Source organism: Shimia haliotis (genome assembly GCF_900114415.1).
Classification (GTDB): Bacteria; Pseudomonadota; Alphaproteobacteria; order Rhodobacterales; family Rhodobacteraceae; genus Shimia; species Shimia haliotis.
In genome coordinates, this window is record NZ_FOSZ01000008.1 from 112,366 (window position 1) to 156,274 (window position 43,909).

General features: G+C 56.4%; 38 protein-coding genes (1 of these 38 cut by a window edge). 24 read left to right on the forward strand and 14 right to left on the reverse strand.

Annotated elements, in window-relative coordinates:
- The 5 genes from BM069_RS16715 to BM069_RS16735 form a co-directional block, all read left to right on the forward strand.
- A protein-coding gene (locus BM069_RS16715) for a MupA/Atu3671 family FMN-dependent luciferase-like monooxygenase (protein WP_093325384.1) crosses the window boundary here: on the forward strand, positions 1 to 1,930 show its 3' end. It extends 2,732 nt beyond the left edge of the window; 1,930 of the gene's 4,662 nt are visible here — the last part of the coding sequence; its start codon lies off the left edge, out of view; the stop codon is at positions 1,928 to 1,930.
- Positions 1,927 to 2,658: a 4'-phosphopantetheinyl transferase family protein gene (locus tag BM069_RS16720; RefSeq protein WP_093325386.1), complete on the forward strand. Its 732-nt coding sequence runs from the start codon at positions 1,927 to 1,929 to the stop codon at positions 2,656 to 2,658. Before BM069_RS16715 ends, BM069_RS16720 begins: the two co-directional genes overlap by 4 nt.
- A gap of 73 nt (positions 2,659 to 2,731) precedes the next feature.
- Positions 2,732 to 4,006 carry a GumC family protein gene (locus tag BM069_RS16725; RefSeq protein ID WP_093325387.1) on the forward strand — a complete coding sequence of 425 codons (1,275 nt, stop codon included), beginning with the start codon at positions 2,732 to 2,734 and terminating at the stop codon, positions 4,004 to 4,006.
- A gap of 475 nt (positions 4,007 to 4,481) precedes the next feature.
- On the forward strand, positions 4,482 to 5,147 hold the full coding sequence (locus BM069_RS16730) for a sugar transferase (RefSeq protein ID WP_093325441.1): 666 nt from the start codon (positions 4,482 to 4,484) through the stop codon (positions 5,145 to 5,147).
- An 84-nt stretch (positions 5,148 to 5,231) separates the two neighbouring features.
- Positions 5,232 to 6,734 (forward strand): hypothetical protein, encoded by a 1,503-nt coding sequence (locus tag BM069_RS16735; protein WP_212611554.1) that lies wholly within the window; start codon positions 5,232 to 5,234, stop codon positions 6,732 to 6,734.
- Positions 6,735 to 6,762: 28 nt separating this feature from the next.
- On the opposite strand, the gene BM069_RS16740 is transcribed toward BM069_RS16735, so the two are convergent.
- Positions 6,763 to 7,266 carry a serine O-acetyltransferase gene (locus BM069_RS16740; RefSeq protein WP_244503649.1) on the reverse strand — a complete coding sequence of 168 codons (504 nt, stop codon included), beginning with the start codon at positions 7,264 to 7,266 and terminating at the stop codon, positions 6,763 to 6,765.
- A gap of 248 nt (positions 7,267 to 7,514) precedes the next feature.
- On the opposite strand from BM069_RS16740, the gene BM069_RS16745 reads away from it, so the two are divergent.
- Positions 7,515 to 9,068: a GMC oxidoreductase gene (locus BM069_RS16745; RefSeq protein ID WP_093325389.1), complete on the forward strand. Its 1,554-nt coding sequence runs from the start codon at positions 7,515 to 7,517 to the stop codon at positions 9,066 to 9,068.
- Positions 9,061 to 9,810, forward strand: a complete 750-nt coding sequence (locus BM069_RS16750; RefSeq protein ID WP_093325390.1) for an SDR family oxidoreductase — start codon at positions 9,061 to 9,063, stop codon at positions 9,808 to 9,810. Before BM069_RS16745 ends, BM069_RS16750 begins: the two co-directional genes overlap by 8 nt.
- A gap of 12 nt (positions 9,811 to 9,822) precedes the next feature.
- Here the strand turns inward: BM069_RS16750 and BM069_RS16755 are convergent, their stop codons facing one another.
- Positions 9,823 to 10,584, reverse strand: coding sequence for a WecB/TagA/CpsF family glycosyltransferase (locus tag BM069_RS16755; protein WP_093325392.1), 762 nt, complete (start codon positions 10,582 to 10,584; stop codon positions 9,823 to 9,825).
- Positions 10,585 to 10,768: 184 nt separating this feature from the next.
- On the opposite strand from BM069_RS16755, the gene BM069_RS16760 reads away from it, so the two are divergent.
- The 13 genes from BM069_RS16760 to BM069_RS16820 all read left to right on the forward strand — a co-directional run bounded on the left by BM069_RS16760 (position 10,769) and on the right by BM069_RS16820 (position 26,397).
- Positions 10,769 to 11,902, forward strand: coding sequence for a Gfo/Idh/MocA family protein (locus tag BM069_RS16760; RefSeq protein WP_093325393.1), 1,134 nt, complete (start codon positions 10,769 to 10,771; stop codon positions 11,900 to 11,902).
- Positions 11,899 to 12,858 carry an NAD-dependent epimerase/dehydratase family protein gene (locus BM069_RS16765; protein ID WP_170846772.1) on the forward strand — a complete coding sequence of 320 codons (960 nt, stop codon included), beginning with the start codon at positions 11,899 to 11,901 and terminating at the stop codon, positions 12,856 to 12,858. The genes BM069_RS16760 and BM069_RS16765 overlap by 4 nt, the downstream gene beginning before the upstream one ends.
- Positions 12,855 to 14,075: a glycosyltransferase family 4 protein gene (locus tag BM069_RS16770; RefSeq protein ID WP_093325396.1), complete on the forward strand. Its 1,221-nt coding sequence runs from the start codon at positions 12,855 to 12,857 to the stop codon at positions 14,073 to 14,075. The genes BM069_RS16765 and BM069_RS16770 overlap by 4 nt, the downstream gene beginning before the upstream one ends.
- Entirely contained in the window at positions 14,072 to 15,037 is a 966-nt protein-coding gene (locus BM069_RS16775; RefSeq protein WP_093325397.1) for a glycosyltransferase family 2 protein, read from the forward strand. Before BM069_RS16770 ends, BM069_RS16775 begins: the two co-directional genes overlap by 4 nt.
- On the forward strand, positions 15,034 to 17,151 hold the full coding sequence (locus BM069_RS16780; protein ID WP_342028866.1) for an NAD-dependent epimerase/dehydratase family protein: 2,118 nt from the start codon (positions 15,034 to 15,036) through the stop codon (positions 17,149 to 17,151). Before BM069_RS16775 ends, BM069_RS16780 begins: the two co-directional genes overlap by 4 nt.
- A complete protein-coding gene (locus BM069_RS16785; RefSeq protein WP_093325399.1) occupies positions 17,141 to 17,677 on the forward strand; it encodes a dienelactone hydrolase family protein in 537 nt (178 codons plus the stop codon). Before BM069_RS16780 ends, BM069_RS16785 begins: the two co-directional genes overlap by 11 nt.
- 109 nt (positions 17,678 to 17,786) lie before the next feature.
- Entirely contained in the window at positions 17,787 to 18,557 is a 771-nt protein-coding gene (locus BM069_RS16790) for a CpsD/CapB family tyrosine-protein kinase (RefSeq protein WP_093325400.1), read from the forward strand.
- Positions 18,558 to 19,015: 458 nt separating this feature from the next.
- Complete coding sequence (gene argF / locus BM069_RS16795; RefSeq protein ID WP_093325402.1) at positions 19,016 to 20,062, forward strand: ornithine carbamoyltransferase; 1,047 nt, start codon at positions 19,016 to 19,018, stop codon at positions 20,060 to 20,062.
- Between the two features lie 99 nt (positions 20,063 to 20,161).
- Complete coding sequence (gene arcC / locus BM069_RS16800; RefSeq protein ID WP_093325403.1) at positions 20,162 to 21,091, forward strand: carbamate kinase; 930 nt, start codon at positions 20,162 to 20,164, stop codon at positions 21,089 to 21,091.
- Positions 21,092 to 21,220: 129 nt separating this feature from the next.
- Positions 21,221 to 22,624, forward strand: coding sequence for an APC family permease (locus tag BM069_RS16805; RefSeq protein WP_170846773.1), 1,404 nt, complete (start codon positions 21,221 to 21,223; stop codon positions 22,622 to 22,624).
- Between the two features lie 78 nt (positions 22,625 to 22,702).
- On the forward strand, positions 22,703 to 23,794 hold the full coding sequence (aguA, locus tag BM069_RS16810) for an agmatine deiminase (RefSeq protein ID WP_093325406.1): 1,092 nt from the start codon (positions 22,703 to 22,705) through the stop codon (positions 23,792 to 23,794).
- Between the two features lie 138 nt (positions 23,795 to 23,932).
- Positions 23,933 to 25,333: an APC family permease gene (locus tag BM069_RS16815; RefSeq protein WP_170846774.1), complete on the forward strand. Its 1,401-nt coding sequence runs from the start codon at positions 23,933 to 23,935 to the stop codon at positions 25,331 to 25,333.
- A 92-nt stretch (positions 25,334 to 25,425) separates the two neighbouring features.
- Positions 25,426 to 26,397, forward strand: a complete 972-nt coding sequence (locus BM069_RS16820) for a LysR family transcriptional regulator (protein WP_093325409.1) — start codon at positions 25,426 to 25,428, stop codon at positions 26,395 to 26,397.
- 40 nt (positions 26,398 to 26,437) lie between these two features.
- On the opposite strand, the gene BM069_RS16825 is transcribed toward BM069_RS16820, so the two are convergent.
- The 10 genes from BM069_RS16825 to BM069_RS16870 all read right to left on the reverse strand — a co-directional run bounded on the left by BM069_RS16825 (position 26,438) and on the right by BM069_RS16870 (position 38,422).
- The gene (locus BM069_RS16825) at positions 26,438 to 28,054 is read right to left on the reverse strand and encodes a GMC family oxidoreductase (RefSeq protein ID WP_093325445.1); all 1,617 of its coding nucleotides are present in this window, start codon (positions 28,052 to 28,054) and stop codon (positions 26,438 to 26,440) included.
- A gap of 173 nt (positions 28,055 to 28,227) precedes the next feature.
- Positions 28,228 to 29,880: a glutamate--tRNA ligase gene (gene gltX / locus BM069_RS16830; protein WP_212611555.1), complete on the reverse strand. Its 1,653-nt coding sequence runs from the start codon at positions 29,878 to 29,880 to the stop codon at positions 28,228 to 28,230.
- 165 nt (positions 29,881 to 30,045) lie between these two features.
- Positions 30,046 to 31,800, reverse strand: a complete 1,755-nt coding sequence (locus tag BM069_RS16835; protein ID WP_170846775.1) for a methyl-accepting chemotaxis protein — start codon at positions 31,798 to 31,800, stop codon at positions 30,046 to 30,048.
- A gap of 172 nt (positions 31,801 to 31,972) precedes the next feature.
- Positions 31,973 to 32,680, reverse strand: a complete 708-nt coding sequence (locus BM069_RS16840; RefSeq protein ID WP_093325414.1) for a substrate-binding periplasmic protein — start codon at positions 32,678 to 32,680, stop codon at positions 31,973 to 31,975.
- A gap of 736 nt (positions 32,681 to 33,416) precedes the next feature.
- Positions 33,417 to 34,283 (reverse strand): dioxygenase family protein, encoded by an 867-nt coding sequence (locus BM069_RS16845; RefSeq protein ID WP_093325415.1) that lies wholly within the window; start codon positions 34,281 to 34,283, stop codon positions 33,417 to 33,419.
- A gap of 9 nt (positions 34,284 to 34,292) precedes the next feature.
- Positions 34,293 to 35,600 (reverse strand): TRAP transporter large permease, encoded by a 1,308-nt coding sequence (locus BM069_RS16850; protein WP_093325417.1) that lies wholly within the window; start codon positions 35,598 to 35,600, stop codon positions 34,293 to 34,295.
- Complete coding sequence (locus tag BM069_RS16855; RefSeq protein WP_093325419.1) at positions 35,597 to 36,154, reverse strand: TRAP transporter small permease subunit; 558 nt, start codon at positions 36,152 to 36,154, stop codon at positions 35,597 to 35,599. The genes BM069_RS16850 and BM069_RS16855 overlap by 4 nt, the downstream gene beginning before the upstream one ends.
- Before the next feature lie 30 nt (positions 36,155 to 36,184).
- Positions 36,185 to 37,255 (reverse strand): C4-dicarboxylate TRAP transporter substrate-binding protein, encoded by a 1,071-nt coding sequence (locus BM069_RS16860; protein WP_170846776.1) that lies wholly within the window; start codon positions 37,253 to 37,255, stop codon positions 36,185 to 36,187.
- 33 nt (positions 37,256 to 37,288) lie between these two features.
- A complete protein-coding gene (locus BM069_RS16865) occupies positions 37,289 to 37,744 on the reverse strand; it encodes an OsmC family protein (protein WP_093325420.1) in 456 nt (151 codons plus the stop codon).
- A 12-nt stretch (positions 37,745 to 37,756) separates the two neighbouring features.
- Entirely contained in the window at positions 37,757 to 38,422 is a 666-nt protein-coding gene (locus BM069_RS16870; protein WP_093325422.1) for a malonic semialdehyde reductase, read from the reverse strand.
- Positions 38,423 to 38,618: 196 nt separating this feature from the next.
- Between BM069_RS16870 and BM069_RS16875 the strand changes: the two genes are divergently transcribed.
- Both BM069_RS16875 and BM069_RS16880 read left to right on the forward strand, forming a co-directional pair.
- Complete coding sequence (locus tag BM069_RS16875) at positions 38,619 to 38,978, forward strand: YciI family protein (protein WP_244503650.1); 360 nt, start codon at positions 38,619 to 38,621, stop codon at positions 38,976 to 38,978.
- Between the two features lie 121 nt (positions 38,979 to 39,099).
- Positions 39,100 to 40,254, forward strand: a complete 1,155-nt coding sequence (locus BM069_RS16880; protein ID WP_244503651.1) for a malonyl-CoA decarboxylase — start codon at positions 39,100 to 39,102, stop codon at positions 40,252 to 40,254.
- A 190-nt stretch (positions 40,255 to 40,444) separates the two neighbouring features.
- On the opposite strand, the gene BM069_RS16885 is transcribed toward BM069_RS16880, so the two are convergent.
- Together BM069_RS16885 and BM069_RS16890 are read right to left on the reverse strand one after the other, a co-directional pair.
- Positions 40,445 to 41,242, reverse strand: a complete 798-nt coding sequence (locus BM069_RS16885; RefSeq protein ID WP_170846777.1) for a glutathione S-transferase family protein — start codon at positions 41,240 to 41,242, stop codon at positions 40,445 to 40,447.
- Positions 41,243 to 41,269: 27 nt separating this feature from the next.
- On the reverse strand, positions 41,270 to 42,109 hold the full coding sequence (locus BM069_RS16890) for a GntR family transcriptional regulator (protein ID WP_244503652.1): 840 nt from the start codon (positions 42,107 to 42,109) through the stop codon (positions 41,270 to 41,272).
- Between the two features lie 170 nt (positions 42,110 to 42,279).
- Between BM069_RS16890 and BM069_RS16895 the strand changes: the two genes are divergently transcribed.
- Positions 42,280 to 43,488 carry a 2-isopropylmalate synthase gene (locus BM069_RS16895; RefSeq protein ID WP_093325428.1) on the forward strand — a complete coding sequence of 403 codons (1,209 nt, stop codon included), beginning with the start codon at positions 42,280 to 42,282 and terminating at the stop codon, positions 43,486 to 43,488.
- Between the two features lie 165 nt (positions 43,489 to 43,653).
- On the forward strand, positions 43,654 to 43,909 hold a 256-nt coding region (locus tag BM069_RS16900; RefSeq protein WP_139216232.1), incomplete at its 3' end, for a transposase.

The window sequence follows — 43,909 nt, forward strand, 5'->3', positions numbered from 1 at the left end:
CCTGCGCAAACTCTGGCGGGGCGAAGAGGTGTCTTTCCAGAAGAAAGACGGCACGATGCACCCCGTTGTCACGCAACCGCGCCCCGTATCCAAAGAGCTTCCGCTTTGGGTCACAACGGCAGGCAATCCGGAAACATGGAAAGAAGCCGGGCGATACGGATGTAACGTGCTGACTCATCTTTTGGGACAGAGCGTCGAAGAGGTCGGCCAGAAAATTGCGCTTTATCACGATGCGCTGCGGGAGGCAGGGCACAATCCGGATGACTTCTCGGTCACGCTGATGTTGCACAGCTTTCTGGCAGAGGACCGTGACACCGCCCGCGAAATCGCGCGGGAACCGATGAAAGATTATCTTCGGTCGGCGGCAGGGCTTATCAAACAATACGCTTGGGCTTTTCCTGCATTCAAGAAACCCGAGGGTGTGGACAACGCCTTCCAGCTTGATCTGGGCAGCCTGACAGAAGAAGAACTTGAAGGCATTCTGGACTTCGCCTTTCTGCGGTATTTCGAGGACAGCGGGCTGTTTGGCACCATCGAGGACGCGTTGGATCGCGTGGAGCAGGTCAAACGCATTGGTGTGACGGAAATTGCCTGTCTGATCGACTATGGCATCGACAGCACGACGGTTCTGGAAGGTTTGAAACCGCTGGCCGAGGTATTGCGACGTGCCAACGAGGGCGGGGAACTGGATCCGTCTGATGTGTCCATCGCGGCGCAAATGATCCGACATGACGTCAGCCACCTGCAATGCACACCATCCATGGCGCGGATGATTGCAATGAACGACGAGGCGCGGTTTGCCTTGCGCGGTGTCGACCATCTGATGATCGGCGGCGAGGCGCTTTCTGGCGCTTTGGTGGCCGAATTGAATGCGGCGACAGAGGCCCCTGTGCAAAACATGTACGGTCCCACAGAAACCACGATTTGGTCCACCACCGGCATGGCCGAGACCTCTGAGGGGATCGCCAGCATCGGCACGCCAATTGCAAACACACAGGTGTATGTTCTGGATGAAACTGGCGCCCCCGCACCTGTGGGCGTTGCCGGAGAATTGTTGATTGGCGGAGCTGGCGTGACCCGAGGCTATTGGCGGCGCGAGGCACTGACGGCAGAACGGTTTGTCGAAAATCCGTTCGGTGAGGGCCGGCTTTATAAAACCGGCGATCTTGTGCGTTGGCGTGACGACGGACAGCTCGATTTCCTTGGTCGCGCCGACCATCAAGTGAAATTGCGCGGCTATCGCATCGAATTGGGTGAAATCGAAACTCGCCTAGAAGAGATCGCCGGAGTTGCACAAGCCGTGGTGATCCCGCGCGAGGACACACCAGGTGACGTGCGGCTGGTGGCATATCTGCGCGGAGAGGCCATTCCGGTGGAGGGAGATCTGCGGCGTGCGATGCGCGACAGCCTGCCGTCTTTCATGAGGCCGCAACACTTTGTGTCGCTTGCCGATTTTCCGCTGACACCCAACAAAAAGGTCGACCGCATCGCGCTTCCTGCGCCGGAGGCAACCCGCACCATCGAAATCAAGGCCCCACCTGTGGCTGCTGCCCCCGAGCCTTTGCCAACTGGCGCGGGCGCGGATGCTGCGGCCACTGTGGCGGCGATTTGGGCCCGCGTGCTTGGCGTTGCAGACGTCAATGCAACCGACAACTTCTTTGACATAGGCGGGCATAGCCTTTTGGCAGTGCAAGCCCATCGTGACATTCGTGCAGAGACCGGCGCGGCGAAGCTTTCGATCACCGATATTTTCCGGTTCCCAACCATGGGCGGGCTTGTGTCCAGAATCGAGGAATTGACAGGCGGCGCCCGTCCGGCTGACGCACCGCAACCTACCACGGCAGACGACATCGCAGAGCGATCAGACGCGCGCTCGGAGATGATGAGCAAACGCAGGGCAATGCGGGCACGCCGGAGGGCGCGAACATGACCGGTCCGGACTCAGATCTGCCGGCATTGCGTGATCTGGCGCGTCGCTTTGCGCCGCGTGACGTGGGCGTCGGCGTGGCCGATCCCACAGTCAGCCCCGCCACAGTGTTGCCGGCAGAAGCCCCAGCCATCGCCAACGCAATTCCGAAGCGAAAACGCGAGTTCGCAGCCGGCCGTCGCGCCGCGCGCGAAGCTCTAAGAGCGATCAACCATGCAGGTGTGGCGATTCCGAAAGGGGCTGATCGCACGCCGGTCTTTCCCGAAGGCATTGCGGGGTCAATCACGCACAACCGTCTGGCTGCGTTGGCCATTGTCGCGCCAAAATCACTGTTTCGCACTCTGGGTGTCGACATCGAACCCGCACAAGCTCTTAAGCCGCAGCTGTTGAAGGCGATCTGCACTGAACAGGACCGCGATATGCTGTCGGCGCTGCCGGAAACGGACCGCCTACTGCTGGCGCGATGCCTGTTTTCCGCCAAAGAAGCGGTGTTTAAGGCCCAGTATCCGATTACGCGACAGGTGTTCGGCTTTGACGCGGCTTCTATTACGTTCAACGCTGTGCGCAGCGGCTTCACCGCAACCTTTCACCGTGAAATCGGCACGATCCGGATGGGGAGCACAGTTTCAGGCCAATGCGGCATGGCAGGTGGGCACATTCTATCGATGGTCACGCTGGGCGCTGTGCAAGGATCGGAAAACGCCAATTTCCCCTTTTGCGCCACGGGATAACCATATTCATTCACCATAGTTTCTGGCAACAGAGCGCGAAAAAGGGCGCCGGAACGACTCTTGAGGATCAGGCATGGACAGGTTTCAGTCTCTTGGCGAAGTGCGAAGCATGCTCCGCAGAAGGGCTCTTCTGTGGGTGTCCGTGATTGCGCTCGGCCTTGTGATGTCCCTGTTCTATACATTGTCGCTTCCTCGGGAATACGAAACATTCGCTACCATCCAGATCGAACAGCCGTCCATCCAGACCAGAGAAGGCACACGCGGCTCTCTGAACGCGGACATGCTGCAAAAACTTCAGATCGTAGAGCAGCGCGTCATGGCGCGCGACAACCTGCTGGCGATCATCGACAAGTTTGGTCTCTATCGAAACACCGATCTTTCTGACCTGCAAAAGGTTGATTTGCTGCGTCGCGCGGCGCGGGTGCAGCACATCACTGACCCGCAGTTGCGTTGGCGTCAGGACATCAGCCCCTCGGCGCTGCTCGTGTCCGTTCGGATGACCGACCCCGTTCTTGCGGCCAACGTTGCCAATGAGTTGGTGAACAACGTGCTGGCCGCAGAGGCTGAAAGCCGTGCCGCCCGCGTGCGCGAAACCTTGGATTTCTTTGACGGCGAAGAACGCCGGATCGGCGCCGCAATCACTGCGCTAGAGGCAGAAATCGCAGAATTCAAACGTCAGAACGCCGTTATCTTGCCAGGCGGTGTAGAGAGTTTGCGGTTGCGATTGGCCGACCTTCAGGAAATCGAGCTCGAAGTGCAACGCCAAATCCTGTCGCTTCAAGATGGAGGTCAGACTGGCGCAGGCACGGTCCGAGCTCAGCGCGTGGCACGACTTCAGGAAGAAGCGTCCCTGTATCAGGTGCAAATCGCGCAGATCGAAGCTGAGATCGCCGAAACGCCGGGATTGGAGCAAGAATTCAGCAAGCTGCAACGCGAACTGGGCAAGCTTGAGGATCAATACGAGGCTGTGACTGTCGGCAAAGCGCAGGCGGAGATGAACCAGATGCTGGAAGCCTCCAGCCAATCCGACAGCTTTGCCGTGCTTGAGGAGGCCTTGCCTCCGGATTGGCCAATCGCGCCGTCGCGCAAGAAAAGCCTCGCCATGGGTGGTATGTTGAGCGCCGCTGTGGCGCTGACTTTGGTGTTCCTTACCGAGATGCGCAGCCCAGTGATCTGGACACGAGGCCAGTTGGAACGGCAACTGGGCCTACGTGCGGTTGCGGTTATTCCTGTGATCGAAACGCCGGGCCAACGACGCGCACGGCGTTGGTTGAGTTTCGCAAAGATCGGAATTGTGTTGGCGGCTGCAACTGCTTTGGCGGGATTCGCCCTGAGATTCGGGCGATAAGCCGCCACAATTTGACCACATTCTCCGAATCAATCCTTATTCCCGCATTTTCCGGCCAAATTTGACGGGTATGGAAAACCTGAATTTCGAAACAATCACACAAGTCGAGATAGAACCGTTTCCAATCCTATATCAGCAGGGGCGAAAATTAACCATTTTCACCACGACTTCCATTTTTAGAATATTAAATTTGTGAATTAAATCAATAATTTACCCAAAAGTGACGCAAAGTCTCAGTGGATTTCTATTAAATTGTGACTAATATATGTCCTTGGGTGGGCGCTTCTTTGACGGGAGCACCTTGGGAATACGAAAGACTGATGAGCGATAAGCCCCGCTGCCGGGCGCTTTATACGACAGTCATAGCATTTGTGACGCGCCTATAGTTTGGCGCGACAGGAAAGCTTTGACACCTGCTCACCGGAAAACACTCTCCCAAAGTGCCTCAAACGATGTGTTAGTGGGGATGACGCCGATGGCGATCTATTCGCGAAAAGACTTTGCGCAGAGCTTTGAAGTTGCGCCCGAAGGGCGTGGGTTTTACCGACACCTTGCCAAGCGGGTGTTGGACATCCTGTTTGTAGCGATCATCGCTTTGCCTGTCGGTTTTGTCACTTGCGTGCTTGCGCTTTTGATCATGCGTGACGGCGGATCCCCGTTCTATCGTCAAGAGCGTGTCGGCAAGGACGGCAAGATCTTCTATATGCTCAAGCTTCGCTCGATGGTGCCGGATGCACATTCCAAGCTCGAGGCTTATTTGCGGACCAATGCAGCCGCACGCATGGAATGGGATGAAAAGCAAAAGCTGACTGATGACCCGCGCATCACGCCAATCGGACGCATCATCCGCAAGACCTCACTGGATGAACTGCCCCAGTTTCTGAACGTTCTGCGCGGCGATATGTCTGTCGTCGGTCCGCGCCCGATGATGCCGGAACAGTTGGAACTTTACCCAGGAACGGCCTATTTCACGATGCGCCCCGGCATCACCGGATTCTGGCAGATCTCGGAGCGCAACGAGAGCAGCTTTGCCGAACGGGCCATCCACGACAGCAACTATGACCGCGCCCTTTCGCTTCGTACCGATGCGGCAGTGATCTGGCGCACAGTGTTTGTTGTTGCATTGGCGACTGGGGTCTGAAGTCCCGCCGCTGACAATTTGAAGGTGCGCGCTATAGTGGCTGCGCGCCTTTTTGGTTCCTAGCCCGAGGATTTTGACCGCCCCATGCCAAACACACTCGCTACAGTGATGCTTGTGATCTGGCCGGTTGTGATCTGGCGGCTTTATCTTGCTTTGCCTCCCGGGCGGGCGCTGATCTGGTCGCTGCTGGGGGCCTATCTGTTGTTGCCGCCCCCGCCAGCGGCAATCGACTTTCCTTTGATGCCGGCGCTCGACAAAACATCTTTGCCCAATGTCGCCATCCTGATCGTCGCCTTTTTTGTGTTGCGCGGTGAAAACCGCCCGCGACTAATGCCGGACAATGTCATGGCGCGCTGGTTGCTCGTTGTGTTTGTCCTCAGTCCGATTGTTACGGTTTTCACCAACCCTGAGCCGTTGATCTTTACCGAGACCTTTATTCGCGGGCTCTATCTTCAGGACGCAATTGCGCAGCCGATCAACCGGTTCATCCTCGTGATCGGTTTTCTAATGGCGCGGCAATACCTGACAACACGAGAAGATCAACGCGACCTGTTGTTGGCGTTGGTGATTGCGGGCCTTGCCTATTCTCTGCCGATCCTGATGGAGGTGCGCCTTAGCCCACAGCTTAACAATTGGGTATACGGCTATTTCCAACACCTGTTCAGCCAGACCATCCGCCAAGGCGGGTATCGTCCGATGGTTTTTCTGTATCACGGCATCTGGCTGGCCTATTTCGTGCTGACCTGCCTGCTTGCGGCGCTGGCCCTCTGGCGGGCCGACCGCAGCACAAGCCGCGCAAAATACATGATCGCCGCATTCTATCTTTTTGGTGTTCTGGTGCTGTGCAAAACACTGGCCACGTTGGTTTATGCGGGCGCGGCCGGAGCGTTAATCCTATTCCTGAACACGCGCATGCAGGTGAAAATTGCCGCCGTTTTGGCGATAATCACACTCAGCTATCCGGTACTGAAGTCCGCCGACCTCGTACCGACTGACGCCATACTGGCGCAAGCTGAAGCCATAAGCGGCGAACGGGCGCAATCTTTGGCCTTCAGGTTCGAGAACGAAGACAAACTCGTTGAACGGGCATTCCTCAAACCTTTCTTTGGCTGGGGGATCTGGGGGCGAAACCACCTTCACGATGCCGATACAGGCCACATTACATCAGTGTCTGATGGGTACTGGGTGATCGTTATCGGCGTCTGGGGTTGGGTAGGGTATATATCCCAGTTCGGCCTGATGAGCCTGCCGATTTTTCTTGTTTGGCGGGAACTACGCCACATCTCGCGTATGGATAGGGAGCGTTTCGAGCGCAAAGCGCGTTACACGTTAATGGATCGATCGCATCTTGGGGAGGACACCGATCCGGGCCTGTCACCCTATTTGGGATCGCTGGCGCTGATGTTGGGTTTCAACCTGATTGATTTGCTGCCCAACGCCACGTTGACGCCAACCACATGGCTGATTGCGGGAACGCTTTTTGGGCACGCAGAACGATTGGCAAGACGACGCAAAGCGGGCAACCCGCAGACAGACGGCACCAAAGTCGGCACGCAGACCGTCTTGAAACGCAGGACAGTGCTCTAAAGGCCTCCCCGAGGACAGGTCGGCCAACTTACTCCTTCAGGCGTGAGCCGATTAGCTTCGCAGGAACCCCAGCAACCACGGCACCGGCGGGAACATCTTTGGTCACAACAGCATTGGCACCGATTTCGGCGTGATTACCAACAGTCAACGGTCCGATCACCTTGGCCCCCGCGCCGATGTCAACATGCCCGCCCAACGTCACCGCGCCCGCCAAAGTCACCTGATGCATCAACTGACAATTGGGGCCGATCACGGCGTCGGGATGGACAATGATCCCCGTCGGATGCGGCAGACGCAGACCGCCATCGATGCGCATATTGAGATGCACCTCCGACTGCGTCATCACCGACCAGAAGCGATGCACGATCACCCAGTATTTTGCGGCAACCCCTCCCATGAGCCCGCCACGAGACCTGGCGGCCTGATAGCGGCGGATAGCTCGCAGCAACTTTGGCCCCGCATCCCAAAAACCGGTGATGGTTTCCCGACTCATATCCACGATCTCTGCTGATACCATCTGATCCTGTGCCACGTGAGTTGCCTTCAAATTGCCTCTAAACCGTTGTCGCAAAACCTCTCTTGTCGTGCAACGTCCCTGTTCAAGCGCGTGCGGCTCTTGCAGCAATGCTACAAGGGGTATTTTCTGCGTGTCATGAGGGAAGCGATGAACCTGAGCTACAGAATCGAGATCGAGGGAATGCTGTCTAAAAGGCTGGCCCCGCCCTTCGTTCGGCGCATATGCGGGGCGTTTTTTGCCACCTTGGAGCCGGAGCGTCGGTGATGGCGGACCGGTCCAAACCCTATGACGTGATCGTCATAGGTACCGGCATGGGCGGCGGCACCATTGGGCGGCGGCTGGCCGAAGCGGGTCTGTCGGTGCTGTTCGTCGAGCGTGGGCCGAGCGGTCTGCGCGCCGAAGAAACCGAACTCAACGCGGACATTTGGGATCAGGAAGCGCGGCTGGTGCGCGGTTTTTGGCCCGAACCGATGACAACCACCGTCGACGGCGTAACGACCACCTTTAACCCGCCTTTGGGGGCTGGTGTGGGCGGAAGCTCCGTTTTTTATGCGGCGACCTTGGAACGGCCAGAACCGCACGACCTGAACACAAGTGATGACATCCCGCACCCGACCGGCGGTTGGCCGGTCAGCTATGAGGAAATGCGCCCCTATTTCGCACAAGCCGAAGAGATGTTTTCCGTTTGCGGCACGCCCGATCCGCTCGGAGATGGGGATCCCCTGCCCGACGGCCCCGAGATGCCCGACGCGGACAAGGCGCTATTTTTGGCCATGAAAGATGCAGGCCTGCACCCCTATCAGGGGCATATGGCCATGCGCTATCTCGACGCCTGCGCGTCGTGCCTTGGTCGCAAATGCCCGCGAAACTGCAAGATGGACGGCCGCTCGGCTGGCGTCGAAATGGCCCTTGCCACAGGCAAGGCGGCATTGCTGGAATTGACCGAGGTTGTGCGCTTGAACGCAGACGCGCACGGCGTCACAACCCTCACCGCCCTGCAACAGGGCAAAGAGATCACCCTCTCCGCCCGCGCCTTTGTGCTTGCGGCTGGTGCACTCACCTCGCCGCGCTTGCTTTTGGGGTCAGATCTTGCGAACGGATCCGGTCTTGTCGGGCGCAACCTGATGTTTCACCTGAACGAGATGTTCGCTCTCTGGCCCGGACGGGCGCACAAAGGCAGCGCCGCGACCAAGGCTTTGGCGTTTCGTGACACTTATCGCGACGGCACAACCCGTTTTGGGATGGTGCAGGCCATGGGGATCGCGGCGCGGTATGGCGAGATCGTACACTATCTGAACGTGGCCTTTGACCGCTCCGCTCTGCGTAACCTGCGCCCGCTGCGACAACTGACACGCATTCCGGCGGCGATCGCCGTGCGGGTGTTTGGTGAGGCCAAGTTGTTTGTCGGCATTCTCGAAGACCTGCCCTATGCCGACAATCGCGTCACATTTGACCCCGATAATCCACGCCAACTGAAAGTAACCTATCGCTTCGCGCCAGAGCTGCGCGCAAGGCGCAAGGCATTTCGGCGGGCCATTCGCCATGGTCTTAGAGGGATGCGGACTGTGTTTCTCGGCACAGGGCCAGAGTTGAACTGGGGCCATCCCTGCGGCACGCTGCGGTTTGGCGATGATCCCGCAACAAGCGTGCTGAACCGCAATTGCCGTGCCCATGAAGTTGCCAATCTATGGGTGGCGGATGCGAGCTTTATGCCGACGTCAATGGGCGTGAACCCGAGCCTGACGATTGCTGCGAATGCTTTGCGGGTGGGGGACCAGATCATTGCGGAACTGAAAAAGGAGGCACGCGATGGCTAAGCTGAGTGAGGGTGTGGCGGTGGTCACGGGCGCGGGCTCCGGCCTCGGACGGGCTTTGGCCATAGAGCTTTGCGGGCGGGGTCAGCGCGTGGTCGGGCTGGGTCGGCGCAGTGATGCTCTTGCACAAACCGCTGCCTTGGCTGGCGACAGGTTCACCGCGATGCCGACCGATGTCTCCGATCCCGAAGCCGTACGCGAGGCCTTTGCCAAAATGCCGGCGCCGGTGACGATCCTGGTCAACAACGCAGGCGTATATCCGCATCGCGACATTCTGGACGAAACCACAGAAAGTTTCATGCAAACGGTCAATATCAACCTCGGAGGCATGGTGGCCTGCACACGCGCAGCCCTCAACGACATGGGGGCCAGCGGTGTGGGGCGGATCGTCAATGTATCCAGCTTTGCCGATATCGCGCCGATGCCATGCAGCGGGGCCTACTCGGTCTCCAAGGGCGCATGCTCGGTGTTTTCCAGAGCCTTGGTCGCCGATCTTGGCGACCGCATTCCAGGGATTGTGATCAGCACCTGGATGCCAGGCATGTTAAAGACCGACATGGGATTGCCCGATGGTTTGGATCCTGCAACAGCGGCCAAATGGGGTGCGTCGCTCGCCTTGAACGAGGACCGGTCGCTGAACGGCACGGTGTGGGAAATGGACCGCGAGATTTTGCCCGCACGTGGTCTGAAAGGGCGCCTAAAAGACGTATTGATGCTGCGGAAACGCAAAGCACGACGACTTTAACCCTCGGTTTGGTTATGGCTGTGCCCTTTTTCGTAATGCACGCGCCTCACGGACCAACGCGGGCAATATCGCGAAACACCGTGCATAGCGCCCCACGAGCCGAGCCGGACTACTGAGCATGCGCCAAAGCCATTCCATGGCAATTGCCTGCACCCATTTCGGCGCGCGTTTCTGTGTTCCGGCGAGAAAATCCAGACCTGCTCCGATGCTGGCAAATCCAACCGACGGTGCCAATTCCCGCCCACGCGCTGCCAGCATTTCTTGCTTGGGAGCGCCCAGCGCAAGAAAGGCCAATCCGGCCCCGCTGGCATTGATCTGAGCCAAAACCTCGGCGGCCCCATCACCCGTCGGATCAAACCCCAATGGCGGCGCAATCTTGCAGACCACGTTCAACCCGCCGACCTCCGCCTCAAGTGCATCGCCTGCCGCATCCAACGCCTGCTGCGTGCTGCCAACCAAGGCCACCGAAACACCCGCTTGCGCGGCCATAAGCGCCAATGGCACCACCAGCTCGGAGCCTGGCAAAAGGGTTACGGGCTGCTTTGCAATGCGCGACAGCCAAACCACCGGATTGCCGTCCGCCACCACAAAATCCTGCGCCAGATAGGCCGTTGCAAACCCGTGATCCTTCCTCAGCTTCACAAGGTGATCCAGATTTATGGTCGCCAGCGCAAACCCGCGCGAGGCCGAGAATCGCGCGTTCACCGCATCCTGCAACGCAGCCAAATCGGCCAGATTGACCGTGACCTCTCCTGCAACCGTTTGGAATTTCACGCCTGTGTCCCCGAGTTTTGCCTTACGCTAACACCGCAGCCCCCCATTTGGCAGCTTAAGATCAGCCAAAACCTGCCATTTGCGCCCGTTTCGCCACATCTGATGCCGATTTTATTCGTCTTTCTGGTCACGTTGCAAAGAAACCCTATATTTGTGCCAAGCCATTGAACAAAGGACCAAAGTTATGAGTGCTCCCGTCGCGCGCAGTGTGTCGATAATCGGATGTGGGTTTGTGGCCGATCTTTATATGCGGTCCTTCGCCCGACATCCTGACATCGCCGTGTCGCAGGTTTTTGACCACGACCCTTCCCGAATGGCCGCCTTCTGCGACCATTGGAAACTGCGCGGTGTCGACAGCATGGAGCGTTTTCTGGGCAACTTGCCCGTCGGTTCGCTTGTTCTGAACCTGACCAACCCCTCGGCGCATTATGACGTCAGCAAGCTGTGTCTTGAGGCAAGGCATCACGTTTACTCGGAAAAGCCGCTGGCAACCGAACTGGCGCAGGCGATCGAACTGACGGAACTGGCCGAAGCCAAAGGGCTGTTGTTGGCCTCTGCCCCATGCTCCGTGCTTGGTGAAGCCGCTCAGACGCTCGCCAAAGCCGTTCGGGACGACGTCGCTGGGCCGGTGCGGCTCGTGTATGCTGAATTGGATGACGGGTTTGTTCCTCAGGCCCCTTTTGAGGACTGGCAAAGCGATAGCGGAGCGCCTTGGCCTGCCGACGACGAATTTGCTGTGGGCTGCACTTTGGAACATGCGGGGTATTATCTGACGTGGCTGATTGCGATGTTCGGGTCGGTGCGCCGTGTGGTCGCGGCCTCAACCGAAGCGATCCCCGACAAGCCTGTGACCGGCACTCCTGATTTTGCCACCGCGACCCTGTTTTTCGAAAGCGGCGTAACCGCGCGGCTGACCTGTTCGATCGTCGCAAGCCACGACCACCGGATCCGGCTGTTTGGCGACAAAGGCGTGCTTCAGGTGAAACAAAGCTGGGACAATGATGCGCCTGTGAAGTTCCACAAACGCATGACATTGCGGCGACGCTTGTTTGAAAACCCGCTTGGCAAACGTCTGCGACTGAGTGGCGAAACCCACCCCAAGGTGGACCGCTGGGGTGCAGCCACGATGAATTTCGCACTTGGCCCCGCCGAAATGCTGGATGCTATGGCCGAGGGGCGGTCCTGCCGCTTGAGCAGCGATTTTGGCCTTCACCTGACCGAGGTTACGCTGGCAATGCAAAACGCCGGAGAGGATGGTATTGCGCAGGACATGACCACCCGTTGTGACCCCATTGAACCGATGCCATGGGCGCAATGATCTCACCCATAGCGATCACCGGCGCGACCGGATTTATCGGGCGTCGCACGGTGGAGGCCGCGCGCGTCGCAGGGCTGGAGCTGCGTGTTTTTGCCCGACGCCCAGAAACCGTGCCAGCCCACTGGCGGCAGGATGCGGGTATCGACATCACCATTCTGGATCTGGCAAGCACCGAAAACCTCGCCGACTATCTGGACGGGGTGCAGTCGGTGATCCACTGCGCCGCCGCGATGGCCGGTGATCACGAAAACGACACGCTGGAGGCCACGCAAACGCTGATTGAAGCGGTGGTCAAAGCCGAGGTGCCGCATGTGGTGCTGGCGGGGTCGATCTCGGTCTATGACGCGACCACCTTGGCGGATGGCGCGACGCTGGACGAAGCCTGTAAGATCGGCGTCAAAGGTCGTGATGCCTATGCAGCGGCAAAGTATGAGCAAGAGGACATGCTGCACGCCGCTGCGGTGTTGCACAAATTCTCCCTTACCAAACTGCGTCTTGGGGCTGTCTGGGGGCCAACCCGCCTGTTCAACGCCCATATTGGCCCCGCGTTCGGGCCGGTTCTTTTGCGGTTGGATGGCGGTGGAACCGTGCCCTTGTGTGACGTCGAACTGGCGGCGGAATGTCTGGTGAAAGCAAGCCAAGCCGCTAACGGCGTGGAGGCCCTAAACGTGGTGGATGATGCTCTGCCGACGCGAGCACAATTCCTGCGCGCCTTCCGTGCCAGCGGCTGGCCAAAGCTTGTGTTTCCGCTGCCTTTGGCAATGATGCGGCTGTTGGCGGCGATCACACCCGAAACACCTGAAATGCCTGGCCTGTTACGCCGCCCGATTCTGGAAGCGCGCCACAAGCCTCTCACCTATTCGAACCACCTGATGCACAAACGCCTTGGCCCCGTCACAAATCTGCCCTTTGAGACCGCTATGCGAAATAGCATAAAAAACGAGCAAACCCAGTGACCGAGACTCCCAAGCCCATTGCCTATTTGACTGGCGAATACCCCCGCGCGACGGACACGTTTATCCAGCGCGAGGTCGCCGCTTTACGTGACCAAGGCTTAACGGTGGACACCTGCTCGATCCGGCGCACCGGATCAGAGCATCATGTGGGCGAAGAACAACGCCAAGAGGCTGCGAACACGTTCCATGTGCTGGCCGCCGCCAAATCCCCGATCACCTTGATCACCGCACATTTCGCGGCACTTGCCCGCCGTCCGGGCGCGTACTTCCGCGCGCTTTTTCTGGCACTGAAAACCGCCCCACCCGGCCTGCGCGGGTTTCTGTTTCAGCTTTTCTATTTCGCCGAGGCTGCGGTTCTCGCTCAACATCTGCGCCGCAAAAACGTGCGCCATTTGCACAACCACATCGCGAAATCCTCCTGCACGGTTGCGATGCTCATGTCGGAAATGTCGGGTATCCCCTACAGCTTCACGCTGCACGGTCCGGATATCTTCTTTGCGCCGGATCACTGGCGGCTGGACGAGAAGATCGCACGCGCGAAATCGGTGGCCTGCATCAGCCATTTCTGTCGCTCGCAAGCCATGGCGCTGTCCGATCCAAAACACTGGCACAAGCTGCATATCATCCATTGCGGCGTTGATCCGGACCTCTATGCCGACACCAAGCCACCATCGGGGCATCGCTTGCTTTTTGTGGGCCGCCTCGCGCCGGTCAAAGGCCTGCCGATCCTGCTGCGGGCTTTGGTGCCGTTGATTGAGGATTTCAAAGACCTGAAGCTGACCGTCATTGGCGATGGCGAAGGCCGCAAGGCACTGGAACATCAGGCGCAGACCGCCGGCCTTGCCGAACATGTCGAGTTTGTCGGCTACAAGAACCAGACCGAAGTGGCAGAAGCTTTGGCTGAAACGGACCTGTTTGTCTTGCCCAGCTTCGCCGAAGGTGTGCCGGTTGTCCTGATGGAAGCCATGGCCGCTGCCCGCCCCGTTGTCACCACGCAAATCGCCGGCGTGCCGGAATTGGTGGAAAACGGGCAAGCCGGTTTGTTGGTGCCTCCAGGTGACACCGACGCGCTCAGCCGCGCCATTGCGACCATCCTGTCTGATCCCTCGCGCGCGGCGGACATGGGCGCGAAGGGCCGCCAGCGGGTGCAGGCCGCCTTTACCGTGACCACCGAAGCCGCCCGGCTGGCCCAATTGTTTGAGGGCACCGCGCAATGACAACGGCAATCGTTATCGGACGCAACGAAGGCAAACGCCTCGTCGCTTGCTTGGCGTCGCTGACCGCGCAGGGCGTCGAAATCGTTTACGTCGACAGCGGCAGCTGGGACAATTCCATCGCCGAGGCGCGCAAGGTTGGTGCTCTGGTCGTTGAATTGGAACGCGACAAACCCTTCACCGCAGCTCGCGCGCGGCAGGCAGGGTTTGACGCGTTGGCGCAGACCGGAGATCTGCCCGAGTTTGTTATGTTTGTGGACGGAGACTGCATGGTCATGGACGGCTGGATCGCTGCAGGCGAAAAGGCCCTGCGCGACGATCCCGACCTTGGCCTCGTGACCGGCTGGCGCGCCGAACTTTATCCGGAACGCTCAGTTTATAACGCCATGTGCGAATTCGAATGGCGGCGTCCGGCAGGCGTGATCACCGCCTGCGGGGGCGACATGATGGTACGCTCAAAAGCTTTCGAGCAAGCTGGGGGATTTGACGCCACAGTCATCGCCGCCGAGGATGACGAATTTTGCGTGCGGCTTGCCAAATCAGGCTGGGGTCTGCGCCGTATTCCCGTTGAAATGACCCGCCATGACGCCGCTATGCTGCGGTTTGGCCAATGGTGGCAACGCGCGGTGCGCACCGGCCACGGCTTTGCACAGGTCGGCTGGATGCACCCACCCTATTTCCGGCGCGAACAGGTACGAGCCGTGGTCTATGGCCTGCTGCTTCCGCTGTTGCTACTGATCGGTCTGACCGAGTCTGCGTTGCTCTTTTTGATCGTCGTGGCGCTTTATGGCATGAACTATGTCCGCACCACCAAAGGGTTGATTGCAGATGGCCTGCCCGCGTGGGAAGCCCGACGCCACGCCCGTCTATTGACGCTCTCCAAGCTGCCCAACGTCTTGGGCATGACCCTATTTCATTGGCGCCGCCTGAGTGGCCGCGCGATGCAGATTATCGAGTATAAATGACCATGAGTGCTTTGGACCCCAACCGCCCGATCCGCGCCGCCCTTCTTGGTGCAGGTTACATCGCCGACTGGCACGCTGGCGCGATCAAGGCCACTCCGGGGGTGGAACTGGTCGCTGTTTGTGACCGTTCCGCCGCGGCGGCAGACGCCCTGGCGCAGGCTTACGGGCTCACCGCCTACACTGATCTCGACGCCATGTTGGCCGCAGGGGTTGCCGACGCCATTCACATCGTCACGCCCCCACAAACGCACCGCGCCTTGGCTGAAACCTGTCTGCGCGGCGGGGCTCATGTGTTGGTGGAAAAACCCGTGGCGCTTTCAGGGTCTGAGACTGCCGAGATCACCGCCATTGCCAAAGAGACCGGTCGCACTTTTGCAGCCGGCCACAATTTTATGGGCACACCCGGATATCAGCGTCTGAAAACCCGCCTTGAGGCCGGCGACATCGGGCGCATTGCCGCCGCCGAAATCAACTGGCATTTCCCTCTTGCGCCCCTGCGCTCCGGGCCTTTTGGCCTTTGGCTGCTGGCGGAGACAAGGAACCTTTTGCTGGAACTTGGCCCGCATCTCTTTGCCTTTGCAGTGGATCTTTTTGGCGAAATCGACGTGCATCACGTGGCGCTTTCAAAACCCGTCGCCATTCCAGGCGATACCGCCCGCCCGCAAGGAATCCGCATTTTTGCCAGCGCCGGAGACGTAAGCATCACCATCAACCTGTCGTTGGTGGAAACCATGGACGACCGCTCAGTGACGCTGCATGGCTCCACCGCCACAGCGCGCTATGACTACGCGCACGACGTGCTGGTCGTGGACGCCGAAAACGCCGCAGACATCGTAGCCAACCCATTTCTGCGCCAAATGGGGCTTGCAGGTCAGCATTTGCGCGAAGGCATGGTGAACGGCGCGCGCCAGTTGGTGTCGCTTAACCGTAAAAGCCCCTACGGCCTCAGTTTCGCGGGACTAGCGGGTGCGTTTTATAGCTCCATCCGCTCTGGCCGCCCGCTGGATGCACGGTTCCATGGCGACAGTGCCACCAAAGTTATGTCGGCCATTGACGCGGCCATCGGCCTGTTACCGAATCCGGACAAGAAACCCAAACCTGCCAGCCGCAAGAAACCGAAACCAACCGTGCTTATCATTGGCGGCACTGGCTTTATTGGCCGCGCACTGACCCGCGCTTGGGTTGCCAAAGGGCGCGACGTGCGGGTGCTTTCGCGCGGACACTCCGGCCCCTTTGACGACATCTCGGATCACGTCGAACTCTTCGGCGCCTCGCTCACCGACCCCGGCCAACTTGCCGCCGCCTTTGACGGGATCGAGATCGCCTATCACCTCGGCAAATCCATGGACGCAACGTGGGAAGCCGCCCTGAAAAACGATGTCGAAGTCACCGAAAGCATCGCCCGGGCCGCCAATGCGGCGGGTGTGTCGCGTTTCATCTACACCGGCACGATCGCCAGCTATGACATGTCCGATCCCGCCACGACCATCACGGAAGAAACCGATTTCGGCGAGATGGAAGCGCGCAACATCTATGCCCGCTCCAAGGCGGAGTGTGAGGCGCGATTGATGGAGATGCACCGAAAACACGACCTGCCGCTGGTTGTCGCACGCCCCGGAATCGTGGTGGGGCACGGAGGCCCGCTGCAACATTGGGGCATCGGGCGCTGGCATGGCGCGGGCGCGGTCCGCATCTGGGGCAATGGCAAACACGTGATTCCTTTTGTGTTGAATGAAGATGTGGCCGACGCTTTGATCCTCATGGCCGAAAGCGACGCCGCATTGGGGCAATCCTTTAACCTTGTTGGTGAGCCGATGCTGTCGGCGCGGGATTATTTCGACGCCATCTCCGCCCGCCTTGGCGCCCGCATCAAGGTGAAGCCCAGCCACCTGGCCGTGCTGTATGGTTCTGCCAGCGTCAAATATTGGCTAAAAAAGCACGTCTTCCGCCATGGCGGGCTGTCCAATCCTTCGCTCGCCGATTGGCAAAGCCGCGCGCACTATTCCCCATTTGACAACACACATCCGAAACAGATTCTTGGCTGGCAGCCCGAAGCCCGCCGCGATGAGTTCCTGACCAAGGCGATTGATGAGGCCAACCTGCTTGGCTTCTGATTTGCGCCTTCTGGTGGTGGGCGACATCTTTGGACGCCCAGCACGTGGTTGCTGCCTGTCGGAAGGCCTGAGCAGTACCGAAATCATCCGTTGCGACCTTGCCAACCTGTCCGGTCGGCCTGATTTGGCCGGTGAAGCACTGCACGCGCATCTCTTTGAACGTGGTGCTATGGGACGCGTTGTCGACACCATCACGAAGCTTTCAAACACGCCCACTGTCGCACTCGGGTATAGCGCAGGTGGCACCGCCCTATGGCAAGCCGCGCGTCACGTGCCGTTTCTTGGGTTGGTGTGCATCTCAAGCACGCGCTTGCGCAACGAAACACCCGTGTCGGTGCCGACATTGACCGTCTTTGGCGGATCGGACCCGCATCGCCCAAATGATCACTGGTGCGCGACTGTTCCAACGCACGTGCAAATCCTGCCTGAAGCCGCGCATGATTTTTACTGCGAAACAGGCTCTCCTCGCTATGCCGCTCTGCAGTCGACAATCGCTGAGTCATTCACCAACTGGCACCGCGCCTAAAGGCGATCCGGCTAAACGGCATCTGCTGACGCCCAATCTCCGCAATGGCGCCTTTGTTTTGTCTGCATTTGCCTGATAGTTTGCCAGTCAGGACACATGGATACATGTCATGAACGACGAGCAGAAAAAGCACTTGGACGACCTGTCCCCCGCGCCGGAGGGGAACCTTCCTGCCGTGCATGACCCCGATGTATTCTGGGATAGCCTTGCCGTGGCCGTTCCTGATGACGCGCAACTTAAGGCCGCCAAAGTCGTGAGCGCCACCCGCGCCCATCCGGCCCATGCCGCCTTTGACATGTTGCGCACGCGTATGTTGCAGGCGCTGTCTGACAATGGCTGGTCCCGTGTCGCCGTCGCTGCGCCGACGCGCGGCTGTGGCAGCTCTTTTGTCACCCTAAATCTGGCCTATGCCGCCGCACGCCTCAGCAACACCAGAACGGTTGTGATGGATATGGATCTGCGCAAGCCCCACCTCGCGGATATGTTGAACATTGAAGCACCAGAGGACATGGCCGCCTACCTGTCCGGTGAAATCGCGCCAGAGGATTTTCTGATTGCCACACGGCCCAACCTCGCGTTTGGCCTGAGCACTTCGCCAGCTGACAACTCCGCAGAGATGTTTCAGGCGACGATGACCGGTGACGTACTGGATGAGCTGAGTGACCTTCTGTCACCTGACCTTGTGCTATTTGACATGCCGCCCGCGCTGGAATTTGACGACGTGCTCGCCTTTCTTCCGAATGTGGATGCGGTGTTGATCGTTGCCGGCGGCGGTGTGTCTTCTGCCGAAGATATCACGAAGGTGGAGCAGATCTTGTCTGAGGTGAAACCGATTCTCGGCGTGATGTTGAACAACGCAGACGGCCCGGTTTCATACTAAGTGGCGCTGGGTCTCCGCCTCACATCCAACAGATCTTAAGTGTGTCCGCGATCATGCCTCGCGTCTATGCACATGCAATTTTAGAGAACCTTTACGCTTCGCTGGCATTTCCTGCCAAACCCATGATAAAATCGGTCAAGATCCGTGATTTTGGGCTTCTGCCATACATCTTCAGTAAAAATTGGCACAGCCCGAAGACACCAATAAGATATTGATCTAATTACCTTTTAACCAAATACCATTCGATTTCTTAACGTTCAATTTGCCTACATATCCCGGCTGTAAGTTTATCTTACAATGCGGTCAGAATTTTGAAATTTCACCGGCGACCTGACGTTACTAAATCTCTTTCACGAAGGAGATACCGAAAGCTCTGCAACAGAGCACCGGCATCAATCCTCACAAATTGGCGGGCATGTGCCCGTCCTGTTTTAACTTTGAGAATGGAACACAACGCCATGAAACTCCCCTCTTCCACCGCAACCAATCTCGAAAAACCGAACCTGCGCCACTTCCTGAAAACTCAGGACTTCACCCGCGCGGAACTGCAAGAGATCCTCGACCTGATGAAGATGCTGAAAGACGCACGCCGTGAAAACGCCGTGCCGCAGCTCTTCGAAGGCAAAACCGTTGGCATGATCTTCGAACAGCCTTCGACCCGTACTCGTGTTTCCTTCGAAGCCGCAGCCACCATCCTCGGCGGCCACGCACAGTTCCTTTCCCCCAACGACATCCACCTCGGTTCCAAAGAATCGCTGGAAGACACCGGCAAGGTTCTGTCCCGCATGGTTGACGTGATCATGGCGCGTGTTGACGTACACTCCACCGTTGCTGGTCTCGCCAAAGGCGCGTCCGTACCGGTTATCAACGGCCTGTGCGACTGGCTGCACCCAACTCAGATGATGGCTGACATCTTCACCATGATCGAGCACCTGCCCGAAGGCAAAAAGATCGACGATCTGAAAGTGGCCTTTGTTGGTGACGCGACCAACGTGTCCAACGAACTCGCAATGATCTGCACCAAGTTCGGCATCGAATACGCCCACGTTGGCCCGAAAAAATACCACATGAACGAGCAAGTGGTCGGCATGATCGAAGACAACTGCAAAGAGTACGGCGGCTCCTTCGTGATGACCGACGACGTAAACGCAGTCAAAGGCTTCGACATTCTGGTTGCAGACTCCTTCTACTGGTTCGGTCAAGAGGCAGAAAAAGAAGAGCGTCTGGCAACATTTATGCCTGAGTACGTTGTTGACCAGCGCCTGATGGACCTGGCTGGCCCGCAAGCAATGTTCATGCACTGCCTGCCTGCAAACGACCAGCGTGAAACCACTCGCGAAGTCATGGACGGCGACCGCTCCGTGATCATGGACGAAGCAGAAAACCGCCTGACCGCTCAGATGGCTCTGCTGGTGTACTTCACCCACAAAGACATGCCGAAACCTTCGGCCGACGTGGTCAAAGCACACGCCGACAAGATCAACGGCTTCCTCGCGAACCTCTGATCTGGCTGAACGACCCCGTGGCGCTTCCCTCGCGCCACGGGAACTCCCCTCCTCTCCTCCTCCCTCTCTCCCTCCTTCTCTAAGAAATAGGAACGCAACATGAGAATTGTGGTAGCACTCGGCGGCAACGCTCTTCTACAACGTGGTCAGGCGATGACCGCTGAAAACCAGATGGAAAACATCCGCAAGGCCGCGCAATCGCTCGCCAAACTGGCGGAAACAAACGAAGTTGTGATCGCACACGGCAACGGCCCACAAGTCGGCCTGCTGGCGCTTCAAGCTTCTGCCTACACCGATGTGGACGCGTATCCCCTGGACGTATTGGGTGCGGAATCTGTTGGCCAGATCGGCTACATGCTGGAACAGCAAGTGGGCAACCTGTTGCCTGTTGACCAAAAGTTCGCGACACTTCTGACCCAAATCGAAGTCGACCCGACTGACCCAGCTTTCCAGAACCCGACCAAGTTCATCGGCCCTGTTTACAGCAAAGAGCAAGCTGACAAACTGGCAGCCGAAAAAGGCTATGAGTTCAAAGCCGACGGTGAATACTTCCGTCGTGTTGTGGCGTCCCCTCTGCCTAAGCGCATCTTCGAAGTTGAAACCATCAAGCTGCTGATCGAAAACGGCGCTCTGGTGATCTGTGCAGGTGGCGGCGGTATCCCGACCGCATATGCAGAAGATGGCACACTGCACGGTGTTGAAGCCGTGATCGACAAAGACCGCGCCGCGGCTCTGCTGGCTCGCGAAATCAACGCAGACGCGCTGATGATCCTGACCGACGTTGACTCCGTTTACCTGAACTGGGGCACCGACGAGCAGGCAGCGATCCGCAAAGTGTCGCCGAACGAATTTGCAAAATTCGACTTCCCCGATGGCTCGATGGGCCCGAAAGTGGAAGCCGCTTGCGAATTCTCTCGCGCCACCGGTGGCAACGCGCTGATCGGCAACTTGGAAGATGCCGTTGCGATGCTCGAAGGCACAGCCGGCACAACAGTGACCAGCCGCTGCCAAGAAACCGAACTGGTTTAATTTAGCGGGTCGCGTCGCGGTCTGCTTCTATGGTGGGCGTAACCGCCCACCACCTCCTCCATTCAGGCAACGAATTTAATCTTTGATATTTTGTTCCTGAACAACACCAACTTAGAATTGGAAATGACCATGTCAGAGAAAAAATCTGTAAGCATGATGGGCATTCTGTTGGTTGCTGTGAGTTCGATCCTAGTGATCGACACCGTGGCCGCGTCTGCCATGATTGGTCCCTCGGCCATTGGCTGGTGGATACTGTTCTTCTTTATCTTCTTCCTGCCGTATGGCCTCGTGACTGCCGAGCTCGGCACCACCTACAAGGATGAAGGTGCCATCGTTGACTGGGTAAACCGCGCATTCGGTCGCGGCGCCGCAGCACGCACTTCCTGGCTCTATTGGGTAAACTACTCCCTCTGGGTTCCGGCGGTTTACTACATGTTCGCAATCATCGTCGGCCAAATGATCGGCGTTGAGTTCGGTTCCTTCGCAATCGCAATCTTTGCGACGGCAATGAGCTGGTTGACCTCCTGGATCGCGACTTTCGACGTTGAACGTCTGACCTGGATCGCGTCGCTGGGTGCGATCTTCAAATCCGCGATCATGATCATTTTGGGCGTTGGCGGTCTGTACGTCGGCTTTACCCAAGGCTTCGCAAACCCGTTCACGCTGGCAGACACTCTGCCGTCGTTTGCTGATGGCGGCACCTACCTGCCGATCATTATCTTCAACGTGATGGGTTTTGAGATCATCGCAGGCGCAGCCTCGACCTTCAAAGATCCTGTCCGCGACATCCCGAAAGCCACCGTTCTAGGCGGCATTCTGATCACCTTCTTCTACCTGCTGGCGTCCCTCGGCATCCTCGCGGTTATCCCGCTGGCCGAAATCTCCGACAGCTCGGGCGTGATCGATGCGTTCATTCTCGTCTTCGGCAACACTGGCGCAGCAAAAGTTCTGGTTTGGGCCGTTGGTATCATGGTTCTCTATACTCTGGTCTCCAACGTTGTGACCTGGGCAATGGGCGTGAACCAGACCGTTGTTTACTCCGCTGAACAAGGCCTGATGCCGAAAGCCTTCGCCAAAGTGTCCGAGAAAACCGGCATGCCGACCACCGCCTCCTGGGCAAACGGTTGGATGGCGACAGGAACCATGGTTGCGTATCTGATCATGGTTGCGGTTACCGGCAACGAAGACCTCTTCTGGAACGTCTTCTCGCTCGGCGCGATCGGTCTGCTGGCCTCCTATGTCATGATGTTCCCAGCCTTCTTGAAGCTGCGTCTGACTGACACGGAAACTCCGCGCGGCTACACCATCCCAGGCGGCCTCCCGACAGCACTCTACTGCTCGGTTGTGCCAACCCTGATCCTGATCGCTGGTCTTGTGTTCTTCTTCTGGGCACCCGGCACGCCGATGGACATGGAATACTTCTACACCGTTGGCGCAGGTCTTCTGATTGCCATGCTGGGTGGCGAAGTCCTGATCTGGAAAGCCAACAAAGAAACCGCTGAAGCAAACAAAAATGCTGCTCCGGCTGAGTAACTAGAAAACTGGCGTTGGCGGCCATAAGTAAAGGCCGCCAACCTCAACTCCCCACTTTTCCTGTGTAGGATCAGAACAATGAGCAAAGTTCACACAACTCTCCCCGCCGCAGACGGCTTCTTCATGCCTGGCGAACACGCCCCGCACGACGAAATCTGGATGGCATGGCCCGAACGTAACGACAACTGGCGCAATGGTGCCAAGCCGGCACAAGCGACATTCGTAGAAGTTGCAAAAGCCATCGCCGAAGTGACCCCAGTCACGATGACTGTTTCCGCCGACCAATACGACAACGCCCGTTCCCGTCTTCCCGAAAACATCCGGGTTGTCGAAATGTCCACCAACGACAGCTGGATGCGCGACATTGGCCCGACCTATGTTGTGAACGGTAAAGGCGAACGCCGCGGCGTTCAGTGGGAATTCAACGCATGGGGCGGATTTGTTGACGGCCTGTACTGGCCTTGGAACCGCGACAACGAAGTCGCTGGAAAAATCTGCGGCATCCACCGCGACGAAAGCTACAAAGCTGGTTTCGTTCTGGAAGGCGGCTCGATCCACACCGATGGCGACGGCACCCTTTACACCAACGAAGAATGCCTGCTGCACCCTTCGCGCAACCCCGACATGACCAAGGAAGAGATCGAGCAGTCGCTCAAGGATCACCTCGGTATGGAAAAAGTTATCTGGTTGCCCGACGGTCTCTACAACGACGAAACCAACGGTCACATCGACAACCTGATCCACGTCGCCGGCCCTGGCAAAATCATTCTGTCCTGGACCGAAGACAAAGACGATCCTCAGTACGAGATCTCTCAGCGCGCATACGAGTTCCTCTCGAATGTTACCGACGCCAAAGGCCGTTCGCTGGAAATCTTCAAAGTGACGATCCCTGGCCCGCTCTACTTCACTGAAGAAGAAGCCGCAGGCATCGATATGTCCGAAGGCATGGAGCGTGAAGCAGGTGAACGGATGGCTGGTTCTTACGCCAACTTCCTCGTCACCAACGGCCGGATCATCCTGCCGCTGCTGGACGCAAAGCACGACGATGCGGCCCGTGAGGTGCTTCAGAAAGCCTTCCCCGAGCACGAAATCGTCGGCGTTCAGGCCCGCGAAATCCTGTTGGGTGGCGGCAACGTCCACTGCATTACGCAGCAAGTACCTTCCGTATAATCGGTCAAAACTCAAATGCCGGGCAATTGCCCGGCATTTTTCTTTTGTCATCCTACATTTTCAGAGATAGTGAGCCGACAAACAACGAACTATTGTGGACCACCATCCACAGCGGATTTCCTGCAAACAAGGATTCTCATGGACAGCAGCGCACCTGCTAAGAAGATCGGCCTTTTGGGCATCATTTTCTTCGTATTCTCAGGCATGATCGGTTTTGACGGTCTCGCGGCAACGGCCGCTGTTGGCCCAACAGTCTTCGGATGGTGGGCCGTGGTGATCGTGGTATTCCTGATTCCCAACCTTTTGATGAATTCCGAACTTGGCACTGCCTTCCCTGCGGACGGCGCAATTTATGACTGGGCGCATAAATCTCTCGGCCCCCGCCATGCGGCGCGTGTGGCGTGGTTTTACTGGATCAATGTGCCGTTTTGGATGCCTGCCGTCTATCTGATCGCTTCGGGAATTCTGTCTCTGCTGTTCTTCCCCGACGCCCCTGTCTGGGTTCAAACCTGCCTCGCCATTTCTATGGTCTGGTTCACTGTATTTATTTGCAATGCACCTGCGGCGACCGGCAACTTGGTCAATTTTGTCGGCGGAGCGTCCAAGGTGATTGTGCTCTTGGCCCTCGTCATTGGTGGGATCAGCTTTGTCAGCGTCCACGGTCCCGCACAAGAGCTTACCCTGGAATCTATGATGCCGCGTTTTGACGACGGCTTCCGCTACGCCCCGACACTGGTCTACCTGATCGTGGGCGCGGAAACAGTCGCCTGTATGGGAGGCGCCTTGAAGAACCCACGACGCAACATCCCGCTCGGCCTGTTCCTCGCGCTAAGCATTGTTCTGGTGCTCTATAGTCTTGCCATCGCAGCGATGATCGTGGCCCTGCCCAATGATCAACTCAGCCTCGTGGGAGGTATTACCCAGACGTTCTCGATCCTTTTCGGGGATCACCCCGCCGGACGTGCGCTGACGGTCAGCCTGTCGCTCATCGCCATCGTGGCGCTGGTCACATACATTGTTCCTTGGCTTATGGCCTCTTCGAGAGCTGCAGCAGAAGGAGCTGACGCGAACGAAATGCCAGCTGTCTTTGGCAAGCGCAACGCATCCGGAAGCCCAGTCGGCGCCAATGTCCTCACCGGCGTAGTCGCGACCATTGCTTTGGTGATCTACACCTTTATGTCCGCGAACGCGGATGAGCTCTTTTGGAGCCTATTTGCCTTTGCCAGCTTCCTTCTCTTCGTCACCTATTTCTTCATGATCGCGTCTTTCGTCCGGTTGCGCGAAACTCATCCTGACACGCCACGACCATTCCGCGTGCCAGGTGGTATGATTGGCGCGTGGATCGTGGCGTTGATGCAGGCGTTTGTTCTGGCAATTGCTTGCGTCGTACTTGTTTTCCCTGACGTCATGGATGGGCGAATAAGCCTAACTGAGAGTGCTCCGACACTTATTGGTATAGCGGGTTCCGTCATACTCATTGAGTTTTTTGTCCGTCGCCTGATTCCTGCTAAACAGTCTGACACACCAACAGCAGGCTGATTTCAGCCAAACGCGGGCGGTCAACTGGACTCTGCCCGCGTGACCTGTAAACCTGTGCCAACCGTAGCAAAACGCACGACGAGCGCGACTGAATGCACCGAAATATCCCTCCATTGAACGCCATTCGCGCGTTTGAAGCCGTTGCCCGACATGAACATCTCGGGCATGCAGCCGATGAACTCAACGTGACCCACAGTGCGGTCAGTCAGCAAATCAAGCACATTGAAGAGTGGTTCGAACAAGAACTGTTTTCCCGCGTCAAAGGCCGCCTGTACCTGAACTCTGCAGGCCAGGAACTTCTCAAGGGGTACGGCAGCGCGCTTGATCTGATGCAGAACACCACAGATCTGCTTCTTAGACGTGGTCCGGGCGAACATATGACCCTGCATTGCGATCCGGCGTTCCTTTCCAAGGTTATCATGCCACTGGGCGACGTTGCGCGCTCTGCGGCCTCTGGCGTGACGCTGGACGTTAAAACCGCATCAATTGCCCACACAGCGTTTCCCGATGCTGCAGACATTGTCATAGATCACAACCAACACCGGAATTGGCACAATGTGCACCGCGAGCACTTGCTCGACATCCACGGGTTCCCCGCTTGCGCGCCGTCACTGCTGGAACGCTATCCGCCTCCGACCCGGCCTCTGGATTTACGGCGGATGCCTTTGTTGCACGGCGCCGATCGCGACAGTTGGAATTCCTGGCTGGTCGAATTTGCCGGATCCACGAGTGCGGGATGTGCCAACACGTACTACGATGACTTCTCGATGACCATCAACGCGGCCGTGCGCGGTCGTGGCGCGATTCTTGCCGATCCTGTACTCTGCGAATTCGAGTTGGAAACCGGTCAGCTTGTCCCGCTGTTCAACAACACAATCCACGAAGTCAGCTATTACGCATTTTGCACCAACCTGAAGTATTCCACGCGCACTGTCCGTCGGGCGTTTGACAGCATCGTTGAAATCTTGCGAACACACGACAGCAAAATCCGTGCCCTTGAAAAAAACAAGGAACCGGCGCACCGCCCCTGGGAAGCTCCCAGCGTGGCCCAAAAATTGGACTGACGGTTTACCGACGCAATACCGATGCGATACCGACGCCTGTTCAGGCGTATGTTTCTTTAACCATGTCCGCGCATTTTTCACCGATCATGATGGTCGGTGCATTGGTGTTGCCACTGACCAGCGTCGGCATCACCGACGCGTCGGCAACCCGCAGACCTTCCAGGCCGCGCACTTTCAACTCGGGGTCGACAACCGCCATGTCATCCGTGCCCATTTTGCACGTGCCCACCGGATGATAAACGGTATCTGCACGCGAACGGATGTGGTCCTCCCACTCTGCGTCGGTCATGTTGTCGTGCACGCCGAACAGCTCTTTGTGTTTGTATTTGACCATCGACGGCGCCTCCATGACCGAACGCGTCATCTTGGCGCCTTTGATCATCGTTTGCATGTCCCGTTCATCTCCAAAAAAGTTCGGATCGATTTTCGGAGGTGCCAGCGGGTCTGCGGAATTGAGTGTCACCTCGCCGCGGCTATAGGGCCGCAAGACACAGACATGGCAGGAATACCCGTGCCCCAAATGAAGTTTGCGCGCGTGATCATCCACAATAGAAATTACGAAATGGGTTTGAACATCGGGGCGATCTAGTGCGCCATCTGTTTTGAAGAAGGAGCCGGCTTCCGCTATTGTGGAGGCAATCATTGAGTTCCCATCTTTGCGCCACTTCAGGATTTCTCCCGTCAGTTTTGCAGTGCCGCGCAGGCCAACACCGATATTGTCCGTGTCCTTTGTTTTATAGGCCAGAATAAAATCGATGTGGTCTTGCAGGTTCTGCCCCACTCCGGCCAATTCGTGTTGCATTTCAATGCCGTGAGGCGTGATGTCTTCTGCACGTCCAATGCCGGAGAGTTGCAACAACTGCGGGCTCTGGAAAGCCCCGCCACACAAGATCACCTCTTTGCTGGCTCGGACCTCTTTGTCCGTGCGACCCTGACGATAGGCAACACCGACGGCACGCTTGCCTTCGAGCAAAACCTTGGTCGCATGGGCACCGGTAATGACAGTCAGGTTAGGGCGCGAATCCATAACGGGGTGCAAGTAGCCTGCCGCCGCAGAGCAGCGCTCACCATTCTTCTCAGGGGCGTGAAATTGGGTGCACTGATAAAGGCCCGCACCCTCGTTGTCGCCGTCGTTAAAGTCCGCGGTTTCGCGGATTTGCAACTCGCCACTGGCCTCGACAAACGCACGGGAAATCGGCCGCGGCGCTTTGGGGTTGGACACGTGCAACGGCCCGGAATCACCGTGAAAATCGTCACTTCCGTTGACGTTGTTCTCGGCTTTTTTGAAGTATGGCAGCACCTCATCCCAGCCCCAGCCGTCGCATCCCAGATCGGACCAGCCGTCATAGTCTTCTTTTTGACCGCGTACATAGAGCATGGCGTTGATTGCGCTTGAACCACCCAATGCCTTGCCGCGTGGTTGATAGCCTTTGCGTCCCTTCAGGCCTTTCTGCGGCACGGTCTCAAAAGCCCAATTGTTGATCTTGCCATAGCCCGGCAGCATCGCGATCACGCCCATCGGCGCCCGCACAAGAATGCCGTCGCCTTTGCCTCCGGCCTCCAGCAGGCACACTTTGGTATTTGGATCTTCGCTCAAGCGCGACGCTATCGTTGCTCCTGCAGATCCTCCGCCGACAATTACAAAATCATAGCTCACAACAGTCCCTCCCCAGAGCGCAAAGCCTTCTATTCCACAAACAGTGAAGCAGCCGCGGTGCTGTTTGGTCCAGCTTTTGAGCAAATGACCTTCCGTCACTTCGGTGTGCCACAACGAAAAAAGGCGGCACAATATGCGCCGCCTTTTCCCTAAACTTCAGAGCTTTATGGCCTTTAGAGCACCAAAGACACCCGCGCTTTCACCTGATCCGGTCCCATCACTTGCATGATGGAATACAAGTCTGGTGTGCGCTCTTTGCCTGCCAGCAAGATACGGAACACCCGAGCGACATGAGCCACCGTGCCTTTGTAGTCGTCGGGGTTTTTCTTGAAATCCTTCGGACGCATTGCAAACCCATGCGCGCCGCCCAACTCCTTGATTTTGCCAAACCAAGTCGCGTTGTCATCCGCCGGATCGTACCCTTCGAGAAATTCGCTGACCAAGGTCGCCAGCTCGTTCGCATCCAGATAGTCTATCATGCCACGTGCCTCATCCGCGGATAGGGTAAAGCGATCGTCAAAGAAGAACTCAAGCTCCGCTTTCACATCGGACCATTTCTCGATGTCCTTGCGCACGTTCTGCGCCTCATCACGCTCAATCGCAATGATGGCCCGTGCGCGGTCGGGGTCGGCTTTCAGCATATCCGCAAGATCGGCGTCATGTTTTTCCGCCCAAGGCAATACGCGGTCGTAAACTGCGGGGCTTTTTAGTGTCGCCACAAAATTGCGGCTGATGTTGCCGAGCTTTTCAAAGTCAAAGAGCGGTCCGCTGGAGCCTTTGAGCCCGCGCATCGTCAGCGGGAATTCCCAAGACGAGGTTCCAGGATTCTCGTTCGACCAATCCTCAAATCCGGCATCCGCCAGCGTCATCAGATAGTCTAGGACCGCTTCGTTGGAATATCCCAGCTCCTCGAAATAGCCGACGCTTGCCTCGGGATCTTTACGCTTGGAAAGCTTGCGCCGCGAGGTGCCGTCCATCTTGTTAATCGGCGCGATGTGCGCGAACTTAGGTGTCTCCCACTCCAGCGCTTCAAACAATTGCAGGTGCGTCGGAACCGAGGACAGCCATTCGTCGCCACGGATCACATGGGTCGTGCCCATCAAATGATCATCCACCACATGAGCAAAATGATAGGTCGGCAATCCGTCGGCCTTCATAATGACGATGTCCTGATCGTTTTCAGGCAGCTTGCGCTCGCCAAACAGCAGGTCTTCGAACTTCAGTTTACGTTCAATTTTGCCTTCGGAACGGAAGCGGATCACAAATGGAATGCCCGCATCCAAAGCTGCCTGAACATCCTCTTCCGGGCGATCGCGCCACTCGGCCCAGACGCCATAATAGCCGGTCCGCATCTTGCGTAATTGCTGCTTGTCCCGCATCGCCTCAAGCTCTTCGCCGGTCGCGAAGCAAGGATAGGCCTTGCCGGTTGCCAAGAGGTGTTTCACGTAGGCCTGATAAATCTCTTTGCGCTGGCTCTGACGATAAGGACCATAGGCGCCCATATCGGCACCATCCACACCAACGCCTTCGTCAAAGCTCACACCGAAGTGGTCAAACGCATGAGTGATGAAATCCACCGCGCCTTCGACTTCGCGTTTCTTGTCGGTATCCTCGATACGCAAGATCGACACACCACCGGTCTGGCGCGCGAATTGGGCGCAGAGGCGCCCCACATAGAGCGTGCCGATGTGCATGAAACCGGTCGGGCTTGGCCCTACCCGAGTGACCATTGCACCTTCGGGCAGGTCGCGCTTGGGAAACCGTTGCGCCAACTCTTCTGGCGTGGGCAGATGATCGGGGAAGATACGTTCGACGATGTTAGACATAGGACCGGCGTTTCTAGAAAAGGACAGCGTATACCGCGCCCTCAGGCACAGCGCGAGTTTGCGTCACCTCTAGTGGCCACAGGCCTTGTTGACAAGGGTCGCGCCAAAAGGAAAGCGGCCCTCGCAGAGGACCGCCGTCTATCGTTTCACTCGTGGCCCTCCAGCTCAGTTGCCGCAAAAAGATGACTGGACACTGGACGGGTGCGGAACACTGGCTAAGCCGACTTGCGCAGTTTTCAAGCGCGCCGAAGGTTTGAATGCAGCAACCTGTTCTGCCAATGCCGAGGCGGCAACCTGAAGCGCGCGACCTTGTTCCGAGGAATGTTCCACCAACGTCGCGTTTTGTTGTGTCACCCGATCAAGATCAGTGACGCCCGAATTGATTTCAGTAATCGAACTCGCCTGTTCTCGCGAGGACTCGGCAATTTGCATCGCCAGTTTGGAAACTTCCTGAATTTGTTCGACGATCGCATCAATCGCTTTGCCCGCTTCGTCAACCAGCTCCACACCAACCGCGACTTTTTCGGAGCTGGTGTTGATCAAATCGCTGATTTCGTTGGCCGACGTGGAGGCCCGCAATGCCAATGACCGAACTTCGGACGCAACAACAGCAAATCCACGCCCCGCATCTCCGGCCCGCGCAGCCTCTACACCGGCGTTGAGCGCCAAAAGGTTGGTTTGAAAGGAAATGTCCTCAATAACGCTGTTGATTGCAGAGATTTGCCCCGCGGAATCTTCGATCTCTCGCATGGCAACGACGGCACGTTTGACAATGTCTCCTCCAAGCTCCGCCTGGACCCTTGTTTCGGACACTGTGGTCTCGACCTCTTTAGCCTGCCCCGAAGCAAACCGGACGCTTTGAGTGATCTGCCCAAGGGCAGCAGCCGTTTCCTCAAGCGTCGCCGCCTGGTTTTCGGTACGCTTGGCCAGATCCCGCGTGCCGTCGGCCATTTGATGTGTTTGCTGTTCGATTTGGCCGATGGTCGACAATACTCCGCCAATCACATCGTCAAGCGCCGAGGCGGTTTCATTGAAATCAGATCTCAGCTTTACATAGTCGCCGCTCATTTCGGCTTCGATACGATGGCTTAGCAAACCTTTGGCCAGCTGGTTCAGGCCTCTTGCAAGCTCGCCGACGACTTCTGCCTGTTCCTTGGAGGCCGCTTTGGATTGGTCCTCAAGCACGGCGTTGGCTCTCATTGTGTCGACAAACTCGCCCACGGCGCCCGCCAAGCGGCCAAGTTCATCGTTGCGTTCCGTCGCAGGAACCGGACTGTCAAGATCGCCTTGGCGCAAGGCCGAGATGCGGGCCACGATTCGCGCCAAAGGTTTGGTGACTGATGCGGCTGAAAAATAGACAATCGACGCCATGATCAACACCAGCACAAGTCCGGTAACCGCCGATTGGACATAGAGCGACTGAACAACCGCGTCGATCGCACCGTTGTGAAATCCGAGAACCATCTGTGCGACTGTTGTTCCATCCGTGTGAAGGATTGGGAATTTGACGTATTTGACGCTGTCACGCTCGAGTTGTGCACTCTCGCCTTCCATCGTCAAAACGTCGGATACGCCCTGAGACCACTCTGAACCCGAGCTATCCTCAACCGCCACTTCGGCAAAAATGTCCCCATCCACAAACACCCGCGCAAACAGCGCGTTTTCCATTTGAGTGATGCCGTGAATAGCACCTGCCGCGGCATCCGTATTGAAGTCCCAAACGGCCGCAGCGACCGGAGGGGCAATAAATGTTTGCGCAAGTGTTAGTTCGTTTTCGAAAGCCTGCACCAAGGCAGAGCTTTGTTTATTCACCCAAAACGCGGTGTAGGCTGCATTGGAAATGATGACGCAGGCGAGAATGGGGAGTAGAAGGCGCCCCATAATGGACCCACGGTTGGCCCGCTTATTCGCAACGTTCATATTCTGCTCCTGCTGGCTGTAGTCTTTGTGCTGTTCCGACCTATGGAGTGCGCACCAAAGCCACGGTTTTGCTACATCGCGTCTTGCAATCGTGGTGCTTGTCCACTTGCTGTCACTATGAAAGCCACATGGACGCCCATTCTGAAGCACGGCGCCCCTGCGGCAGTAAATCCTATTGGTCGTATTTTGACATGAAGGCGTCGCGGGTGCCGTCATCAACAATCGAGTGGATCGCTCGATCCAATTTCTCGATCAGAACCGCGTCGGTTGTCTTGCTGCACGCAAGGTAAACGGACGTCTGTGAGGCCTCCATTGCCACTTCCAACTCTCCACTCTCGGTCGCGGCCGCTGCGGCATTTCCCCAAACAATGGCATAGTCGAGACGGCCGGCCTTGAGTTTCTTTAAAGTCATGCTCTGATCCGCGGCGAGGTCGATGTTTGTGGCGCCCTGTTTTTTGAGTTTTTGCACGGTGTAGTCCCCGGCTTGGGTGCCGATCGTTTTGGTCAGCGCTTCCTCAAGGGATGAAACATCTGTGTTGCTCCCAACGCGTTGCAACAGGTATTCACTGGATGTGTACATAGGACCAACCCACTGGAATTTTTCTTCCCTTTCTTCCGTGCGAGCCGTGGTAAAAACACAGGTGTTGTCTTGTTGCTCGGCCAAGGTAATGGCGCGTGACCACTTTGTAAGTTCCATTGAGGCCATAACACCTGAGCGCGCCAAAGCTTCTTTCATGAAATCAACAGCATGCCCCGAGAGTCGCTCTCCCTCCATATAGGAATACGGGCGGTTGATTTCCGTGAACAGGTTCAGAGAAGCCTCTTGTGCCAAAGCGGCGGTTGGCGCCAAAAGAGCAAAAAGCACAGCAGTCTTTTTCATTTTGCGATCCTCGCGAGTGTCATTAGGAGCGCTTGTAGGCCCAAGACCTAAAGAAAAGGTTTTCTGACTTCCATCATCTGGTTGATGCGGTTGGCGGTCTACACACAGTTCATCTCTTCTGGGAGGCGGTGAAGGTGACAGTTCGCAGGCAAAAACACCAATGCGGACCTGCGATCCGATCGAGGCCTTTGGAAAAACCGGGAAAAATGATCAGCCCGAGCGCGTCCAGCTCCAAGCAATTTTTGGTGATTGCCGCTGTGCATAGCCAGTGTCTGACGTCAGCGCTTATGGGGCCAAAAAGGGCGATTTGATAAGGGAGTGTTTCGGGCTCATCGTGACCACCAAAGCGTGGAAGATGAGAAAGACAACAAATAGCCCCAGCGAGAAGATCGTCAAAGACATCAAGAGCGCCACAAGAACCAAATTGGCACCTTCCGCCACGAGCGTATGAGCTATCGCCTTTCAAAGCCCCTGAGACGCCCCAAAATGCGCGCTATTTCCCTTAACGCCTCGACCCATGCAGGTTTCCGGTCCATTTCTGCGGCCCGAGACGTTCAGGCCGGACCTGACTTGCCAAAATCAATCAGACTCAGCAGGCCCGATCCGCCAAACCCAGTAGGTCATGCCCTTCGTTTGGGAGAGCCAACTCCGGGATTGCCAAGCGCTGCCAAACAAAGCCGATCTGGTCAGTTGGGTTTGGCAGCTTGTTGTGCAAGCGTTGGACGCAAATTTCCGGTTAGGCTTTTGCCAAAACCAAATCAAAGTCCACGCGTGAGTAAGCATCATCCACGCTGCCCGAGAGCGCAAACCCCTCTGGAAAGCTACCGGCGGGCTGCTTCACATACGTCATGACCAAGTCGTCGCGCACACCAAAAACGGTATCCTGATCCAGATAAGGATCATCGTCCGGGAAAACCTCGGTGACCAGCGAGCGGTGTCCATCGGCGCTCACGATGTAATGCAGATGGCTTGGCCGCCAAGGGTGGCGACCTGCGGCATTCAGAATATCGCCTACCGGGCCATCAGACGGCACCGTGTATTCCACAGGGCGGACGGTGGTAAACGCGTAGCGTCCGTTCTCATCGGCCGTCATCAACCCGTGGAAAGAGTGGATGTCCTGATCCTCATCCTGACTGGAGTAAAGTCCATTTGGCGCGGTTTGCCAGATGTCGATAGTCGCTCCGGAAATCGGATTACCTTCGGTGTCGCGCACGGTGCCTTCGACCAAAACCACCTCACCTTCAAAATCCCGTTTCATATCGCCACCAATAGCCAGCGGAGGAGGGTTGGACACGTGAAACGGCCCCAGTACCGATGAACTTGTCGCCTCTGGGGTGGAGTGCAGCATGTCGACCAGTGAAGACAGGCCCATCACGTCCGACAGCAGCACAAACTCCTGCCGTTCCGGAGTGGTGATTTCTCCGGCGCGCGTGAGAAAATCAATGCCCATTCGCCACTCATCGTGCGTGAGGTTCACCTCCCGCGCAAAATCGTGCATGTGCTGAGCAAGAGACGAAAGAACTTCTTTGACCCGAGGGTCAGTGCCTTCGCCGAAGTAGGAAGTGAATACTTCAGTGATGTTGTCTTTGGTGACGGAACGCATGGGCGCCTCCTAGTTCAGAATAGCAAGGCTGAGCGCCGGATACCGGATCAGCAGAATGAGCACGATGAGCATCACGCCAGCGAAGGGCAACGCGCCAAGGAAGACATCCTTGAGAGAGATGCGGTCATCGTTGAGGGTGGCTTTGATCACAAAGCATGAGATGCCGAGCGGAGGTGTGAGCAGGCCGATCTCCGCCCCCACAACTGTGATGATACCAAACCAGACTAGGCTTAGCCCCATCGGCTCGACCAAGGGAAGAAACAGCGGCACCACGATCAGGATGATCGAGGCCGTGTCCAGCAAGGTGCCCAGGAACAGCATCAGCAGCACATAAAGCAGCATAACAGTAAAGAAGCTGGCTTGGCTGTTGGCGAGCATGTCGCCCAATTCATTGGGAAGCCCGGCAAGGCCCAGCATGCGGGAGTAAATCGACGCCGCCGTGATCAGAAAGAGGATCGACGCCGTTATATGACCGGTTTCCAGCAAAGCTTCCCAGAAGCCGCGCAGGCTCATGCGGCGACGCAGTAGCGCGATCACAAGAGCCACCAGTGACCCCGTCGCACCTGCTTCAACTGGGGTGAGCCAGCCGGTGTAAATGCCGCCCAGCACCACCACGATCAGGCCAAGCGTTGGCCCCAGTTTGGTGGCGATATCTCCCCAGGGAAGCGGCTCAAAATCTTCGGATGGGCGTCCGCCAACAAATTTAGGAAAAAACCGTCCCATGACCCAAATAGCCGCAACATAGGCCACCGCGAGCATCAGCCCCGGTACGACGCCTGCCAGAAACATTTCGCCGACGGATTGCTCTGCCACAAAGGAGTAAATGATTAGCATTGCGGAGGGAGGAATGATCATCCCCAACACCGACGAACCTGCAACAACCCCGACAGCAAAGCGTGGGTTGTAATCGTATTTAAGCATCTGCGGAACAGAGACCTTAGAAAAGACAGAGGCAGAGGCAATAGAGGAGCCGGTGACGGCGGCAAATACCGCATTCGCGCCCACGGTGGCCATACCGATGCCGCCTTTGACTCGCCGGAAGCCAGTACTCATGACGTCGTAGACATCCGCGCCCAGCCCGGCCTTGGACACCACCAAACCCATAAAGGTGAAGAGAGGCACTGTGGCAAAAGTGTATTCCATGACGCTGTCGCCAACGGCAACCTTTAGCAGGTTCATGGCCAAGTCGAAGTTGTCACGCATCAACCAGATTGAGACAAACGACACGACGCCAAGCGCAATGGGGATGTACATCCCAAGATAAATCAGGACGACGATGGCAACGACAGAAGCCATGCCAATTTCAAGGGGACTCATTTTTTGTCCTCATGTTCAGGAGCACGGATCAGCTCGGGTTTTTCTGCCGGGGTGAGCACTTTTAGAGCGAACAACACTGCACAGAGTGCCGCACTGGCAAAAATGGTAAGCTTGATGGGCCACCAAGGCGCCGTAAAGATTCCGGGGACGCCGAAATAATCACGGGTGTCGAGCATATCCAAAAATTCTGGCCAGATTGTTATGGCGATCGCTGTCATAAAGATCGCGCTGACCGTATCGATGACGTGTCGCAGACCTGCTGCGAAGCGGGGATAGCGGTGTCCGATGACCACTAGAAACCCGTCAGATCGTGTCAGGCGGCTCACGCGCACCACGTCGGGTAGCTGGAGAAACACAATCAGCACCATGGCAAATTGCACCACTTCATAAGCGCCGCGGAAGGGCGCGTTAAAAACGCCACGTGCCACCACGTCGAAGTTCACCACAAGCACCAATCCCAAGACCACCAGCGTGCCAATAGCATTTGCGCCGATGGCCACGCCGGTGATCGGCTTGGAGAGGGCCAAAGCAAGGTTTCCAAGAGGGTTTTTCACGTTTGGCCCTTTCCGTTCCTTAGGTGCCGATCACTCGGTCCAGTTGCGCACGCCGGTGTAGCCAGCGGCCTCCAGCTTGCCCAGATAGGCGCCCAGCATTTCCGTGCCTGGTTCACCTTTGTCATCCAGCGTCTTGGCCCATTCCGCCGCGATGTTTGGCATCGCCGCAGCCCATTTTGCGCGGTCTTCGGCGCTGGCTTCGACAATTGTGCCGCCTGCTGCAGTGTAGGCGTCGCGGCTTTCAGCGGCTCGATCCATGGCAATCCCTGCCACGTGATCACGATACATCACGGCCACTTCCTGCAAAGCGGTTTTCACTTCATCGGGTAGGTCATCCCAATAATCCTTGTTCACGGTGATCGTTTTGGAATTCACCGCGCCAAGGTCTGCTTTGAGCATATAGGGCGCCACTTCAGCGATCTTGAATGTCTTTGCGGCCTCTGGCCACAACATGGCCTTGTCCACCAATCCGGTGTCCAGCATGTTGTAGAAGTCGGTCAATCCTCCACGCACACCAGCCGCGCCGTCAATGCCTTCAAGATAGCGCAGGTTCATACCTGCACCCGCCACTTTGGCGCCTTCCATGTCGCTAACGGAGCTTACAGGGTCCTTTGAAAAGACTTGGTAGGTGTCGAGCACCACGCCAGTTGCCAGATAGACCTGATTTTGCTTGGCAAATTCATTTTGCATGGTGGGGTATTCTTTGGCGATTTCATCCACCGCCTTGGCCACCGCACGGGCATCTGCAGCCACAAAAGGTGTCACCGCGGAAAGTGCTTGCGAGGGCAGTTTAGAGCTGTGAAAAATCGTGGTGACGATACCGATGTCGCCCAATCCCAACTTCACGCCTTCGAGTACGCCTTTGGGCTTCACAATCGAACCGCCATAGCTCTCTTGCCATTCCATTTGGTAGTTGCCGGTTTTGGCGAGCTTCTTATCCACTTCAGGGATAAAGAAGTTGGAGAATTCTTTCACCCAAAGCGCCCGTGCAGGGTAGCCGTCGATGACGACCGCCTTGATCGTTTCAGTCGCAAATGCAGGAGCTGCGGCCAGTCCGGCCATCAGCGCTCCCAGCGCAATACCCTTGTTCATCAATCCCATCGTGTCCTCCCTTGATGGTTTTACTTTATGAAGTCACTTCTTGGTCCAGCTGACTTCCACGTCTGTGCCTGCATTTTTGTACATCTTTGAAACGGCACAGTATTTCTCGGTTTCCGCCGCAACCTGTGCCAGTTCCTCGATGCTGGCAGCGCCACTTGCGGTCACATCCAGTCGAATGGCCTTGAACGGGACCTCAATCTCTTCTTGCAACAACACACCGCGCCGGTCGAAGTCGATCTCCATCTCAAACTCGAGATTGCCGATGTCGACACCCAGCTTGGCAGCGCACTTATGTCCGATGGTGTTTGTGCACCCCACCAGAGCGGCGTAAGCGGTTTCTGTGGGAGAAAAACCCAAGTTGGTGCCGCCGCGCTCAACCGGCTCGTCGATTGTCAATGACAGATCGCGCGTATGAACCACGCAGTGGCTATGGCTACTGGCAAACCCAGACATTTTGACCTTCACGACGGATTTTTGACGAATAGCCATGGCTTTTGGTCCTTAAGCGAATGAGCAAACTTGATCGAAGACGAATCGCGGTAGTTTCTGGAACAGCGCGGTTTCGTCTGCGTAACCAAGATTGCACAAAAAGTTGGAACGTAGGGTGGTGCCCGCAAAGAACTCTTCGTCCACGATGGCATTTGAGAAACCGCTCATAGCGCCGACATCTAGTCCGAGGGCGCGGGCGGCGATCATGAAATAGGCACCCTGAAGCGTGCCATTGCGGAACGCAGTGGTTTCAGAGTGCTCCGGTTTGCCTTCGAAATGGGGCCGTCGGTCTTCATGTGGAAACAGAAAGGGCAGGTCGCGCCAGAATTCCAGATCATGCGCAATAATTGCCGTGACTGGCGCAGCCATCATCTTGTCAATGTTCTTGTCTTTCAGGGATTTCGCCAGCCGTTCCTTGCCCTTTTGAGAGGTCACAAACACAAAGCGGGCAGGACATGTATTCATGCTGGTCGGTCCGGCAGCAGTGATCTCATAGAGACGATGCAATAGCTCGTCTGAAACAGGTCTATCTTGCCACGCATAGTGAGAACGTGCATCTCCAAGGATCACATCAATTGAATCAGCGTCCAAATCTGCCTTTCGCTCACGAAGCGACCGCACTGCAGCCTGTGCCTCTGATCGCGCGACTTCCAGAGCGTCGCCAGTTAACCCTGCCATCATTATTTCCCGTTGTAGTTCCAAATGTCCCGCGAACTCCCCCACTGCCACCAAGTCAATTCGGTTACGTGAGAGCGCTTCGTCTCTTCAACTTATTTTGACGATGATGTTTTCTCTTGTCAAATAAAATCGATATTTTAATATTGACTGGGAAAATGGAGGTTATGCAATGGTCGCTTGGAATGAGTACAGGAAAATGGCCCGGGATCGCGGGGCCCTGGCGCTAGAACTTTATGTCGTGGAATCAACGCCATCTGGTGCGCCAGAAAAGGTGAAGGCCACCCTGCCCGCACATCTCGAGTTTCAGCGAGAAATGGAACTGAGTGGCAAGTTGGTCCTTGCCGGCCCCATGTCTGATTCCACCGGGGAACTGATGCAGGGAGCTGGGCTAATAGTTTATCGAGCCAACACCATGGAAGAAGCAAAGGGTATGGCTGAGGCTGACCCAATGCATGCGGAAGGTGCGCGTAGTTTCACCCTGCGCAAATGGCTGGTCAATGAAGGGAGCCTGTCGATCTCGGTAGGTCTTTCGACCGGCAAAGCCTCCCTGCGATAAACGGAGACCGACAATGGTAAGCTCCAGTTCGCTGACTGAAATGCTCTCATCGCTGCTAGAGCGCCAACCTTTTCAACGGAACACTCCGATAGATGGCGCGGTTTCGGCGCTTTGCATTGCCTTGCTAGATGCGCCGTCAGAAGCTTCAGGCCTGCAGCTGGCAGAAGATATTCTACAAACAGTGAAGTCGCAGTCAGAAGATGACCGAGACTCATTTTTTCACTTTTTGAATGATGAGCTTGATGTCGATGCGGACCGCGTTCTGGAAATGGCAAAAGCATACAAAGAAGCGCCGACACCCTCGACATACGCTGCCCTTGCCCAAGCCGCAGAGCCAAAGCGGCAAGAGCTGTTTCGCAAATTGAACCAAGCTTCAAACGCAACAACGGATCTGGTGCAATTGCGGGCGAAACTGCTTAAGCGAATGCGGGATCAACCCGAGTTGGGCAGAACGGATCGAGACCTCTTGCACCTGTTCCACAGTTGGTTCAATCGCGGTTTCCTGGTCCTGCGCCAAATCACTTGGGAATCTCCAGCGTCGATCTTGGAAAAAATCATTGCCTATGAGGCGGTTCACGAAATTCAAAATTGGGACGACCTGCGGCGAAGGCTCCTGCCGGCCGATCGCAAGTGCTTTGCGTTTTTCCACCCTGCAATGCCTGATGAGCCCCTCATTTTTGTCGAAGTTGCCCTAACAAAAGGCATACCGGACTCTATCCAATCACTACTGAGTGAAGAGCGGCAAGAGCATCAGGCAGAAGCGACAGACACTGCTGTGTTTTATTCCATTTCAAATTGCCAAGCTGGGCTGGCCGGGATTTCATTCGGAAATTCCCTCATCAAACACGTGGTTCGCGAACTCTCCCTGGAAATGCCGAACCTCAAACGTTTTGTGACCTTGTCGCCGGTGCCAGGCCTAACACACTGGGCCAAAAAGGAAGGGCTTGCGCGTTTGCCCGAAGACTCTCAAAAACTCAAGCAAATGGCCGCGCACTATCTTCTGGACAAAAAGAAATCCGATGGGCGACCGCTAGATCCGGTGGCGCGCTTTCATTTGGCAAATGGCGCGCTGGTTCACAAGATACACACAGACGCAGATGTTTCCGAAAAAGGCATCGCTCAGGCCGCTGGCGTCATGGTGAACTATCTTTATGATTTACCAAAGATTTCCCAAAACATTGAACTGTTCGACTGTAACTTTGAAGTGGCCGCATCTAGTTCGGTTCGCGCGCTTGCCAAGCAAGCCAACCGGGCACAAGCGGCAAGGACAGAATAGAGCATTTTTTAGAAAACTCGATTTCCACTATCATAGTGCCACATTCTCAAACTCTTGAAGTTCTCACCTCGCTGGAAGGCAGCGGCCTTCAAGCGTTCAATAAAAGAATAACCGCTTCGGTGAAATCCGCATTTGCTGCACCGACCTGATCAGCACCGCTTCAATAAAATCAAATCGAGTAGTTGTTGGCTCAAGCGTTAAAGGCGGCCCATTTTCGGGCTACCTGTTCCCAATTTTTGCCCGCGGATTCGGCAGCACTTTCTTCCTCGGGTGGCCCCGCGTAATTCTTGATCGCGGTAGAATAGCTCGCTCGATCACGCGAGTTCGCCAGCCACCGCGTCACACTCGGCGCGCTTTCCGTCCACATGCCTGACAACCCCAGCCGGGCAAGTCGGTCAACATACGCTATGAGGCTTGTATCGGCCAATGTGTAATGGTCGCCCAGAAGCCATGTCGAACTCGCCAAGGCGCGCTCCATTTTGTCGAACAGCATCGTAAGTGCGAAAAATGCTGACACCACATGCTCTGAATCTATCCCGTTGGTCAGGATTTCTCTCCGCTTATTCGCATTGGCTGGATTTGCCATCCTGGCAATCGAAGACGCAATTTGAGCAGGTGTTTTTGAAGCCAGTATCTGACGGCGTTTCGAAGTTGCGAAGGTCATCGTGTTAATTGCGGCATGCACGTCAATACAATCCGACAACCACATTTTTGCACGAATGCACTCCCTTGGATCGGAAGGCATCAAAAAAGCTCCCGCCGTCGCGGCAAGGTACTCAAGAATAACGCTGGACTCTACAACGACCAATTCGTCATCAATCAAAGTCGGCACAACCCCCTTGGGGTTGAGAGCAAGGTACCAATCCTCATTTTGCTCGCCGTGACCAAGGTCCAAAATTTGGCCGGTCCAATCGAGCTCCAACTCCGCTAGCCCAACGCGTACTTTGGCGGAGCACACGCTCGTTTTTCCGTGATACAAATGCAGCACAAGCACTCCCCCCAAGGCCGGTTACACTTAGTCAATTTGCTCCGCTAGGAACGCGCCAGTGCTTCTGTAATGCTCCATGAGCAACCTTGAGCTTTCCTCAACCTCACGCGCGACGGCTGCATCCAAAATCGCTTGATGTTCATCCTCGACATTCCGGCTCCCGTACGACTTTGAACGGCCCGCCAAGAACCGGTAGCGAACGTTTAAGTCATACAATTGGCTGCATAGTCGCAAAAGGATCGGCGATTCACATGCGGACAGCAAAGTCATGTGAAAACTCTTGTGACGCTCTTCAAACAGCTCGGTTTCGGAACGATCCGTTTTGCCCATGTAATGATGAACAAGAACCAACTGGTCCTCCCACTCGCGCCCCCCGTTTGCAACACTTTGGCGAAGCGCCATATCCTCAAGTGTGCACCGCAAGTTCAGAATTTCCTGAAATTGTTGACGGCTGGTTTCGGCGACACGAAAGCCCCTTTGATCAAGCCGCTCGACCAGCTGGTCCGAGGTCAAAAGACTTAGCGCTTCGCGGATTGGCGAAGCTCCCGTGCCATAGCTCTCTTTTAGAGCCTCCACTTTCAATCTCTTTCCAGGTTCCAACCTTCCGGTGATGATCTCATTTCGCAACGTCAAATATGTACGTTGGGTGGAAGACTGATTTCCTTGGGCGGTATCGGGCAAACTATTCATAGACGCGACTAAACCAAAATAGTCCGCCGAGATCAAATTATATCGATATTTCTCGCACCGTTGGCTGCTGATGATCCGCGTGCCGCGGAAATTCGTCTGCTTCCCGCGCTGTCCAAAAACCGCCGAAGCAAAAAATTTTATAATAAATGCATACCCATAGGATGAATCTTTATGCACGAGTTTATGCACTCCCCTTCTCAAAGGTGCTGTTCTAAGCCAAACCTCCCAAACTCAAAATCCCATACGGTTCCATCAAACCTGGCAAAAAATCGTTTTTTATTGCACTTAAGGGATATCCGCGATAAAAGATGTGCAGCTGAGGACAATGCCATTCGAAAGGAACGCAAATGCGTGAAAGTCATTTTCAAGAAGGAAAGTGGTGGGTGAGCCCCTACAACTTCCAGCCCGAGGTGCGCGAGTCTCTTCTTTTGCCACCAAGCGTTCAAATCCACGATGCAACGCTGCGAGACGGGGAACAGACGCCGGGCGTGGTGTTCTCGATAGACGACAAAATCCGAATTGCGTCAAAGCTCAGCGAAGTCGGTGTGGACCGCATCGAGGCCGGAATGCCGGCAGTGTCGCCCCAAGACGCCGAAGCGATCAAAGAAATCACCAAACTTGGGCTGAAATCCAAAATTTTCACGTTCGCACGCGCAATGAAACAAGACATCGACATGGCGTTGGAATGTGGTGCGGACGGCGTGATCATCGAAGTTCCAATCGGCTACCCAAAGTTGGTGACTCAGTTCGGGTGGACATGGGAAGACGTCTTCAAAAAGAGTCGCGATGTTATCAACTACGCCCGCGAGCAAGGTCTTTACGCTGTCTTCTTTCCATACGACACCACGCGCGCTCGTCGCGAGGATCTCGAAAACCTTTGCAAAGGCATCATGAACGAGAGCCCGCCGGATTCGATCGGTATCGTCGACACAATGGGCTGCGCCACCCCTGAGGCCATCAAATACATGGTTGGCTGGGTCAAAGGCATGACGGGCCTGCCCATCGAAATTCACACACACAACGACTTCGGAATGGGCGTCGCAACGGAGCTCGCCGCTGTTGCTGCCGGCGCAGAGGTTGTGCACAGCTGTGCCAACGGTCTGGGCGAACGCACAGGCAACGCCGCGTTGGAAGAGCTAATGCTGGGTCTACATCTGCTGTACGGGTATGACACAGAGTACAAGATGGACAAGCTGCCTGAACTCGCATCCCTCATTTCCGAGCTTTCCAATATCCCAATTGCACGCAACAAACCCGTTCTGGGACATGGCAATTTCATCCGTGAATCAGGCATCGGAATCCAATATGTGATGCATGATCCTATGGTTATGTTTGGAACACATCCTGCGTTGACGGGGCGGGTTGGCGAAGTTGTGCTCGGCAAAAAGAGTGGCAAGGCTTCCATCACCTACAAAGTTGGTGAACTTGGGTTGTCTGAACTGAACGACGAACAGAATGCTGCCCTTCTGCAAAAGGTCAAAGACGCAGGTATCGCCAAACGCGACTTCCTAACCGACGAAGAGTTTCTGGCACTGTACAATACTGTGCGCCCATAAGCGTCAACGCCGCTCCGCCTGCACATCAAACGCATGGCCACAACCGGTAGCATCAATGGCAAGGGCCCGTTTTTGGGACATTCAAAACAGTTGGGGGGTAATCCCCCCGAAATTTAGGTGTGTCTGAAAGTAGAATTTTCTCGAATGATGAAAGAGGAGATTCTGATGAAAAAGTCGAAGTACAGCGATGCACAGATCATGGCGATCCTGAAGCAGGCAGAGAACGGTGTGCCGGTCTCTGATCTGTGCCGAGAACACGGCATGAGCAGCGCAAGCTTTTACAAATGGCGATCCAAGTATGGCGGGATGGACGCCAGCTTGATGGCGCGCATGAAGGAACTGGACGAAGAGAATAAGCGGCTCAAGAAGATGTATGCTGAGAAAAGCATGCAGAACGATTTGCTGAAGGAAGCGCTTGGAA

What these genes read in the sequence shown, in the direction of transcription:
- BM069_RS16790 (WP_093325400.1), top strand. Translation starts at nt 17,787, where the DNA reads ATGAACGACGAGCAGAAAAAGCACTTGGACGACCTGTCCCCCGCGCCG.
- gltX (WP_212611555.1), bottom strand. Translation starts at nt 29,880, where the DNA reads ATGTCTAACATCGTCGAACGTATCTTCCCCGATCATCTGCCCACGCCA.
- BM069_RS16725 (WP_093325387.1), top strand. Translation starts at nt 2,732, where the DNA reads ATGGACAGGTTTCAGTCTCTTGGCGAAGTGCGAAGCATGCTCCGCAGA.
- BM069_RS16815 (WP_170846774.1), top strand. Translation starts at nt 23,933, where the DNA reads ATGGACAGCAGCGCACCTGCTAAGAAGATCGGCCTTTTGGGCATCATT.
- BM069_RS16720 (WP_093325386.1), top strand. Translation starts at nt 1,927, where the DNA reads ATGACCGGTCCGGACTCAGATCTGCCGGCATTGCGTGATCTGGCGCGT.
- BM069_RS16735 (WP_212611554.1), top strand. Translation starts at nt 5,232, where the DNA reads ATGCCAAACACACTCGCTACAGTGATGCTTGTGATCTGGCCGGTTGTG.
- BM069_RS16845 (WP_093325415.1), bottom strand. Translation starts at nt 34,283, where the DNA reads ATGCGTTCCGTCACCAAAGACAACATCACTGAAGTATTCACTTCCTAC.
- argF (WP_093325402.1), top strand. Translation starts at nt 19,016, where the DNA reads ATGAAACTCCCCTCTTCCACCGCAACCAATCTCGAAAAACCGAACCTG.
- BM069_RS16745 (WP_093325389.1), top strand. Translation starts at nt 7,515, where the DNA reads ATGGCGGACCGGTCCAAACCCTATGACGTGATCGTCATAGGTACCGGC.
- BM069_RS16765 (WP_170846772.1), top strand. Translation starts at nt 11,899, where the DNA reads ATGATCTCACCCATAGCGATCACCGGCGCGACCGGATTTATCGGGCGT.
- aguA (WP_093325406.1), top strand. Translation starts at nt 22,703, where the DNA reads ATGAGCAAAGTTCACACAACTCTCCCCGCCGCAGACGGCTTCTTCATG.
- BM069_RS16850 (WP_093325417.1), bottom strand. Translation starts at nt 35,600, where the DNA reads ATGAGTCCCCTTGAAATTGGCATGGCTTCTGTCGTTGCCATCGTCGTC.
- BM069_RS16895 (WP_093325428.1), top strand. Translation starts at nt 42,280, where the DNA reads ATGCGTGAAAGTCATTTTCAAGAAGGAAAGTGGTGGGTGAGCCCCTAC.
- BM069_RS16805 (WP_170846773.1), top strand. Translation starts at nt 21,221, where the DNA reads ATGTCAGAGAAAAAATCTGTAAGCATGATGGGCATTCTGTTGGTTGCT.
- BM069_RS16760 (WP_093325393.1), top strand. Translation starts at nt 10,769, where the DNA reads ATGAGTGCTCCCGTCGCGCGCAGTGTGTCGATAATCGGATGTGGGTTT.
- BM069_RS16730 (WP_093325441.1), top strand. Translation starts at nt 4,482, where the DNA reads ATGGCGATCTATTCGCGAAAAGACTTTGCGCAGAGCTTTGAAGTTGCG.
- BM069_RS16820 (WP_093325409.1), top strand. Translation starts at nt 25,426, where the DNA reads ATGCACCGAAATATCCCTCCATTGAACGCCATTCGCGCGTTTGAAGCC.
- BM069_RS16860 (WP_170846776.1), bottom strand. Translation starts at nt 37,255, where the DNA reads ATGGGATTGATGAACAAGGGTATTGCGCTGGGAGCGCTGATGGCCGGA.
- BM069_RS16865 (WP_093325420.1), bottom strand. Translation starts at nt 37,744, where the DNA reads ATGGCTATTCGTCAAAAATCCGTCGTGAAGGTCAAAATGTCTGGGTTT.
- arcC (WP_093325403.1), top strand. Translation starts at nt 20,162, where the DNA reads ATGAGAATTGTGGTAGCACTCGGCGGCAACGCTCTTCTACAACGTGGT.
- BM069_RS16870 (WP_093325422.1), bottom strand. Translation starts at nt 38,422, where the DNA reads ATGGCAGGGTTAACTGGCGACGCTCTGGAAGTCGCGCGATCAGAGGCA.
- BM069_RS16840 (WP_093325414.1), bottom strand. Translation starts at nt 32,680, where the DNA reads ATGAAAAAGACTGCTGTGCTTTTTGCTCTTTTGGCGCCAACCGCCGCT.
- BM069_RS16875 (WP_244503650.1), top strand. Translation starts at nt 38,619, where the DNA reads ATGGCCCGGGATCGCGGGGCCCTGGCGCTAGAACTTTATGTCGTGGAA.
- BM069_RS16835 (WP_170846775.1), bottom strand. Translation starts at nt 31,800, where the DNA reads ATGAACGTTGCGAATAAGCGGGCCAACCGTGGGTCCATTATGGGGCGC.
- BM069_RS16775 (WP_093325397.1), top strand. Translation starts at nt 14,072, where the DNA reads ATGACAACGGCAATCGTTATCGGACGCAACGAAGGCAAACGCCTCGTC.
- BM069_RS16780 (WP_342028866.1), top strand. Translation starts at nt 15,034, where the DNA reads ATGACCATGAGTGCTTTGGACCCCAACCGCCCGATCCGCGCCGCCCTT.
- BM069_RS16750 (WP_093325390.1), top strand. Translation starts at nt 9,061, where the DNA reads ATGGCTAAGCTGAGTGAGGGTGTGGCGGTGGTCACGGGCGCGGGCTCC.